The organism is Pedobacter sp. MC2016-05 (genome assembly GCF_026239735.1).
Classification (GTDB): domain Bacteria; phylum Bacteroidota; class Bacteroidia; order Sphingobacteriales; family Sphingobacteriaceae; genus Pedobacter.
On the sequence record NZ_JAPIVT010000001.1, the window covers coordinates 1 to 57,671 of the forward strand.

General features: G+C 38.2%; 52 protein-coding genes (1 of these 52 running past the window's edge). 36 read left to right on the top strand and 16 right to left on the bottom strand.

Annotated features, from left to right (window positions below):
• Positions 1 to 110 precede the first annotated feature (110 nt).
• The gene (locus OQZ33_RS00005) at positions 111 to 1,499 is read right to left on the bottom strand and encodes a Gfo/Idh/MocA family protein (protein ID WP_265796998.1); all 1,389 of its coding nucleotides are present in this window, start codon (positions 1,497 to 1,499) and stop codon (positions 111 to 113) included.
• 21 nt (positions 1,500 to 1,520) lie between these two features.
• Complete coding sequence (locus OQZ33_RS00010) at positions 1,521 to 2,339, bottom strand: endonuclease/exonuclease/phosphatase family protein (protein WP_265796999.1); 819 nt, start codon at positions 2,337 to 2,339, stop codon at positions 1,521 to 1,523.
• Between the two features lie 196 nt (positions 2,340 to 2,535).
• Between OQZ33_RS00010 and OQZ33_RS00015 the strand changes: the two genes are divergently transcribed.
• The 3 genes from OQZ33_RS00015 to OQZ33_RS00025 all read left to right on the top strand — a co-directional run bounded on the left by OQZ33_RS00015 (position 2,536) and on the right by OQZ33_RS00025 (position 4,706).
• Positions 2,536 to 2,970, top strand: coding sequence for an ester cyclase (locus tag OQZ33_RS00015; RefSeq protein ID WP_265797000.1), 435 nt, complete (start codon positions 2,536 to 2,538; stop codon positions 2,968 to 2,970).
• A 78-nt stretch (positions 2,971 to 3,048) separates the two neighbouring features.
• Positions 3,049 to 3,471 carry a VOC family protein gene (locus tag OQZ33_RS00020; RefSeq protein WP_265797001.1) on the top strand — a complete coding sequence of 141 codons (423 nt, stop codon included), beginning with the start codon at positions 3,049 to 3,051 and terminating at the stop codon, positions 3,469 to 3,471.
• 155 nt (positions 3,472 to 3,626) lie between these two features.
• The gene (locus tag OQZ33_RS00025; protein WP_265797002.1) at positions 3,627 to 4,706 is read left to right on the top strand and encodes an acyltransferase family protein; all 1,080 of its coding nucleotides are present in this window, start codon (positions 3,627 to 3,629) and stop codon (positions 4,704 to 4,706) included.
• Between the two features lie 173 nt (positions 4,707 to 4,879).
• Here the strand turns inward: OQZ33_RS00025 and OQZ33_RS00030 are convergent, their stop codons facing one another.
• Positions 4,880 to 6,184, bottom strand: coding sequence for an ATP-binding cassette domain-containing protein (locus OQZ33_RS00030; RefSeq protein ID WP_265797003.1), 1,305 nt, complete (start codon positions 6,182 to 6,184; stop codon positions 4,880 to 4,882).
• Between the two features lie 61 nt (positions 6,185 to 6,245).
• Positions 6,246 to 6,470: an ATP-binding cassette domain-containing protein gene (locus OQZ33_RS00035; protein ID WP_265797004.1), complete on the bottom strand. Its 225-nt coding sequence runs from the start codon at positions 6,468 to 6,470 to the stop codon at positions 6,246 to 6,248.
• 343 nt (positions 6,471 to 6,813) lie between these two features.
• On the opposite strand from OQZ33_RS00035, the gene OQZ33_RS00040 reads away from it, so the two are divergent.
• On the top strand, positions 6,814 to 8,097 hold the full coding sequence (locus OQZ33_RS00040; protein WP_265797005.1) for an ATP-binding protein: 1,284 nt from the start codon (positions 6,814 to 6,816) through the stop codon (positions 8,095 to 8,097).
• Positions 8,098 to 8,300: 203 nt separating this feature from the next.
• On the opposite strand, the gene OQZ33_RS00045 is transcribed toward OQZ33_RS00040, so the two are convergent.
• Entirely contained in the window at positions 8,301 to 9,194 is an 894-nt protein-coding gene (locus tag OQZ33_RS00045; protein WP_265797006.1) for a hypothetical protein, read from the bottom strand.
• A 368-nt stretch (positions 9,195 to 9,562) separates the two neighbouring features.
• Here OQZ33_RS00045 and OQZ33_RS00050 point away from each other — a divergent pair, with 368 nt between their 5' ends.
• From OQZ33_RS00050 to OQZ33_RS00095, 11 genes are all read left to right on the top strand, one after another.
• Positions 9,563 to 9,766, top strand: a complete 204-nt coding sequence (locus OQZ33_RS00050; RefSeq protein WP_265797007.1) for a hypothetical protein — start codon at positions 9,563 to 9,565, stop codon at positions 9,764 to 9,766.
• A 131-nt stretch (positions 9,767 to 9,897) separates the two neighbouring features.
• Positions 9,898 to 11,496 (top strand): ATP-binding protein, encoded by a 1,599-nt coding sequence (locus tag OQZ33_RS00055; protein ID WP_265797008.1) that lies wholly within the window; start codon positions 9,898 to 9,900, stop codon positions 11,494 to 11,496.
• 11 nt (positions 11,497 to 11,507) lie between these two features.
• On the top strand, positions 11,508 to 12,173 hold the full coding sequence (locus tag OQZ33_RS00060) for a response regulator (protein WP_265797009.1): 666 nt from the start codon (positions 11,508 to 11,510) through the stop codon (positions 12,171 to 12,173).
• A 240-nt stretch (positions 12,174 to 12,413) separates the two neighbouring features.
• Entirely contained in the window at positions 12,414 to 13,475 is a 1,062-nt protein-coding gene (locus tag OQZ33_RS00065) for a type I restriction endonuclease (RefSeq protein WP_265797010.1), read from the top strand.
• A 113-nt stretch (positions 13,476 to 13,588) separates the two neighbouring features.
• Positions 13,589 to 15,481 carry a phospholipase D-like domain-containing protein gene (locus OQZ33_RS00070; RefSeq protein ID WP_265797011.1) on the top strand — a complete coding sequence of 631 codons (1,893 nt, stop codon included), beginning with the start codon at positions 13,589 to 13,591 and terminating at the stop codon, positions 15,479 to 15,481.
• An 8-nt stretch (positions 15,482 to 15,489) separates the two neighbouring features.
• Positions 15,490 to 16,371: a hypothetical protein gene (locus tag OQZ33_RS00075; RefSeq protein WP_265797012.1), complete on the top strand. Its 882-nt coding sequence runs from the start codon at positions 15,490 to 15,492 to the stop codon at positions 16,369 to 16,371.
• A complete protein-coding gene (locus OQZ33_RS24405; protein ID WP_416338733.1) occupies positions 16,337 to 16,642 on the top strand; it encodes a DUF6804 family protein in 306 nt (101 codons plus the stop codon). Before OQZ33_RS00075 ends, OQZ33_RS24405 begins: the two co-directional genes overlap by 35 nt.
• Positions 16,643 to 16,686: 44 nt before the next feature.
• Positions 16,687 to 16,896 (top strand): hypothetical protein, encoded by a 210-nt coding sequence (locus OQZ33_RS00080; RefSeq protein WP_265797013.1) that lies wholly within the window; start codon positions 16,687 to 16,689, stop codon positions 16,894 to 16,896.
• Positions 16,884 to 17,402, top strand: a complete 519-nt coding sequence (locus OQZ33_RS00085) for a thermonuclease family protein (protein WP_265797014.1) — start codon at positions 16,884 to 16,886, stop codon at positions 17,400 to 17,402. Before OQZ33_RS00080 ends, OQZ33_RS00085 begins: the two co-directional genes overlap by 13 nt.
• Positions 17,403 to 17,468: 66 nt before the next feature.
• Complete coding sequence (locus OQZ33_RS00090; protein ID WP_265797015.1) at positions 17,469 to 17,909, top strand: pyridoxamine 5'-phosphate oxidase family protein; 441 nt, start codon at positions 17,469 to 17,471, stop codon at positions 17,907 to 17,909.
• Positions 17,910 to 17,972: 63 nt separating this feature from the next.
• The gene (locus OQZ33_RS00095) at positions 17,973 to 18,227 is read left to right on the top strand and encodes a hypothetical protein (RefSeq protein ID WP_265797016.1); all 255 of its coding nucleotides are present in this window, start codon (positions 17,973 to 17,975) and stop codon (positions 18,225 to 18,227) included.
• 78 nt (positions 18,228 to 18,305) lie between these two features.
• Here the strand turns inward: OQZ33_RS00095 and OQZ33_RS00100 are convergent, their stop codons facing one another.
• Genes OQZ33_RS00100 through OQZ33_RS00110 form a run of 3 tightly spaced genes read right to left on the bottom strand, consistent with a single transcriptional unit; the run spans position 18,306 to position 24,279 of the window.
• Positions 18,306 to 19,145: an endonuclease/exonuclease/phosphatase family protein gene (locus OQZ33_RS00100; RefSeq protein WP_265797017.1), complete on the bottom strand. Its 840-nt coding sequence runs from the start codon at positions 19,143 to 19,145 to the stop codon at positions 18,306 to 18,308.
• A gap of 21 nt (positions 19,146 to 19,166) precedes the next feature.
• On the bottom strand, positions 19,167 to 20,945 hold the full coding sequence (locus tag OQZ33_RS00105) for a RagB/SusD family nutrient uptake outer membrane protein (protein WP_265797018.1): 1,779 nt from the start codon (positions 20,943 to 20,945) through the stop codon (positions 19,167 to 19,169).
• Between the two features lie 25 nt (positions 20,946 to 20,970).
• A complete protein-coding gene (locus tag OQZ33_RS00110; RefSeq protein ID WP_265797019.1) occupies positions 20,971 to 24,279 on the bottom strand; it encodes a SusC/RagA family TonB-linked outer membrane protein in 3,309 nt (1,102 codons plus the stop codon).
• Between the two features lie 331 nt (positions 24,280 to 24,610).
• Between OQZ33_RS00110 and OQZ33_RS00115 the strand changes: the two genes are divergently transcribed.
• The 5 genes from OQZ33_RS00115 to OQZ33_RS00135 all read left to right on the top strand — a co-directional run bounded on the left by OQZ33_RS00115 (position 24,611) and on the right by OQZ33_RS00135 (position 30,259).
• A complete protein-coding gene (locus OQZ33_RS00115; protein ID WP_265797020.1) occupies positions 24,611 to 25,168 on the top strand; it encodes an RNA polymerase sigma factor in 558 nt (185 codons plus the stop codon).
• Complete coding sequence (locus OQZ33_RS00120) at positions 25,158 to 25,949, top strand: HEAT repeat domain-containing protein (protein ID WP_265797021.1); 792 nt, start codon at positions 25,158 to 25,160, stop codon at positions 25,947 to 25,949. The genes OQZ33_RS00115 and OQZ33_RS00120 overlap by 11 nt, the downstream gene beginning before the upstream one ends.
• 19 nt (positions 25,950 to 25,968) lie before the next feature.
• Positions 25,969 to 26,886: a DUF4097 family beta strand repeat-containing protein gene (locus OQZ33_RS00125; protein WP_265797022.1), complete on the top strand. Its 918-nt coding sequence runs from the start codon at positions 25,969 to 25,971 to the stop codon at positions 26,884 to 26,886.
• A gap of 55 nt (positions 26,887 to 26,941) precedes the next feature.
• On the top strand, positions 26,942 to 27,667 hold the full coding sequence (locus tag OQZ33_RS00130; RefSeq protein WP_265797023.1) for a hypothetical protein: 726 nt from the start codon (positions 26,942 to 26,944) through the stop codon (positions 27,665 to 27,667).
• 153 nt (positions 27,668 to 27,820) lie between these two features.
• Positions 27,821 to 30,259: an outer membrane beta-barrel protein gene (locus OQZ33_RS00135; RefSeq protein WP_265797024.1), complete on the top strand. Its 2,439-nt coding sequence runs from the start codon at positions 27,821 to 27,823 to the stop codon at positions 30,257 to 30,259.
• A gap of 49 nt (positions 30,260 to 30,308) precedes the next feature.
• Here the strand turns inward: OQZ33_RS00135 and OQZ33_RS00140 are convergent, their stop codons facing one another.
• Together OQZ33_RS00140 and OQZ33_RS00145 are read right to left on the bottom strand one after the other, a co-directional pair.
• Positions 30,309 to 31,643, bottom strand: coding sequence for a paraquat-inducible protein A (locus tag OQZ33_RS00140; RefSeq protein ID WP_265797025.1), 1,335 nt, complete (start codon positions 31,641 to 31,643; stop codon positions 30,309 to 30,311).
• A gap of 12 nt (positions 31,644 to 31,655) precedes the next feature.
• Positions 31,656 to 32,960: a paraquat-inducible protein A gene (locus tag OQZ33_RS00145; RefSeq protein ID WP_265797026.1), complete on the bottom strand. Its 1,305-nt coding sequence runs from the start codon at positions 32,958 to 32,960 to the stop codon at positions 31,656 to 31,658.
• Between the two features lie 257 nt (positions 32,961 to 33,217).
• On the opposite strand from OQZ33_RS00145, the gene OQZ33_RS00150 reads away from it, so the two are divergent.
• Positions 33,218 to 33,475: a hypothetical protein gene (locus OQZ33_RS00150; protein ID WP_265797027.1), complete on the top strand. Its 258-nt coding sequence runs from the start codon at positions 33,218 to 33,220 to the stop codon at positions 33,473 to 33,475.
• Between the two features lie 7 nt (positions 33,476 to 33,482).
• On the opposite strand, the gene OQZ33_RS00155 is transcribed toward OQZ33_RS00150, so the two are convergent.
• The 3 genes from OQZ33_RS00155 to OQZ33_RS00165 form a co-directional block, all read right to left on the bottom strand.
• The gene (locus OQZ33_RS00155; protein WP_265797028.1) at positions 33,483 to 34,373 is read right to left on the bottom strand and encodes a helix-turn-helix domain-containing protein; all 891 of its coding nucleotides are present in this window, start codon (positions 34,371 to 34,373) and stop codon (positions 33,483 to 33,485) included.
• A gap of 61 nt (positions 34,374 to 34,434) precedes the next feature.
• Positions 34,435 to 35,439, bottom strand: a complete 1,005-nt coding sequence (locus OQZ33_RS00160) for an aldo/keto reductase (RefSeq protein ID WP_265797029.1) — start codon at positions 35,437 to 35,439, stop codon at positions 34,435 to 34,437.
• Positions 35,440 to 35,713: 274 nt separating this feature from the next.
• Entirely contained in the window at positions 35,714 to 36,325 is a 612-nt protein-coding gene (locus tag OQZ33_RS00165; RefSeq protein ID WP_265797030.1) for a GIN domain-containing protein, read from the bottom strand.
• Positions 36,326 to 36,775: 450 nt separating this feature from the next.
• On the opposite strand from OQZ33_RS00165, the gene OQZ33_RS00170 reads away from it, so the two are divergent.
• Entirely contained in the window at positions 36,776 to 37,261 is a 486-nt protein-coding gene (locus tag OQZ33_RS00170; RefSeq protein WP_265797031.1) for a hypothetical protein, read from the top strand.
• 551 nt (positions 37,262 to 37,812) lie between these two features.
• On the opposite strand, the gene OQZ33_RS00175 is transcribed toward OQZ33_RS00170, so the two are convergent.
• Complete coding sequence (locus tag OQZ33_RS00175; protein ID WP_265797032.1) at positions 37,813 to 38,181, bottom strand: winged helix-turn-helix transcriptional regulator; 369 nt, start codon at positions 38,179 to 38,181, stop codon at positions 37,813 to 37,815.
• 94 nt (positions 38,182 to 38,275) lie between these two features.
• On the opposite strand from OQZ33_RS00175, the gene OQZ33_RS00180 reads away from it, so the two are divergent.
• The gene (locus OQZ33_RS00180; protein WP_265797033.1) at positions 38,276 to 38,806 is read left to right on the top strand and encodes an NAD(P)H-dependent oxidoreductase; all 531 of its coding nucleotides are present in this window, start codon (positions 38,276 to 38,278) and stop codon (positions 38,804 to 38,806) included.
• Positions 38,807 to 38,994: 188 nt separating this feature from the next.
• Here OQZ33_RS00180 and OQZ33_RS00185 read toward each other — a convergent pair whose 3' ends face one another.
• Positions 38,995 to 39,840 carry a PRC-barrel domain-containing protein gene (locus OQZ33_RS00185; RefSeq protein WP_265797034.1) on the bottom strand — a complete coding sequence of 282 codons (846 nt, stop codon included), beginning with the start codon at positions 39,838 to 39,840 and terminating at the stop codon, positions 38,995 to 38,997.
• A 589-nt stretch (positions 39,841 to 40,429) separates the two neighbouring features.
• Between OQZ33_RS00185 and OQZ33_RS00190 the strand changes: the two genes are divergently transcribed.
• The 13 genes from OQZ33_RS00190 to OQZ33_RS00250 all read left to right on the top strand — a co-directional run bounded on the left by OQZ33_RS00190 (position 40,430) and on the right by OQZ33_RS00250 (position 54,823).
• Positions 40,430 to 42,211 carry a hypothetical protein gene (locus tag OQZ33_RS00190; RefSeq protein ID WP_265797035.1) on the top strand — a complete coding sequence of 594 codons (1,782 nt, stop codon included), beginning with the start codon at positions 40,430 to 40,432 and terminating at the stop codon, positions 42,209 to 42,211.
• A gap of 56 nt (positions 42,212 to 42,267) precedes the next feature.
• Positions 42,268 to 43,458, top strand: coding sequence for a PAS domain-containing sensor histidine kinase (locus OQZ33_RS00195; RefSeq protein ID WP_265797036.1), 1,191 nt, complete (start codon positions 42,268 to 42,270; stop codon positions 43,456 to 43,458).
• Positions 43,459 to 43,475: 17 nt separating this feature from the next.
• Entirely contained in the window at positions 43,476 to 44,507 is a 1,032-nt protein-coding gene (locus OQZ33_RS00200) for a response regulator (RefSeq protein ID WP_265797037.1), read from the top strand.
• A 106-nt stretch (positions 44,508 to 44,613) separates the two neighbouring features.
• A complete protein-coding gene (locus OQZ33_RS00205) occupies positions 44,614 to 45,042 on the top strand; it encodes a lactate dehydrogenase (RefSeq protein ID WP_265797038.1) in 429 nt (142 codons plus the stop codon).
• Entirely contained in the window at positions 45,042 to 46,385 is a 1,344-nt protein-coding gene (gene hemN, locus OQZ33_RS00210) for an oxygen-independent coproporphyrinogen III oxidase (protein WP_265797039.1), read from the top strand. Before OQZ33_RS00205 ends, hemN begins: the two co-directional genes overlap by 1 nt.
• Positions 46,386 to 46,396: 11 nt before the next feature.
• Positions 46,397 to 48,781 carry a heavy metal translocating P-type ATPase gene (locus tag OQZ33_RS00215; protein WP_265797040.1) on the top strand — a complete coding sequence of 795 codons (2,385 nt, stop codon included), beginning with the start codon at positions 46,397 to 46,399 and terminating at the stop codon, positions 48,779 to 48,781.
• Positions 48,778 to 48,957, top strand: a complete 180-nt coding sequence (gene ccoS / locus OQZ33_RS00220) for a cbb3-type cytochrome oxidase assembly protein CcoS (RefSeq protein ID WP_265797041.1) — start codon at positions 48,778 to 48,780, stop codon at positions 48,955 to 48,957. The genes OQZ33_RS00215 and ccoS overlap by 4 nt, the downstream gene beginning before the upstream one ends.
• A 71-nt stretch (positions 48,958 to 49,028) precedes the next feature.
• Complete coding sequence (gene ccoN, locus OQZ33_RS00225) at positions 49,029 to 51,170, top strand: cytochrome-c oxidase, cbb3-type subunit I (protein WP_265797042.1); 2,142 nt, start codon at positions 49,029 to 49,031, stop codon at positions 51,168 to 51,170.
• Between the two features lie 4 nt (positions 51,171 to 51,174).
• Positions 51,175 to 51,357, top strand: coding sequence for a hypothetical protein (locus OQZ33_RS00230; RefSeq protein ID WP_265797043.1), 183 nt, complete (start codon positions 51,175 to 51,177; stop codon positions 51,355 to 51,357).
• Positions 51,344 to 52,309 (top strand): cbb3-type cytochrome c oxidase N-terminal domain-containing protein, encoded by a 966-nt coding sequence (locus tag OQZ33_RS00235; RefSeq protein WP_265797044.1) that lies wholly within the window; start codon positions 51,344 to 51,346, stop codon positions 52,307 to 52,309. The genes OQZ33_RS00230 and OQZ33_RS00235 overlap by 14 nt, the downstream gene beginning before the upstream one ends.
• The gene (gene ccoG / locus OQZ33_RS00240) at positions 52,293 to 53,651 is read left to right on the top strand and encodes a cytochrome c oxidase accessory protein CcoG (protein WP_265797045.1); all 1,359 of its coding nucleotides are present in this window, start codon (positions 52,293 to 52,295) and stop codon (positions 53,649 to 53,651) included. Before OQZ33_RS00235 ends, ccoG begins: the two co-directional genes overlap by 17 nt.
• Positions 53,652 to 53,696: 45 nt before the next feature.
• Complete coding sequence (locus tag OQZ33_RS00245) at positions 53,697 to 54,128, top strand: FixH family protein (RefSeq protein ID WP_265797046.1); 432 nt, start codon at positions 53,697 to 53,699, stop codon at positions 54,126 to 54,128.
• A complete protein-coding gene (locus OQZ33_RS00250; protein ID WP_265797047.1) occupies positions 54,125 to 54,823 on the top strand; it encodes a sulfite exporter TauE/SafE family protein in 699 nt (232 codons plus the stop codon). The genes OQZ33_RS00245 and OQZ33_RS00250 overlap by 4 nt, the downstream gene beginning before the upstream one ends.
• Positions 54,824 to 55,492: 669 nt before the next feature.
• Here the strand turns inward: OQZ33_RS00250 and OQZ33_RS00255 are convergent.
• Positions 55,493 to 57,671, bottom strand: partial view of a gliding motility-associated C-terminal domain-containing protein gene (locus OQZ33_RS00255; protein ID WP_265797048.1) — the 3' portion only. The gene runs 1,211 nt beyond the window's last position; the window shows 2,179 of its 3,390 coding nt (coding positions 1,212–3,390); its start codon lies beyond the right edge, outside the window — the gene reads right to left on this strand; the stop codon is at positions 55,493 to 55,495.

Consider the following 57,671-nt stretch of genomic DNA (forward strand, 5'->3'; position numbering starts at 1 on the left):
AACATATAAATAGCTTAAGTTAATAGCATTGGTGGAGACACCAACCAGTAGAAACCTCATAGAAAACATGATCATCCCTCATCTGCAAAGATGACGATCATGAAAATCCTTTAAATTTTTACATCCATCACCTTACCATTCTTTCTGCTGCTCTCTGCCATAAAACCCATAATATGGCTTTCTATAGATTCATCAATTGTAGAGGTTAATAATGCAGGGTTTTGCTGTGATACGGCTTGGCAAAAATCCTTAACCAAAAGCCAGTCGCCACCACCGTGCCCGCTATTTTTATAACCATCTACATCATCAGCTTTTGGAATAAATTTCGTTTCTTTTCTGGTCTTAAAATCATGTACCACCAGCTCTGTCATATCGCCAACCATATCGCCCATCGAACCCATAATCCGGGTTCTTCTATCATGGTATGAAGTAAAAGCTTCCATAGAAAAGTTTGCGGTTACGCTATCACTAAACTGAATACTGGTTACATAATGGTCTGGCTGGTCATTATCCATGCGATAAACACAACGACCATAATTTGTTGTTTTAAGTTTCTCCATTACCGCCGCTTTTCTGTCGCTTGTACCTTCAGGGATATCCAAAACCGATGTCCTCGAATTGCGATCTACATATTCTTTAATTGCCGAATACGGACATTCCCGCTCCACCGCACATCCATCAGTGCATCGGGCGGTACTTCCTTCAGGCGCATTTTCTTTTTTAAACCATTTTAAATCGCCCATGGCCACAATACGCTGGGCTTTCTTATTGATCACCCATTTCATAATATCTAAATCGTGACAAGATTTAGCTAAAATTATAGGCGTTGTGGCTTTGGAATTATGCCAGTTTCCACGCACATAAGAATGTGCCATATGGGTATGTTCGATAGGCTCAAAATGCTGAATACTGATTACCTCACCAATAGCACCTTTTGCAATCAGCTCTTTCATCTTTACAAAATATGGCGCATAGCGTAATACGTGGCAAACCGCAACAATTCTTCCCGTTTTCTTCGCCAAAGCCAAAATATCACGGCATTCTTTTTCGGTAGGCGCAATGGGTTTTTCCAGCAGGATATCGTATCCCATCTTTAGTGCTTGCATACAAGGTTCGTAATGCAAATTATCAGGCATGGAAATAATAACAGCATCAGCCATTTTAGGTTTTTTAAATACATCCTCCCAGGTATTGAACCGATTTTCATCAGCAATTTTGTGCTTTTTGGCGTATCGTTGGTTTCTGTAAGGAATCGGTTCGGCTACACCGATTATTTTTATCTGATCGGGAAAACTGGCCGCAAAATTACCGTAAACAGTGCCCCGGTTTCCCGCACCACAAGTAATTGCCGTAATGGGCTTTTCTAAGGGTTTATGAAAAGGATTATCAGCTATACGATAGCTGTAAGTATTATCCGCCAAGCGGGCAAGTACATCCGTGCTCACTACGGTTGCGCCTAAACTTATACTTAAAGTTTTGAGTAAATTTCTGCGGTTCATAGGTGTTTGGTTTAGGTCGATTTATTTATTCAGTTTCAGTATGGCTAAAACAGGCAAGTGATCAGAAGCATACGTTTCATTAATTACCTGATGAGAAATCACTTCGAAATTATTTCCTTTTTTAAAGGCGATGTGATCGATGGTATTTTTAGGATTGATTACAGGTATTGTAAAACCACAGTCGGTACAGATTCTAACAAATTGCTTGTCGAAAACTTTCACCACCTCCGAGCTTGTGTTCGAATTTAAGTCACCAGCAATAATCAGCGGAAGGGTTTCTGTTTCCGTTAACTTATTGATTTCGTTTACCTGCATCATTCTATTCTCTTCCGATTTCTGTGCATCGAGATGTGTTGACGCAAAACGGATTTTTCTTCCGTCGGGCAGTGTAGCCGTACCCATTCCCAATACCCGTGGTTCTGCTTTTGCTTCGCCGTTGTTAGGCAACTTATAGGTTTGCGGATCGCTCAACGGATATTTCGAAAGTATTGCTACCCCGTAATCTCCGCCATCATGGTCTATCGCTTTAAAAAAATAGAAGTTCATCTTCAGCCTGGTGGCTAAAAAAACCGCTTCATTTATGTTTCCCGAACGTTTCGTGTTTACATCAACTTCTTGCAAAGCAACTAAATCTGGTTTTTGCGCCTCAATCACTTTGGCTATGGCATCCAAATCAATCAAGCCTTCTTTTGCTTTGGATGGAGGGTTGGCGTGATGAATATTATACGTTAAAACGCGAATGGTGCTTTGATCGTTCCTCGTTATACTGGTTTTAGGAGAGCAAGAAAAAAGCAAAATGGTAAGAAGTAAAAAATAGGAAACGAAGTTGAATCTAGTCATTGTTTTGTTGGCTTAATGGCTTTTCGAATTTAAAAAATAAAACCAATCGAAAGAAATTGTAATACGATCGTTATAAAAAGAAACAAAACGCAATTTATCAAATGACTCTCATGAGTTTTACGATCTCAAAATTGCGGAAACAACATGTACTTTATCCTGTTTAATTATTAATTCTTCAACAAAAAATATAAAAATTATGGATAATCAAGTAGAGAAAAACAAAGCGATTTGCAAGGTATTTTTTGATGAGCTGCTCAACAATGCCAATTTGGATGCCATTACTAAGTTCGTGGATAGCGGGGTTAAAGTGCATAAAACATTTCCTTGGCAACGCGAAGGCGATAAAGCCTTTTATGATACCGTTGAGGTGTTTAAACTGGGTTTTCCTGATTTAAAAATAAAATTCGACGATATTTTAGGTGATGGCGACAAAGTGATGTGCAAATTCACTATAACGGGAACGCATAAAGAATCGTTTCTTAACATCCCAGCTACAGGGAAAAAGATCGAGTACGAGGAAGTAAATATTGTTCGTTTAAGAGATGAAAAAATTATTGAACATTGGGCAGTTGCCGACATTTATAGTTTAATGCAGAAGTTAACAGGGAGTGAAGTAAACAATCTAGTTTAATAAGCCCCAAATTTGTCTCAACTCCCCCCTTTGTAAAATTTAGGTACTGCTTAACTTAGCAGAAATAGTAAAAATTTTATGAGAACCATGCATCCTTATTTAAACTTCGACGGCCAGGCTGAAGAAGCTTTCAATTTTTACAAATCGGTATTGGGCGGCGAATTTATCTTTTTTAAAAAAATGAGTGATGCGCCTAACGCGGATGAATTACCCGAAAATGAGCGAAATCGGGTTATGCATGTTGCACTTCCCATTAATGAGCATACTATTTTGATGGCATCAGATTGTATGCCTTCAGCAGGACATGTTATTAGAGAAGGTAATAATATGTATGTTCATCTCGCTGCAGAAAGCAGAGCAGTTGCGGATCAACTTTTCAATGGTTTATCAGCAGGAGGAACTATCGAAATGCCCATGGAAGATATGTTTTGGGGAGATTATTTTGGAAGCTTCAAAGATAAATTTGGGATCCAATGGATGATTAATTTTGGGAGTTATTAGCTTAAAAAGCCAATAAAAGGACCTTCAAACAAACAGAAGGTCCTTTTATTGTTACACAAACCATCAAAATCCTACCGGCTTTAATTTGACATCATCTAGTCAAATACGTATTCTTGTTTCTTGCTTATTTTAATAATGTGAGCAAAGGGCATACCATGAACAATGTAACTCCAGGTTTATTAAAAACCAAACAACATTTTATTATTCTTGATGGATTACGCGGCGTGGCTGCTTTTGCTATTGTTGCTTTCCATTTTTTGGAAGTAGTTTTTGAGTTTAGCAAAAATTTTCTCGGTCATGGGTTTTTAGCTGTCGATTTTTTCTTTTGCCTTTCTGGTTTCGTAATTGCCTATGCTTATGATGATCGCCTTGAAAAAATGGGCATTATGGAGTTTTTTAAATCCCGGATCATCAGGTTACATCCTCTGGTTATTTTTGGTTCTGTATTGGGACTGCTAACTTTTATTTTCGATCCCTTTAGCGGTACCGCTGCCCAATATAGCATAGGCAAAATCACTTTATTGTTTTTTACTTCTGCCTTATTAATTCCTTTTCCAACAATGGAAGAGCGCTATTTTAACAACTTCGGTTTAAATGCGCCAGCCTGGTCTTTATTTTGGGAATATGTGGCGAACATTGTTTATGCATTTGTACTTTACAAATTGGCCAGAAAGTATTTAATCGCACTCGCTGGCGTTGCCGCTATTATTCTGGTAGTAGTTGCTTATCGTACGGGTTCATTATTGGGCGGTTGGGCCGGAGAAAATTTTTGGGAAGGTGGGGCAAGGATATTATACTCTTTTACTGCTGGCTTATTAATTTATCGCTCCAAATGGATCATTAAAAACAAGCTCGGTTTTGTTGGCTTATCCATCTTGCTGTTATTCGCATTTTTTATGCCGTATTCAAACTATAACTGGCTAACTGAATCACTAGTGGTCTTATTTTATTTCCCCTTTTTGGTTGCCTTAGGTGCCGGAACCGCTGCCACCCAGGGGTTAACCAAATTATGCACCTTTTTTGGCAAGATATCTTATCCTTTGTACATGACACATTACATGGCTATTTGGGTATTTGCCAATTATTACAATGCGTACAAACCAAAAGGAACAGAAGTGGCTTTAGTGATTACAGGTGGGGTACTCGCCTTAGTTTCCTTAGCCTATTTAACCATGATTATATTTGATATTCCTGTTAGAAAATATCTTTCCAAAAAGCGAATAAAGGCGCTATAAATCCAACCTAAGAAAATTTACAAAATTTTTTAAAAATTTTAAAACAAACCAATTACACTTGTGTTTATAATATAGTTTGTTTGGTTTAGTTTTATCGGTGGATACTTATAAGACATTCAATATAGCCTCATAGAGATATGAGGCTTTCTCATTTCCAGACTTTTTAAACAAAGCTATTTATCTAATACTATTTCCCTTTCAATATTAATCTGCTCCAAAAAATAAGTATCGTGAGATACGATTAAAAGTGTTCCCTTAAATTCGTCAATAGCTCCCGTTAATATTTCAACATTTTGAATATCGAGGTTATTGGTGGGCTCGTCAAAAATCATTATATCTGGTGCCTTATTTTTGATTGTTAGTAAGCAAAGCATCAACCTCATTTTTTCGCCCCCACTTAATGCACTGCAAGGCTTATCCCAGTCTCCTTTATCAAACAAAAACCGATTTAACCTAATTTTGATTTCATGTTCTTGTAACTCGCCCGTATTATATTGTTGTGCCTGCTGATAAACTATGAGTTGATTATTGATTAAAGAATAATCCTGATCGATGTAAATTGCATCGTAGGTGGCGTTTTTAACTGTTCCTGTTTGAGGGAGCAACTCTCCTAAAATAATCTTGATCAAAGTAGATTTGCCAGATCCATTTATTCCTTTTAATGCGATTCTTTCACCACTTTTTATTTCAAAATTAAGTGCCGAAAGCCAGAGCTTGTTATCACCATAGGCAAAGTTAATTTCTCTTGCCTCAACAAGTATTTTGCCATAATGAAGCTGGGATTGATCAAAGCCAATTTTCATCTGTCCAGCTAAAGGAATAGTACTTCTTAACTCTGTTAATTCTTTACTTATGCTGCTGATTTTTTCGCCATGCATTTGCTTAACACGAGCTGTACTGCCCTCGGCCTTGTTTTTCAAGGTGTTCATTGATATGGTAGGTAAACCCGCTTTTTCTTGTTTCCTTTTTCCCCGGGCATCTAATTTATGCTCCCTTTCAATAGTTTCACGGGCAACCACTTTCGCTTTCCAAAGCGTTTTTTCTTTGGCCCTAAGGGCATTAGATAAGGCTTCTTCTTCGATCTGTTTTTGTGCCAAATAGAAATCGTAGTTTCCTCCGTAGGTATTGATTTCGCCTTGGTTCAATTCGTATGTGAGGTTAAGAAGATTGAGCAAAATACGGTCGTGACTTACAATAAGCAACGTTTTATTAGTTTCCCGTATAAACTTGTATAATAAGTGCCTGCTTTCCACATCAAGGTGATTACTCGGCTCATCCATCAAAATAATTTCTGGTTGATGAATGAAGATTCCAGCAAGGAAAACCTTGGCCTTTTGCCCACCACTTTGTAAATCCAGCTTTTGATTCAGGCCCGCTATTTCAAGTCCCCAATAGGCAAAAGCTTCATGGCAACGCTCTTCAATAGTCCAATCATCCTGTAAAATTGCGAAGTTTTCTTCAGTTGCCTTTCCATCCAAAATTTCATGTAAAGCCGAAATTCGGTCGTTAATTTTTAGGGCCTCTGCAATGCTTAAATGATTAAACTGACCAAAAATTTGGAACTAGATAGGGTTGATCATCCGCCTGTAGCAAACCTTTAGTAACTTGTAACGTTCCAGCCAAAAGATTGAGCAAAGTAGATTTACCCGAACCATTTTGACCCACTAAGGCTACTTTGTTATGGGCTTGAAGGGTAAAATTTAAATTAGAAAATAATATATCCAGATTGGGATGTTGGTAGGCAAGGCCTTGTAAAGTAAGCATGATATCTTTGTTAAAACGTAAATAATTTCTGATCCAATGCAATTGGATACCGTTTGTTTTATCGAAAGAATTTGCTCTTACATTTTATACTGCGATGATTTACCGCAAATTTAGTGATTTATCCAAAGTAACCAAATTCAAAATATTTGCCTTATTAAAATTTTCCCTGTATACGGTTTACCGACCAGCTGTGTTAAGCAACAAAATGCTGCCGATAATTGGAGTTTAGAGTATCCTTTTTTACCCAATGGGATTTCAGTGAGCCAGTTTAAATCCAATTTATTTTTACTTTTATTTACTAATTAATTTAGTATTTTGCGGTTCGTAAAATCAAGATTGCATTATGGAAAATAAGGTTAGCATCAATAATAACAGTGTCGAGTTTTCGGGCATTACCAGAGATTACATGGAGGCCATTTCAGAGCTGATATGGAATGGTTTTGACGCCGGAGCTACCAAAATTGATCTCGTTTTTGATACCAATGAAATTGATTTCATTCCATCGATAGAAATTATTGATAACGGAAGCGGCATTAACCTCAATAACCTTAACCAAACCTTTGGGGCATTTCTCGATTCGTTAAAACGCAGTACCGATCATCGTTCATCTTACGTTCGTGGCAAAAAAGGCAAGGGGCGTTTCTCCTTTATTGCTTTTGCGCAAACCGCCATTTGGAATACTACATTTTTTGATGAAAATACACAGGCATTTACCACTTACGATATCACCATTAATGCAAGCAACAAAGATTTTTATGCCGATGAACACCAACAAAAGGGGGTAAAGAATGCATCGGGCACACGATTAAAACTGGTAAATCTTTTCGGTGTAACTGCCTATAATTTCACCAACGATGCCTTTATCAACCACCTGAAATCAGAATTTGGCTGGTTTTTATTGTTAAATAGCAAACACGATTTTCAGTTGTGCATTAATGGTGAAAGAATTATATATGAAGACCTCCTGGCCGACCACGAAATTTTTGAAAGGAAAATTGTAGATGCTTCCACATCGAGATTTATGTTTACCATTACCTTTGTTCGCTGGAACGAAAAAATAGGCGATAAATTTTATTACTACTTTTTAAACAGCGATAAAAAAGAGGTTTTTAAGCAGCTCACATCCTTTAACAATAACGCCATTAATTTTTATCACAGCGTTTATATCGAATCAGATTATTTCAATCTTTTTAATTTCAATGATACAGAAGAAACGGGAAATCTATTTGGTTCCAATCCACAGAGTCCTATTTTTAAACAGTTAATTAAGGCGCTGCAAAAAATTGTCGTCAACAAGCAAAAGGAATTTGTAAAGAATAATGCTGCTGATGAATTAATTCAAAAGTTATTATTATCGGGTTCGATGCCCAAATTTGGAAGTAATGATAACGATTTAAATCAAAAGGAGCTTTTCATCGAATTGGTAAAAGCGATTTACTGCATTCAGCCACGCATGTTTAAAGGCCTAAATGATGCACAAGAAAAGTTGACCTTGAATCTTATCTTTTCCCAAATGAGGGATGCAGATTCGCTGTTGGACCTGTTGGAAAATGTACTAAAACCCAATGAAGAAGAAAGTCAACAGCTTCATCGACTGATGTATGCAACACATTTGATTTCTGATTGAAATTTTTAAGTAGATCAGTGTAGATTACTAATCAATCGAAATTTAAGAGAAAGAAAATTAGAAATGAATTGGCCGTTAGGCGGTGTTCCGCATGAAAGACACCGTCATCGAATTAGATCATCAGCCAATCTTATAATCATCACTATTTCGATCGTCCGAAATTTTATAAATGAGGTAGGGATAAAAATATTAATTTATACCTCTTATTTTTTGTTGGCAACATATTTAGTTAGAATATACTGTGTTAATGGCAAAAGGCGTTTTGTGCTATTGGTTGGATGATCGCCTCCTGAAGTATAAAAGTCTACACTATCAACCTTAACTTTTGCATAATGAACTTTACCGATAGATGCAGCTGTCAAAGTATCCCGTTTGTCTATCTTTTTTAAATTCGAAATCTTAAAAGTATCCAAAGCAATTACTGGTGATGACGCTTTTTGATCGCATGCTATTCCTACATAATGATCGCCTGTCCAATACATACATTGATAGTTTTTAGGATAGAAAATAAATGCGCCCATTGCAACAGCGGCCGCAGTTCCAAAAGCGAATATAGATTTATAATATTTTTTTGGAATACCTTTCTGAACCTCTCTCACTTCCAGAGCAGCTTCTTTAGCCGGCTCTTTTTGCCAATTATCCTCCCCTTCTTTGATATCTATTCTTTCAACTTCTGGAAATTGTTTTTGCTCTACAACTATGTCTTTACTAGTTGCATCGGTAGTACCATCCGAAGAAATATCATATCCCCCCAATGCTTGATAGGGTCTGGGTTTATAATCAATTAACCAAGCCAAAAGTTCAATATTTTTCCTGTCTGGCTTAACGGGAATTCCTCTGAAAAAATTACTCAGCGATCTGAATCTACCTGTTGGGTACTCATCGATTATTTTTAGATAACCTTTGTTGTTTGTATCCGGCCCGAAAAACACTCGCAAAGAAGGGATACCTTTTTCATCACCCTTTCGCTCTCTGTAAATATTTACACATTCATTTCTGAGTAGTGCTGGACTTATTCCTACCAACTGAAGCATTTGTTTGCTTTCAATTTTAGTTTTATAAGCTTCTAAAACTTTGTCTTGGTATTTTTGAAACATAGGGAGAGCATTAACGCCTACAAATTTATCGGAATTTTCGACATCGTCAAAGGTATTGTAAGAATTCGATCGGTAAGATCGGTATTATCGGAATCGCCTGCTAACAAAGCCATTATACCGACTCATATTTGTATCAGCAAACAGCACAAGTGCAATCTAATTAACTGCACTTCATAAACAAGTTTTGCTAACAGAGTAAACATCGCGGTTGCCTATAACTGACTTGGGAAGCAGTTAAAAAGCAGCCGCGGCAGGAACTCAAACACTTCCCAAAAATTTTCAGAAGGCCTTCTGATTTGCATCGTAGCAAACCCCTCGAATGGTTCGAGGGGAACTGCAAGTATTTCATTTTCTAAAATTTTTGAATCATGTTTTTACCCTTATTTTTAGCAATTTTATTAGGATTAGTTAATCCATCAGCATCACAAACATCATCTTGTAGCAGCAACAATACAACTGTAAGCATTAGTGAAACCAACCCAAATGGTGGTAATGAAGACCCTGGCGATGGCAGCGATGATGATGACGATGATACAGGTGGTGACAAAGGCCACGTACCACCAACACCATAAAATTCAAATAAAAGGGCGATTGATATAATCGCTCTTTTATTATATTTGAGAAAAAATCTCCCTTGAAAAACCCTCTATCTCTCTTTTTACTCTCCATCATCCTATTTGCCTGCAATAAAAAACATAATAAGATGGCTGTTCCGCTTGATGCTGATTTCAAGCATGCAAAATCTTTATATGAAAAGAACAATGACTCTGCCTTTTATTATTTTAATAGAGTAACCACAACTAATAAGGATAGTTTAACAGTTGCAAAAGCGTATAATTATATGGCTGTTATACAATCAGACGCAGGAGATTATTATGGCTCCCAAGAGAGTATAATGCGATCGATGTCATTTTTAAAAGAAAACAAATCAGGGCACCTAAGCTGTATTTCGTCCAATTATAATGAGCTCGGTTATACTAGTGATAACCTCAAAAATTACCGTTCAGCTGTTGATTACTATGATAAGGCGATCCATTTTTCTACCAATCCAGCATACATTAGCACGATGCAAAACAACAAAGCTTTGGCCTACCAAAAGCTTGGCCGATTCGCAGAATCCCTAAAAATATTCAATCTAATCAGATCAAAGGAAACTAAGGATTACGGTGATTATTCCCGCCTAATCTCAAATATCGCTAAAACAAAATGGCTCCAGAATCCTGATTATGTTGCTGCTCCAGAATTACTTAAAGCACTTCGAATCGGGAAACAAGCCCAAGATGATTGGTGTCAAAATTTAAGCTATTCATATTTAACAGATTACTATACTAATAAGATGCCCGATTCAGCATTATATTATGCATTGAGCATGTATCAGATTGCACAAAAACTAAATAGTCCCGATGATCAATTAGAAGCTTTAAATAAGTTAATTAAACTTAGTCCAACTGTGGAAATAAAGAAATATTTCGATGTTTATCAGCACCTAAACGATAGTTTGCAAACCGCTAGGAACGCTGCAAAAAACCAGTTTGCGGTTGTCAGATATGAATCAGAAAAAAGCAAGGCCGATAATTTAATCTTACAGAAAGACAATACCGAAAAACGTTATCAAATTATCAAGCGAGAATTATTGCTGGCTTCCGGTTTCGTAGTTTTTATTGCAGTATCTATTAGTGCTTTCTTTTGGCATAAAAAAAGACAACAAAAAATGGAACTCGAAAAGGAAAGTGCCATTCGAGAAAATAGATTAAAAACCTCGAAAAAAGTTCATGATGTTGTAGCAAACGGATTGTATCGGGTAATGAGTGAGATGGAAAATCAACCTGAAATTGATCGTGAAGCAATCATCGATAAAATCGAGGTGCTTTACGAAAAATCAAGGGATATCTCTTACGATAAACCCGATCACGATTTGAAATCTTTTGAGGTTAAAATATCAAAAATATTAACTTCATTCGCCACGCCACAAACCAAAGTATTTATTGCCGGAAACTCAGTCAAGTTGTGGGAAAAAGTGCAGCCCATTGTGCGGTACGAAATCGAACAGGTTTTACAGGAGCTGATGGTTAATATGAAAAAGCATAGTAAAGCCACGACAGTTGTATTAAAATTTGAACAAGAAGAAAATCAAGTAAATATTTGGTATACCGACAACGGCATAGGCATGCCTGAAGACAAAATTTTTAATAATGGATGGAAAAATACGGTTTCCCGTATAGATGGGATTGGAGGGAAACTTACCTTTGAAACCAAAGCGGAGAAAGGACTGAAGGTTCGCATTTCTTTTCCTGTTTCTTAACTCAAAATTAAATGTTCAAAAGAGTATTAATCGCAGAAGACCACGAAAGCACGAGTATTTCAGTTAGAAAAACATTGGAAGATTTAGGCATTCCCAAAACTGAATATACCTACTATTGTGATGATGCATTTATGCATATTCAAAAAAGCTTAGGCGATGATCAGCCCTTTGATCTGCTCATTACCGACCTTTCTTTTGAAGAAGATCATCGTAAACAAAAACTTTCTGGTGGCTTAGCATTAATTGAAGCCATAAAACAAATTCAACCCCTTGTTAAGATATTGGTGTTTTCTGCGGAAACCAATCCGGCAATAATTGATAATCTTTTTAAAAATTTGTGCATTAACGGTTACGTACGTAAAGCCCGCCACGATGCCAAAGATTTGAAAAAGGCACTTGAAAATATTGCTCAATACAAAACCTATCTATCCGAAGATTTACGTCATTCGCTGAAGCAAAAAAATACTTTCGAGTTTACAGAATATGATGTAACTATTATTTCTTTGCTTTCGCAAGGCACTCCACAAAAAGATATTCCAACCTATTTGTTACACCATAAAATAAAACCAGCTAGTTTAAGTAGTCTCGAAAAGCGATTGGGTACTATTAAAGATTCACTTGAATTTTCGAAAAATGAGCAGTTGGTAGCCTACTGTAAAGATTTGGGGATTATTTGATTCGAAAATCTTCTGTATTGAAATATGCGCTTTCACCCCGAACGGCATCCTGCATGTTTATGAGGTTTATTCCTATAATAACCGCTAAAAAAATTCTTCTCAACCAATGAAAAATTAGGTTGGTTCGAGAGGAATGAAAGCTATAAACAATTTTTTCTCTTTACGGTTTCCCGTAATAATTGATCCTTTCATGTAGTTAATTTTGATCAAAACAAGCAAACTCAAAATAAACTTCAGGAAATGGATCTTAAACTAAAGCTAGAGCAACTTCACCAAAGGGTAGTTGGACTCAAAGATCAAATTAATACAGAAGAGGCTACAAAAAATGCATTTGTAATGCCCTTCATACAAATTTTGGGCTACGATATTTTTAATCCGACTGAAGTTATTCCAGAGCATATTTGTGATATTGGCACCAAGAAAGGCGAAAAGGTTGATTATGTAATTCGAAAAAATAATGAGCCTATTCTCATATTTGAATGCAAACACTGGAAAGAAAATGCCGATGCGCACAACTCACAATTACACCGTTATTATCATGTTTCCAAAGCCAGATTTGGCGTATTAACCAATGGTACCGTTTACAATTTTTATGCTGATTTAGAAAAACCAAATATCATGGATGAGAAACCTTTCTTAACCATCGACATTGAAGACCTGAAGGATAATGCCATAAAAATTTTAGAAAGCTTTACCAAAAATGAATACAATTTAGAAACAATTTTAGATTCGGCTGAAGGCTTTAAATACATTAAAGCGATTAGAAAGGAGTTTGAAAAAGAAATTGAAAACCCATCAGATGAACTCATCAAACTTCTAGTTAGTCGCTTTTTTGATAAACCATTAATTGCCAGCCGTATGATAGCTTTTAAAGAATATGCTAAAAAAGCGCTTACCCTCTCTATAAATGAATCTATTAGCGATAGATTAAAATCTGCATTAAACATTAATGAAAAACCAGACATACAGGTAGATCAAAAAGTTAGTCTAATCGATGATGGTAGTGACTCTAAAATTATAACTACCGAAGAAGAGCTGGAAGCGTTCCAAATTGTGAAAGCCATCTTAAGAGAAAAAATCGCATCTACGCGTATCGCTCCAAGAGATACACAATCGTACTTCGGAGTTTTACTTGATGACAATAACAGAAAACCGATTTGCCGCTTTCATTTCAATACAGCCAATAAATACCTGGGGACTTTTGCAAATGGCAAAGACGCTGGCGATAAAAAGCAAATATTCAATCTGGATGAGATTTACAATTACCGCAGCCATCTACACCAAACCATAGATAATTATTAGTTAACGTTCAATTCTCTCACGGAAATGTAGGGGTTGCTTCCAATTGCTCAGGAGAGCGAGAGGAAGTGATCTTGCATTTTAAGAAATAAGATAAACAGGGAAATCAGTAACATATGAATGACATCTTAACAAACGGTTCGGAAATTAAGCAACGAATAATTTCGGAAATCCTCAATGCAAGTCAGTGCATTTATCTTGCAATGGCATGGTTTACTGACAGAGATATTGCAACTGCGATAATTGATGCAAAAAATAGAAATGTAACTATCGATATCATTCTATCTTCAAATGCATCAAATGAAACAGTTAAAGTAATGTTAAGAGGTTCGAATATTAGCGTACATGCATTTGACACAGGCGATGTCAGAGGAATGATGCACCATAAATTTTGCTTAATAGATAATAGAATTTCGATAAACGGATCCTACAACTATTCTTATAATGCCAGCAATAACAATGTCGAAAACATTCAAGTTTCAGACGAACCAGCTACATACAAGCAGTTTTTTACTGAATTCGAAAGGATAAAGTATAATATAGATCATAATATAGATGTAAATACAAATTCGAAAGCACCTAATAATGACCATCTAAATCCGCAACCCTTGAATTTGATTGATAATTTCTCTAAGCAGTTACACGACCTCGTCTATTCTGCAGCACAAATTAATACATTAGAATATAGAAATAAAGGATACGAAACTTCTAGAGATAGTCAGGGAAGTCTTGAAATTTTTAAAGCAGAATACAATAATATCAAAGAGGAAATCAGAGCTTTTGCTACGGATGACAGTTTAAGCAGTAAAAAAAATATTCTAACTGATAACATTTTAAATGCCTTCACCAGTACTAAAGCTAGTTTACATCTGGAAAAACAAGATAAAATACTCCTATCAAAGAAGGACAACGAATTAGAAAATAGGCATATAACAGATAAGGTATCTGAACTAAAACAAAAAAAATCTTTATTAGAATCAGGAAATCAACATACAGGTGAAAAAGGATTATTGCAAATCAATAAAGAAATTGAAAAAAACAAATTGGAAAGAAGTACAATTGAACAATCTTTTGTCATAAAAAAGTTTTGGTCTGTGGGCACTTTTTTAATAGCCTTTTTGTTATTAATCTTTGCTTGCTATTTATCATTTTTTTTCGCTTCTGCATTATACAAAATGTTATTTGAAAGTGATGTCTATACCACTGCACTAGAAGCAGGAATTAACCCCGGAATACCAAAGCTAGTTGATGCTGATGCAATTATTAAAATATTCAAGCATCAAGGAATACTATTCGGATTTATTGCCTCAATTTTCTTTCTTTTCCCAATTCTTTTATCAAATATAAAGTTGCTTGGTAGCAAAAATAAATTTGTAAATGGTTTGTTGTTTTGGGTTGGATTAGCAATTTTTGATATACTAGTTGCAGGAATGATTGCTATTAATACAGATAAAATAAATTCTTTACTAATAGGCAACGAGTCTAAAATGCAAATCTGGGAGGTTGTTAAACATGGTGAGTTTTGGATGATATTCATGTTTGGGATGGTTCCGCTAATTATAACGCATTACTTAATTGAAAACATTACTAATGCATATAAACTTTCAGAAAGAGAATTAGTGGATGCAGAAAAAACTAAGAAAATACAACTATTGGACGAAGGAATAATAGATCTTAATTCAGAAAAAGAATCAATCAACCATAGAATAAAAGAGATCGAAGGTGCAATTAACAATCAAAAAAATAGCATTCTCAATCTTGAAACTCACACCAATAATTTACTTAATCAGATAGATAGCAACTATGAAGAGCTATCAAGACAACTTAAGACCCTGTTTGATGATTTTAACAATAAAATAATAAGTGGTAAAATTTTTACAGATGTAATTTTAGAAAGCGTAATCACAGCATACAATTCAGGATTTATTGAACATCTACCTAAATTTTATGCTACAGGAGAGGTAGCTCGCAGGGTTAAAGAGATTGAGCAAATTGTCACTAATAATTAAGGAAAGAAATGAAAAATATTTTAATAAGTATTTTCGTAATGCTATTGCTTTCCTCTTGTAGTAGTTGTGTCGACACCAAATCACAAAACAGGTATTTAACCTATCAAAATATAGTGATTTTATCAGATATGTCAAGTAGACTTGACAATAAACCATCAAAAGATATTTCAGAAATACATAAAATAGTCCAATTTTTCAAAAATGAATGTGTTAAACCAGGTGAAAAAATTGGTGATAAATCTTCAATTTCTTTTTCTCAATTCTCTGAGCCGGCTGCGATCTCGATAGATCTTGATAAAATCAAAACTATCGGAAAAAAGCAACAGTTTATAAATTCTACAGGTAAATACAAAAACAATGGACTGGTGAAGCAAATAGAGCTTTTTGAAAATAAAACAAGAGAAATTTATCTTAATAAAAGAAATAAAGGACTGGACTTGATCAGTCTCTTAAGTGAGAAGATTGATAACGAATCAATTGTTAAAGAAAACAAGCAACTTATGAATGGAATAGATACAACGTTCGTAAACTATGAAAATCACATTTTCATCTTCACAGACGGCTATTTAGAGTATTTAAACAAAGATGCTAATAGCCAGTTTTATTTCGGCAATCATGAAATAGATAAAGTTAGAAAATCTTGTGTTGCTAATAGGACGATAGCAAACGTCCTTGAGAGCTATAATGCTTTATGTCTACCGATCAATAAAAGCCCGAAAAACCAATTTATTAATCTTCATATTTTAGAAACACACGAACGCGATAAAAATGATAAATTAAATACTTATAAGCATCCAAAGGGGCAAAGAGATAATGAGATTCTTGAAGCGGTATGGAGAAAATGGGCATTAGAAAGTGGTTTCAAAAGCTTTGAATGGAAAAAGTATTAGCAATGACAAACTCATCCTCGCTCTTCTCCTCCTTTGCCTAGCTAACATGCCTTACAGCTACTTTCAGCTTGTTCGATTTTTTTCTTTAATTGGGCTTTGGCTTTTTAGCATATCTATCATGAGAAAAAGAAGATCAGAGAGGTTTTATTATTTACGTCCTTTTAGCGTTGTTATTTCAGCCATTCTTAAAATAGAGTTAGGTAGATTGATGTGGAATATTGTAGATGTATTTTTGTCCATTGCATTAAACTATCAGCTTTATCAAGCCTAAACAGCAATATAAAAACCTGAAATAAAAAAATAATCATCCCCCCAATGAAATCCCTATCTCTCATCCTTTTCCTTCTTACCAACATTGCTTGCAGTGAAACCAAATCGGTGTACCTTTGCGATAGCGAAGGTGGTAAAAAATACCACTTCAAAAAAACGTGCCGTGGTTTAAGCAATTGCCAGCATAAAATCATAGAAACTACTTTAGACAAAGCAAAAATCCAGGGCAAAACATTGTGTGGATGGGAAAAATAACTTTACTGATTTTATTGCTTTGGGTTCGGCCGTTTGTTCCCGCTGAAGAAATAGATCTTGATCTCAAAAAAACCACTTTCAGTGCCAAAGTCATCAGGATTATGGATGGCGACACCATGGAAGTTTTATATCAGAACACACCCATAAAAATTCGTCTGGCTCATATCGATTGTCCTGAGAAACTCGGCTCGCAGCCTTTTGGAAATAACGCCAAAACAGCCTTATCAAATTTATGCTTCGGACAGCAGGTTAAGATATATGGCGAAAAATACGACCGCTATAAGAGATTAATCGCTGTGGTTGCGAATCAAAATAAACAGATTGTCAATCAGGAAATGATTAAACAGGGCATGGCCTGGCATTTTAAAAAGTACTCATCAGATCCGCTCTATGCTCAACTGGAACTGACAGCAAGAAATAATAAAGTTGGACTATGGCACGATGCGCATCCGATAGCTCCATGGGACTGGAGGAAACCTAAAAAGAGATTATTTCAGCGAAAATAATGATCGTTATCATTTCTTTTAGAGCACACGCTAGGTATATTTATGATTTAAATCAACAAAGTTTATATGTTAGGAGAATTAAACAACAGACAGCTTATCGACCTTCTTGAGCGGCAGGCATTTGGCAGATTAGGTTGCCATTTAAATGGCGAAACTTATATTGTTCCAATTAATTACGTGTACAAAGACAACGCCATCTATGCACATTCTGGTATCGGTAAGAAAATAGAAATGATGCGTGCTAACCCACAGGTTTGTTTTCAGGTAGATGAAATCATCAATACCTTTCGCTGGGAAAGCGCCATTCTAACAGGAAACTATACGGAGTTAAGTGGCGAACTAAGACAACAAGCTATGCAAGGAATTATTCACCGCATTATGCCACTTACTAACCGGCCTGGAGAAGAACCCTCACATGGTATTTCTTCCGAATTGCACCAAAACATTATCGTCTTCAAAATAGAATTAACCGAAGCAAACGGGAGGTATGAGCATCACGATAGTTAATTTATCCATCCTTTAAAAAACTTTCACACCTGTTCATTGTTCCTTTATCAAACAAATAAAATAATGATGATTACACCAAAACCACTGCTCTCAGAAAATGTAAAGGATTTTATGGATTACGCTCTTGAGGTAATAAAATCGATGGATGGTGCACCCGAACATACCGCAGCAGATCGGCTTGTCGTAAATGAAAATATTGCAAAGTTGAAAGAATACTTGGAGTCCGTTTCTATATCCTACAATGAAACGATACCGAGCGATCTTCAACCCTCAACTGGTGACGCACGGGAGAACTTTAGCGGCACAGGACATAGCTAAACGCTACTTTGCTATTATACAAAAAAAAGCATCTCCCATTCAGAGGAGATGCCCTTTCAAAAATAGCTGTTTTTTAACTTAAGGTTTCAATTCAACTTCTGCTAAAACAGGAAAGTGATCAGAGGGAAACTTGCCAAAATAGGTATCAGTTAAAATTCCCCATCTGCTGGCGTTAAATTGTTTGCTCATAAAAATATGGTCGATAACACCATTACCCCGAGGCGTTCTAAACCCGTTAGCTGAAGCATTATTTGCGTAAGGATATTTTACTGCACCGTAAACATCGCTAATGGCACCCGATTTTGCCAAAGTTTGATACCACTCACTGTCTCTGCCGCCATTGAAATCGCCAGTTAGCAAAACCGGCGAGTTACCTGCAATTTCCTTAATTTTTTGGAGCATTAATTTGCTGCTTTCTTTGCGGGCAACCATAGCCTGATGGTCGTAATGCACATTAAAAGCATAAAACTGTTGTTTGTTTTTAACGTCCTCCAAAAGCACCCAGGAGCAGATTCTGTTGCAACAAGTTGCATCCCAGCCTTTACCTGGTTTATCGGGCGTTTCTGATAACCAAAAATCGCCGCTCTTCACCTTTTTGAATCTGTCTTTTTTGAAATAGATGGCTGAATGTTCACCACCATCTTTTCCATCATCGCGACCCTTACCGTAACGATCGTATTCTGGCAAGGCCGAAGAAATATCTGCCAACTGATTTTTGAGTGCCTCTTGCACACCGAGTATATCAAATTGATGAAAACGAATGAGATTTGCCACCACTGGTGCCCTGTCTTTCCACAAATTTCCACTATCTGCCGGATTATCATACCTAATGTTGAATGTTCCAACTGTTATTTTTTGCGCCTGAACAGCAATTGATGTTAATAACATCAGTGCCGTTAATATATTTTTTATTTTCATCTGTATCTAAATTGATTTATTTTATTGCCATCCAGGATTTTGCTTCAAATTCGGGTTACGCTGAAGATCGTTTAAAGGAATTGGATAATAATAGTTCCGCTCATTCCATTTTCTTGGAATTTCATTCATCCAGGTCAATTCACCCGAAGTACCATTTTTTAACTTTTGCGAGTTTGTAGCATTACCAATGGTATTCGAAACATCTACATAAGTTACACCAGCTGCGCCAGGGTTTGGCCTAGTACCTTGATAAAATGCAACATCCAAAATACCATCTTCATTCAAATCCATCGGTGTATTTAACGAAGGAACATAAAATCCGTTCCATTCTTGTTCCATTAGCGAACCGCGTTTCCATCTCAAAATATCAGGAAAACGCAAACCTTCTAAACTGAGTTCGATACCACGCTCTCTTCTCACTTCCAGGATTGTCGCATCGGTAATGCCCGGAAAATAATTCGTTATTAAATAAGGATCGGCTATTGTTGGTTTGGTAGACAATCCCGCAGTTATTCCTGCTCTGGCACGAAGCGCACCTACAGTTAAAGCCCAGTCTGCATCAGTTAAAGCACCTAATTCAGCTTTTGCTTCAGCATAATTTAACAAAACTTCAGCATAACGAAATAAAGCAATGGCGTTTGTATTGAGTGCCCCTGCATCAAAATAGGTATCGTCTAAAGTCCATTTAATAGGTTGATAACCTGTAAAGGTGTAAGAGAAAACTGCTGGAGCAGGCACTTGCTGACCGCTGGTAATCCTTTTATAATCGCCTAACCTAATGGTTTGTTTTAATCTTAAATCGCGGTTTTTTACTTCATCTTTAAAAACCATGGTACGGTAAGCCGGATCATTGGTAAATGATGTACCATCTAATTTAAGGTAAGTGTTAATGAACGTACGGGTGAAACTTGCTTTTGCGCCATAGGTACCACTCGTCCACCACCAATTAGCCTCATTTAATACACCCAAATTAATATCAGCAACTGAGGCCTGTAACACTTCATTCGTTACCGGGGTGTTGCTAGTAAATACCTGGCGATAAGATACTCCCGGCCCACCGTTATTGTTAATAGAATACCCACCGTTTTTGATTACTTCATTTGCTGCTGAAGCCGCTTCTTCTAACCATTTATTTGCCGTTGAAACCAGATTTAGTTCTGTGTGGTACTTTCTAAAAGTTCCTTCAAATAAACACAATCTCGACTTATAAGCATGAGCTACCCATTTGGTAACGGTCGTACGACTTGGATCATTAGTGGCCTGGATGTTTGCGCAGGCAAAATTAATATCGGCCAGCACCGAATCCATCACCAGTTCCCTTTTATCTCGGCCAGCATTTAATGCCGGATCATCAATGTTTAAGGGCTTGCCTATCCACGGCACATCGCCGAAACGTTTCACTTTTTCCATATAAAAGTAAGCCCTGAAATAACGGGCAATACCTAAATAATTGTTACGCACCGCTGCCGGTACCGCCGGATTATTACAATTGGCAATAAAATAGTTGATGTTTCTTAAATCACCCCAGCTCCATCCAGAACTGTTATTTGCTCCAAAACCACCTTCTCTAATAAAATCCTGTACCGATCTTACTGCTAAATAATCAGACATTGCATCCTGACTGGTAGAGTTTTTCGGTAAAAAATCCATGTTATAAAATGAATTTGTATATAATTTCAGTCCGTTTTCAGTACCAAAAACGGCATCTTTTGTGGCTGTTGATTCAGGTTTCTGATCTAACTTTTTACAAGCTGCCAAACCCAGGCAAGCCAGTAAAGCCCATATATATTGTTTTTTCATCGTTGATTTTTCTATTTTATTGATTCTAAAATCCAATGTTTAAACCGAATGAAATACTTTTCATCAGTGGATAATTGTAACCATCGCCATTGGTGGGATTATTGTTGATATCCTGATCTGCTGGTACAGCATTTTCTACATCAATTGTGTTTTTTACAACTTTGTACATCGGCGAATAGGTAAATAAGTTCTCACCAGAGAAAAATACCTTTGCGGTACGGGCGCCAATACGGTTAACCCATTTGGTTGGCAAGTTATAACCTACCTGAATATTTTTCATTCTTAAATAAGCAACATTTTGCAGGTAACGCGTTTGAGCCACACCTAAGGTACGGTTGGTGTTGCTTGATGCCGCTCTAGACATTGTTCTTGGAAAATAGGCGTTTGTGTTTTCCGGGGTCCACATATTGCCTAAATGAAACGTTGGAATATTATTGTATGGCCTGTTGTATTGCCCCCAGAACATTTCTGTTTCCGTACTAGGGTACCATTGTTGTTTACCAATTCCCTGAAAGAAAACAGAGAAAAAGATATTGTTCCAATCTGCACCCAAATTAATTCCATACATATACCTTGGAGCAGAATTACCAATGATTCTTCTATCCCCGGATTTGCCTACTTTATTCTCGCCAACATTAATTAACCCGTCGCCGTTTAAATCTCTCAATTTAATATCTCCTGGAAACCATCGCCCTGTTGGAGAGGCACGCATCTGCGGATCTTGCTTGGCATGCGAAGCGATATCTGCCTCATCAATGAAGAACCCTTCGGTTTCATATCCCCAAATTTCTCCTAAAGTTTGCCCTTCATAATAATCATTCAACAGTTTATCTGGATTGTTATACTTGTCAATTTTGGTTTTATTATCCGCCAGGGTAAGCCTAACATTATATTTGAAAGGTTTATTTTCATTGCCAAACCTGTCATTCCAGCTTACTGATACTTCCCAGCCACGTGTAGTTAAGTTAGCATAGTTTCCTTTAGGCACATCGGCACCAAAAACAGCTGGCGGAGTAAGGCCTGTGGTGAACATGTCGGTTGTTTTACGGATGTAAGCATCTCCATTAAAAGTTAAACGGCCCGAAAGCATGGTTAAATCTAAACCGAAGTTGCTGGTTGTCGAGGTTTCCCAGGTTAAACCTTCAGGTAAAACAGCTGGATTACGGGTAGTTTGTGGTCTCGAGCCATTCAAAATCTGGCCGGATTGTGAAATGTTAAACTGCTCCTGAAAAGCATACGATGCAATGTTACCGTTACCTAAAGATCCGTAAGAAGCTCTTAATTTCAAATCAGAGATGAATTTATCCGAAACTTTCCAAAATGGCTCTTTGTTGATTCTCCAACCCGCAGAGACGGAAGGGAAAAATCCGTAGCGTTGATCTGCAGGAAACTTTGATGAACCATCATAGCGGGCATTTACTTCCACTAAATAACGATCTTTGAAGGAGTAGTTTAGCCTGGAGAAACCACCTAAAATAGCCCATTGCTCGTAACCACCACCCGTGGAAATAGATTGACCTAAAGCCAAGTTAAGATCAGTAGCATCTTCGAAAATAATTCCGTTACGTTGAACAGCAACCCTGTTATAGGTAGATTGTTCGTAGTTGTAACCTGCCATGGCTTTCAGGTAGTGGTCGCTGCCGAAACGATTCTCGTACTCTGCATAAATGTTTGTGGCCAGATAGTTGGTTTCACGCAAATCGAACAACAGATCGTTGGTAGTGGTCCCTACAAATGAAGTAACGCCACGAGTGCTGCTGTACGGCACCTGAACCCTTCTTTGTTCTTTGTCGTTATTTGTATTTCTAAAGGTAAAATCGGCGTTAACCCTAAATTTATTATCAAAGAAATTACTTCTTAAACCGGTTATATTTCTGAAAACCTCACGCTTGGTATCAATTCCGTTTTTACCGTAGAAAAAATCACCTACAGTATAAGCAGAAGCGAAGGTTAAAGTTCCATCCGGGTTGAACAGGGGCATGGTTGGCTTGCCTTCATCAGCAATGTTTCTCCAAATACCACCACCTTCACCCACGTTGAGGGGGTTATGGTAATTCATGATGGAGTAATCGGCATTGTTTTCGATGCTTAACCAGGGAAAAACCTGCACAGATCCTCTGGCACGGATGTTTTTCATATCATAATCATCGCTGTTGTAGCGGAACAGACCATCCTGGCTTAAGAAACGACCAGACACTAGAAACGAAGCTTTATCGCTACCGCCACTCACGGAAAGATTATTTTCGAAAGAAGCCGTATTTTTCTTGTAAAGTTCAGCGTAGTAATCCGTGCTACCGTAATAAGTATATTCGCCCGTAGTAGGGTTTACTTCAACCTGATTATAAGGCTGTCCGGATTCTACTCTTCTTTTAAACTCATCTAGATAAGCTTGTGAAAATTTCTGTGTTTTATTGGCATTTTGCGGGAAAGCACCATCCCCGTTCACAAATGCTTCTGCAAACATCTTTGCCCAGGTGTATCCATCGGTTACAAAATCGGGTACCTGCAGCGGACTTTTAATAGCATAATTGGTCGAGTAACTTACATTTATACGCCCTTTTTCGGCTTTCTTTGTGGTGATAAGTACTACCCCAAAAACTCCTCTGGCGCCATAAATGGCTGCCGATGCCGCGTCTTTGAGTATTGATACACTTTCAATATCGTTGGGGTTTAACAAACTCGGATCCCCCTCGAAACCGTCAATAAGGATTAATGCGCTACCCCCCTGGCCGATTGAAGTTGTACCCCGGATATTATAACTAGGAGACTGCGTAGGCTTACCATCCATCATCTTTAAATTAAGATTGGGCAGTAAACCCTGAAGTCCTTGCGTAAGATTGGAGATGGGTCTGTTTTCTAAACTTTTCGAAGTAATCTGATCAACAGCACCAGTAGCATTTTCTCTTTTCTGCGTTCCATAACCCACTACAAGAACCTCGTTTAAAGATCCTGTTTCGCCTTTAAGCGTCACATTTAGTGGCGTTGTTTCACCAGCTTTTACGGCGATTTTAGTTAAGGTTGCAGTAGTATAAGAAATAAAGCTTACCGCAACACTGTAGTTTCCTGCCGGAACACTAACGCTATAACTTCCGTCGTTATTGGCTTGAACTACCTTGTTCAATTCTTTAATTACGATACTGGCACCAGGAAGCGGCTCGCCTTTTTCATCAACAATTTTCCCGCTGATGGTACCTGGATTTTGTTTCGTATTGGATAAGGAAACACCGGATATTTTTTCAATGGCCCGGGATGGCGCTGTAATGGCACTCGTTAGCAGACATGCCAATGTAGCATATACCGCAATCTTCTGCGTCAACAGTAAAGGTTTTCTCATTGTTTGGTTTTTTGACAATAAATGAATTCGTTAGCCACAAGGGGCTTTTATTATGCCGCAAAACTACCTGCCCGATATGAAGGCTATGTTAAATTACTTTAACCTCTTTAATTTTGCTAAATTGAAGAATGCATGTACTAAAAAAGTCCATTGCTGATAAACAAGAGCCAAATTTTAGTTTTTGGTCTCTATACAAATCCCGATCTTTGGGATCATCAATAGCTTGTTGGAAATATTATTTTCGAAAAATATTAAAAAAGTGCAACACTTTTAAATAAGTTGCGACTACCCTATAGAACATACCTAATTAACACATTAAAAAGCTCCAAACTTGCCATCTGCAGATCACATAACGGATAAAGAATTGATTGGCCTTTGCCTTAACGGGCATGAGGGCGGCTACACGGGGTTATATAACCGTTATGCCCGAAAGGTTTATAATTCGATTAGTAGAATTGTGAGTCACACAGGTGAAGCTGAAGATATTTTACAAGATACGTTTTGTGCGGTGTTTAGTGAGGTGGCAAAGTTAGATGGTGTATTGAACATTGAGGCCTGGGTGAGAAGAGCAGCAATAAACCGCTCCATTTCACACATCAGAAAAAGGAAAATTTTGTTTTCTGATATGGAAGAAATGGATTTAGAAAATGTAGCTGATGTAGAAGAAGATTTTGAGGTGTTGGATTGTAAGGTAGAGGATTTGAAGAAGAGTATTGAATCGCTTCCTGCTGGTTACAAAACCATCGTCAACCTGCATGTTTTCGAAAAGCTGAACCATGAGGAAATTGCCGTGATGTTAGATTTAACAGCAACGAATGTAAGAACGCAATACCACAGGGCAAAGAAGAAGATTTTACTATCATTAAAAGATAAAGTTTATGATGAATGATCAATTGAAAGATTTTGTGGAGCGGAACAGGGAGGAATTCGATCATCTCGAAGCACCTGTTTTTGATATGCAACGCTTTAAACAGGAAGTTGCACCACAGGCAGCACCGAAAGCCAAAACGGTATCACTTTATCATAACAAAAAGTGGTGGCTTGCAGCATCCGTATTAATTGCCATTGCAGCAACCTGGTTTATTTTTGATCAGCAGCAGGCAAAAAATCCCGTTTATACGACGGTGCAACCAAAAGTGATTCAGCCTCAACCAACAACCAGAAAGGCAGAATCAATACCTGCACCAACCGAAACGGCACCAGTGGAAGTGCAAAAAACAGTGGCCTATCAGCCTCATACAAAACATTTAAAAAAGAAAACAACCACGGTGCAGACCACAAACAGCGATTATCAGGCATTAACAGATAGCAGCTCGGCAAGTGTAAGGCTGCTCGCCATTTTGGAGATAGAAAAATCAGAAAACATCAACAACCACGTGTTGAAGATGCTTTCTAAAACGCTTAATCACGATGGGAATACCAATGTTCGCCTGGCAGCCTTGAGTGTGCTTCAAAAGTACAGTGCCGACCGCTATACCGCCTCGCTATTGGTTAACGCTTTAAATAACCAAGACGATCCGATTGTTCAGCTAGGGCTAATTAGCTTTTTAGGCAAAATGAAAGGACTCAAAATCGATAATCAACTTAAATCCATTGCGAATAATCCGGAAACTTTTGCTGCGGTAAGAGATGAAGCTTACAACGTATTACTAAACCAAGACAAATTATAACATTTAAAAAAATAAAATCATGAAAAAACAATTTATCGTTCTTTTTTCTCTGCTTACGCTGGCAATAACCGCTTCTGCACAGAAAGAATACAAAATAAGCAAAACAAGTGGTCAGCTAAATTTACATGTTGCCGGTGCAATAGTGGAAGGGTATAGCGGAAACGAAATCATCTTTTCTTTACCAGCGGGCGAAACGGAGAAAGTAGATGAACGGGCAAAAGGACTTCGTGTAATCAGTGGCTCTGGTTTTGTAGATAACAGCGGTTTAGGTCTCGATATTTCGGAGAAGGGAACTGAAGTGAATGTGAATGTTGTGAACAAGAAAATTGATGGCGTTTTAACGATTAAAGTACCACAAAACATCAAGGTAACTTTTGCCAATCAGAGCAGCATTTACCAGGAAGATATTATTCTGAAAAACTTAAAGAATGAACTCGAAATATCAACGAGTTATAATAAAATTAAGCTGGAAAATAATACTGGCCCGATGAATATTAAATCATTGTACGGAAGCATTGATGCCAGCTTTGTTGAGCCCATTGAAGGTCCGGTTTCTATTGTTTCTGTTTATGGCCATGTAGATGTATCGCTCCCTGTAAGTGTAAAGGCAAACGTAGATTTATCTACCAGCTATGGAAAATTATATGCTGCCGACGGGCTTAAAATTGCCCTGGAGAAAAATGTTGCAGAAGAAAAGCCAAAAGATGAGGATTTAATTACCACCATTAAATCGGCAACGAATGAAGCCCTTCTTATTTCTGGCCTAAAAAGCGGTAGCGGAACCATTATTTCAAACAATAAAAACATTAGGGTTGCAAACGGAATAGCCGTTTATGGCGGAAGAAGTTCTGAAGATATCAAAGGAAAAATCAACGGTGGTGGTGCCAATTTTATCCTTAAATCCAACTACGATAACGTGTATCTCCGCGTAAAATAATTCAATCTCAAATTTCCAATGGGCTTAATGCCTGTTGGAACCTAAACCTTAACTTATGAAAACATTTTTTTGCTGGCTTTTAATGGCCACGGTATCTTGTATTGCTTTTGCTCAGGAAACAATCAGTAAATCTTACCCAATAACAGCAGGACAGACGGTTAATTTTGACTTCGACTTTCCAAAAACCATTAGAGTAAGTAACTGGGATAAAAAGGAAATTGCTGTTGTAGCTATGGTTAAAGTTGATGGTGTTGCCGCAGCTGATGTTTTTAGTCTGATCGAGAGTGAATCAAAAGATCAGATCTCGATTAAAAATAAACTCGAAATGGCCAAAATCCCACAACGCTTTTATGCTTTTGAAAGTGGAGTGAAAAACACTTTTAATACTAAAGAAGAAATGAATGCCTTTATGAAGGAAAAAGGTAAAACTATCACTTCAAATTACCAGAGTCAAAATATCGAGATCAGCATTGAGATTAGACTTCCTGCAAATACCAAAACCAATTTAAGCTCCACTTATGGCATTGTAGAACTGGTTGATTTTGAAGGCCCGATAAAAATTGATGCAACTTATGGGGGTATCGACGCTAAGCTTCAGGAGAAAGCTATAGGCTCATTAAAAATGACCAATCGTTTTGGCAAAATTTATACTGACTTTAATTTCAAGCCGGAAGAAATTAAAGAGCAGCGTTTTTTTACTTCCATTAATGCGAATCTAGGCAAAGGTGCGAGCTACGATTTCAGCTCTTCTTATGGCCATATCTATTTAAGGAAGCCTTAATATTTGTTTCCAAAAACAACCGATTTGCATCAGAAAGAAAAATAATTTTTTTTTGATGCAACCTTTCTTAACATCCAACGTCTTCTATCTAATTAACACTTAAAATCTAAATCATTTTCGATTCCCTTTTTAATTTACGAATCCTCATCCTTCATGCATTACTTTAAACGCTTTCACCTCTTATTTACCATTTTACTGACCACAATTGCACTTCACACCTCCGCTCAGGAAAAGGGTGGTATTGTACAAGGAAAAGTGATCGATTCTCTTTCAAAAAAAGCACTCGAATTTATTACACTGGCCATCAAAAAAGATGGCCAAGCTATTAAAACAGCTGTTACAGCAGAAAACGGCACATTTAAATTTGATAAAATAGTTGCCGGCAAATACAGTTTAGCAGCCATTGCTGTTGGCTACAATGCAAAAATTCTATCATTCGAAATTAGTGCCGACAAACCAGACTTTAACGCCGGGCAGATCACTTTGGCCTCGCAGGTAAATAATTTGAATGAGGTTTCGGTAAGTGTAACCCGCCCGGTAATTAAGCAGGAAATCGATAGAATCAGTTATGATATTCAGGCCGACCCCGAAAGCAAAGTTTTGACTGCCCTGGATATGATGCGCAAGGTGCCATTGCTTTCTTTGGATGCTGATGATAACATCAAACTGAAAGGAAGTGGAAATTATAAAATTCTGATCAACGGAAAACCATCGAGTATGGTCGCGAGAAGTCCTAAAGACGTTTTGCGAGCCATGCCTGCCTCATCCATTCAGAAAATTGAAGTCATCACCACGCCTCCGGCAAAGTACGACAGCGAGGGTTTATCCGGCATCATCAACATCATCACCAATAAAAAGATTGATAACGGCTATAACGGCAGTTTAAACTTAAGGCATCAGTTTCCGGCTGGCGGCCCAGGCATTGGCGGATTTTTTACCGTAAAACAAGGAAAATTTGGCGTAACCGCCTACGGCGGAACTGGATTTTACAGTACCCCAACCACTCAAAATATCAATTCACGAACGACTTCAGGTGCTAACCCCTCTGAACTGTTAAACATCGGAAACCGAAAATTCAACAATAATTACCGCTACGGCGGGGCAGAGTTGAGCTTTGAAATAGATACCTTAAACCTAATTACTGCCGAAATCAATCCTTATGGCGGTTATAACAAGTCGGCAAATAATCAATCTTTTAGTCTAACCGCTCCAGCGCAGGTTACCGCCTATGATTTAATTAGCAATAACCGTTTTGATTGGGGCGGCATGGATTTAAGTTTAAATTACCAACTCGGTTTTAAAAGTAACAAAGAGCGTCTGCTTACCTTTTCTTATAAATACAGTAACGGAACTAATCCGCAAAGAAACGAGCTGAATTTCATCAACCGTCAGAATTTTAACGATCCCAATTATATTCAGGAAAATGAAAGCCGCTCGAAGGAACAGACCATACAGCTCGATTATGTTCACCCGGTAAAAAAACTGACTATTGAAGCTGGTTTGAAAGGAATTCTCAGGGATAATAACAGTAATTTCGAATTCAAAAGTCAGGTTAGTAGTGGCGATTATCAGATTGATCCGGCCCGGACAAACATTTTTAACAATAACCAGGATGTCATCGGCGCCTATAACTCTTACGCTTATAACTTAACCAACTGGGGATTCAAAGCTGGTGTAAGGATAGAAGAAACATTTGTGAAGGCCGATTTCATCAGCAATGCCTCAAATGTAAAGACCGATTATTTCAACATCATCCCTTCGTTTTCAGTTAACCGCAAGTTTAAAAATCAAAGCAGTTTAAACTTTGGTTTCACGCAAAGAATTGAACGCCCGGGAATAGATAATTTGAATCCATTCGTCGATCGTTCGGTACCAAACTTCGAATACAGCGGAAACCCGGATCTGGAAGCCGTTTTGAGCAATAATTTTGATCTTACCTACAGCCGCTTCAAAAAAGGTTCTATCAACGCCGGTGTGGGCTATAATTTTGCCAACAATACCATTCAGAACATTTCAATTTACAATGATGCAGATAAAATTACCCGCAGCACCTTTGCGAACGTAGGGCGGAATAAAAACCTGACGGCCAATATCAACATCAATTATCCGCTTACCAAAAAGTGGAATCTTACGGTAAGTGGTAACGCTGGTTACGCCTGGCTGGAAGGAACAATTAATGGCTTAGCGACCAAAAATGAAGGTTTATCTGGCAGTATCTACCTTAATACAGGCTACAAATTTGAAAAAGAATGGCGGGCAAATGCAAGTTTTAATTACAGCTCTGCCGATGTTTTATTGCAGGGCAGATCTGGGCAATATTATTACGTGTCCTTCAGCGGAAGCAAGGAACTGGTGAAGGATAAGCTGACCATTTCGGCGGGTGTTAACAATCCGTTTATGAAATATCGCTACTATGAAACCTTAACAGAAGGGCCAAATTTTTCGCAGCGATACCGCGGACAAAATTATAACCGCTCTTTCAATGTAAGTTTAAACTGGAAGTTTGGTAAACTCAAAGACGCTATTAAAAAGAATCAGCGGAGCATCAGTAACGATGATGTGAAATCAGGGGGAAGCAAATCAGGGAGCTAGTATTCAATACCAAAGCCTGTTGCCATATCAAACAGGCTTTGGCTAAGCATTAACATTCGCCATTGCGTTCATCCATCTTTTTAAGGATGTAAGACAAAATCTTGGCAAAAACAACATAGGCAACGAAAACGAAGAAGCCCAGTTGTAAGGCCGAATTATTGGAAGTAACTGTTTTCAAGGTTTCATTCTCTATATTCAAACCAGAAAGCTGGCTTTTCAAAATGCCATTCAGGCCAATATAAGTCATCGCAATACCAACCACCATTACATCAGCCATATCCCATTTCCCCAAATCGAAGGCTAAAAACCGCAAAGCCTTTTTACTCCCGAAGAGGTGGGCACAGGCTACATGTAAACCTCTGGCTATAATCCTTAATAAAGGCAAAATCACTACAAAAAGCAATAACAGTATGCCCACCAATACCGAATCCAGTTTAGGCTGCTCGATCAAAGTACCTATAATGCCAAGAATACTTTTGCTCTGGAAAAATAACACCTGATTGGTGAAGGCAATCTTATCACCCAGCAAAGCAAATTCGAGAGTTTTGATTCGGGCATCCACTTCAATAATTGGCGAGATAATCCCTACGGTAAGCAATACCAGGGCAAACAATAACGACATGACGAATAATGGGGCATGCAACTGAACCTGTTTGCGTAAAAATAACCACATTAAAAATGCAATGGAAATGCAGCCCAGCATAATCGAGCCAAAGGTCATGGTCATTTTTTTGATGTAAGCCAATTTGGTCTCAATAATTTTATCAAATGCAGTAGCATTCGCGGCATGGTATTTCTTGTAGATGTTACGTTCTACAGTAGTAATGGTGGTATCGCTATGGTCGTAGGTTTGCGCCTCCAACTCATCTACCTTACTGGTTGCAATGCCTTTAATTTTCTTTAAACTCCCCGGACTTGTAATTTTCACTACAATGGTTTTGGCAAAAGAAGGTACCTGGGCATGCAGTTCATCCTGATCAACAAATGTGTTAAAAGCCAGCTTTTTAAGCTTGCCGCCAAGTCCTTTCTGTGGTTTGGTAATCTCGGCAACAGCTTGGTTAATGAGCCCATGAAGTTCTTTTTCTACCTGTTTCCGCATTTCCAATTTTTGCTCACCGGTGAGTTTGAAACCCTTCACCCTACGGTCGGCAACGGCAGAAATTTTATCGCCCCAGCGGTCTACAGAAAAAATACCAAAGGTGATGTTGTTAGATAAACTGTAATCTTCTTTAATGCTTTTTTGCTCAACAACAAGCTGATAAAAACGAAAACCTGCATAAGCTGCGCCAAGGAACAGGATACTTAATACGGCTATGAGCACAAAGGGAGCTACCTTGCTCTTTTTGCGTGGAGTATCGGGAGTGGAAGAATTTGTCGCCGTCATAATTAAAACCGGTTAATGCGCATCGTGTGGAGTAATAAATTTAAGTATGGTGGATAAAATCAATCCATAAAGCACAAAACTGATGAATATGATATAACCCGGTTGCAAGGCCGTGTTGTTGGTAGTGAGGATGGTGAGCGAATCATTTTTAATATTCAGTGCCTGGAGCTGCCCTTCTAATAATCCGTTCAAACCGATGTAAGCCATCAAAATCGCAATGACAATAACATCAGCCATACTCCATTTGCCCGATTGGAAAGCGAAATATTTCACGATTCCATTCTCCGCCAGTTTTTTATTGCCCAGCAAATGAATGCCGGTTGAAGTAAGTTTAACGACCGGAAATAAAATACTAAAAGCGAGAATCAGCACCCCTACCAGGATAGAATCAATCCCTTCCTGACCAAGCAAAACCTTCACCACATCCATAATACTCTTACTTTGGAAAAACAGTACCTGATCTTCAAATACAATATGTTCGCCAAGCAAAACAAAATCTATAGAGCGAATACGGGCATCCACTTCAATCATAGAGGCGGTTAGGCCAACGGCAAGCAACATAAACGCAAAAAGGAGCGACATTACAAAAAGGGTAACGTGTAAATCGCGGCGCTTCCTTAAACCCCACCAAAAAGCCAAAACCACGGCTACACAAGCCAGCATTCCATAAGAATATTGATAGGTTTGCGTCCGGATTTTAGATAGCGAAGCCCTTAGTTTGCTGTTGAGCTCATCGGTGTTGTTTACTTTGTAACCTGCAAACAACTTTTTTAGTTCGGCTTGTTTGGCTACAAAAACACTGTCTTTCATTTCTTCGGTGGCCAGCTCATTAAATTCGCCAATGGCCATTTTACTCAACTCTTTTTTATTTTTAGGATCATCAACCTCGGCAATGATTTTTCTGGCGAAAGTAGGTACCTGTGCCCTTATGCTATCAGAATTGACAAAGTTCTTGATGGCAAATTTTTGAATTTTACCGCTGATGGTTTTTTTAGGTTTATTAACCAGCGCCTCCGCCTTATCTATCAAAGCAAGTATTACCTTTTCCACTTCCTGTTGCAAAACCCGTTTCTGCTTTTTGGTCATTTTCAGGTTTCGTACCTGATGATGCACAATTCTGGATACATTATCTTTCCATTTTTGAACAGAAAATAATCCGTAGGTGATGTTGTTGATATTGGAATATTCTTCCTTTATACGCTCCTGCTGATCAGAAAGCTGATGTAACCTAAAACCGAAGTAGCCCTCTACTCCAAGCAATACTGCCAGAGAAAGGATAAGCATCAGTTTAGGAAAGAAAGACTTTTTCTTCTCCATAGGGTTATGTTGTGTTTGCAAGATGATTGGTTTTGTATTGCCCCTACTCAAATTAACGTAATCGTTTTTAATTGAATGATCAGCTAAACTGGTTTACGATTTGGTTAGGTATCGGCAAATAAAACAGCGGTGTGATCAAAAGGTTTTGATCCTGAAAAATAATGAATGCGGGCACTCCAAAGCCTGGCGCAATTTTTTTGCACCTAAATTTCTAATCAATATCTTTGCCGCCACATTAAAATAGGATACGTTAAGGAATGAATACCGAAAAAGAAGATATGGTATCTAACTGGATACAGGAAAACGGAAACCCGGCGATTGAAAGATTAACCAGCATCAACCAGAACACGGCCAGAAAGGTAAGCGAGGTCTTAATAGAGAAAGGAATAGATGCAGAAACTTTTGCCCAACTGGTAGATACGCAGGTGGCAGAAGTAAGCAAATGGCTAGCTGGCCATCATAATTTCAGCGAAAAAATGCTTAGTGAAATTACCGCAAAGATCGAAGTCAACTAAATTTCGGCTAGTTAAATTCTTGCCTAAAAGCAAGTGGAGAAAGATTGGTTTTCTTTTTGAATAAGGTGCTAAACGATTGCGCATGCTCAAAACCTAAATCGTAAGCAATTTCACTCACCGATAAATTTGTGGTAGAAAGTTTCTCTTTGGCTTTCTCAATTAACTTTTCATGGATATGCTGTTGTGTATTTTGCCCGGTATGCACCCGCAACAAATCGCTTAAATAATTGGGCGAAAGGTTCATTTGTCCCGCCACATATTGTACCGTTAATAAACCATTGTTCTGGTTTTTCACAAAATAATCTTCCAGTAACCTTTCGAATTTGGATAGCAATTCATGGCTGTTATTTTTCCTGGTAATAAACTGCCGCTCGTAAAAGCGGTTTGAATAATTAAGAAGCAGCTCTATTTGTGAGAGAATAATTTCTTGAGTATGCTTATCAATATGCACACATTCTTTATTTATTTTGTTTAAAATCGCGATTAGGTTATCCTCTTCTTCTGCTGATAAATGAAGCGCCTCATTTACCGCGTAGGAAAAAAAGCCATATTGGTGAATAGTGTTTGCCAGGCTATGGCGAAGTAAAAAATCGGGATGGAAGATGAGCAAATAACCCGAACCGCATTCCATTTGATTCAAATCGAGATACTGAACCTGGTTTGGAGCAGTAAAACTGAGCACGCCTTTATCGTAATCATAATGCTGTTGCCCATACCTTATTTTACCGGTAGCACCTCTTTTCAAAGCCAAGCAATAAAAACGATTGATAAAACCTTTCCAGATTTCATCCTCCAAAAAAATCGCCTGATCCAGATTAATGACGCTAACTAAAGGGTGTAATGGTTCCGGAAGCGATAATAACCGGTGAAATTGTGAAATCGAATTTATGGCATTCATGGATGTAATTTACAAATAAAAGGATAAAGAATTACGGCTGCATCACGATGCAGCCGTGAAATTAATCGAGCAAGCCCATACTAAATTCGTCGTAAGCTTTGCCGGTATCCGTACCAAGAGGCACTATACTTTCTAATGTAGCTACATCGGCAGGTGTTAATTCTATACTCGCCGCAGCCATATTTTGTTCCAAATACTTTCTTCTTTTAGTACCGGGAATAGGAACAATTCCTTTATTAATAATCCAGGCAATGGCTAATTGAGAAGCACTTACATTTTTGTCTTTAGCTAAGGCTTCAATGGCTTCTACCAATTCGATATTTTTATGGAAGTGAGCTTCCTGAAAGCGTGGAATTGCCCTTCTGAAATCGTTTTCCGGTAAATCGCTCATTTTTTTAATATCGCCCGATAAAAAGCCACGACCAAGTGGTGAATATGCCACGAAGCCTATTCCTAGTTCTTTTAATGTTTGAAGGATGCCCCGCTCTTCCACTGTTCGCTCAAATAAAGAATATTCACTTTGAACGGCAGTAACTGGATGCACAGCATGTGCTCTTTTTACCGTTTCGGAAGATACCTCTGACAAACCGATATAACCTATCTTGCCTTCTTTAACCAGTTCACTCATGGCACCAACAGTTTCTTCAATTGGCGTGTTTTTATCTAACCGATGCATATAATATAGATCGATATAATCAGTTTTTAGGTTTTTAAGAGATCGTTCTACCGCCATCTTCACATATTCCTTCTTGCCGTTAATAGCCCACGTTACTTTATTCTCTTCATTAATTTCCCAGCCAAATTTAGTGGCTATAATGTACTTATCCCGATTTGCTCCCATTGATTTTGCAATAAGCTGTTCGTTCTTTAAGGGACCGTACAAATCTGCAGTATCTAGAAAATTGCCACCCATTTCAAGCGACTTGTGAATGGTAGCAATCGCTTCCGTTTCATCTGCCGCTCCATACATATTGGCATCTTCAAAACCCGTCATCCCCATACAGCCCAAACCAATTTGAGGTACAACAAATCCTTGATTGCCTAATTTAATCTTTTTAATTTCCATTTTTTGATGTTTTTGAATAACCAAAATTAGGCTTACGTTCTGGTATCAATGTTTGCAAAACCCCGAAAAACGTATGCAAAACAAAGGAGATTTTCGATTCATCACCGACAACAAAACCAGAAAAAAAATAATATTATCAAAATCTATTTAAAACCATAAAAGTATAGTTTTTTTATCTATTAAATATTTACCACAATTCTAAACCAAAAAATAAGGGCAAAAAAAAAACAGCTACCCATTTCCAGACAGCTGCTTACCTATAAATAATTAGCGCTTATTTTGCTAAAACCATTGCATTTTGTGCCGCGTTCATAATCGCTTCCGAAGCGTAAGAAGCAGATTGTTTGCTGGCAAATTTATCAATGTTAACGTTTTTGTTATTACTGGCAACCATTGTGCTTTGATCTGCTGTACCATTTAATTTTAGTACTGCGTCTTCTTTAACAACTGTGTATAAACTGCCGGCAGTTGCTTTGATTTTTACCGTGGCGCTTTGATTTAAAAATAACTGGAGGTTTTTAACGTCAAGGTTATTGGTGCTTAGCACTACCGATTGTCCGTAGGCTTCGATTCTTTCCAAATCTTTAACGGTAATGTTTAACGTAACCTGACTGTTTTCTAAAGAGTTGATGAAAAGTGTTCTGCCATCACTCGTTACCGACGTTTTAGTTGCATCGTAACCATCGCCGCCTAAAATGCTTGTGGCGCTTCCCTGTGTTAAGTTAATTTTCACATTTCCACTTACCCAAATTCTTTTGAATGTAGGAACTGCGTTTACTTTTGTTTCTTTTTTGATAGGCGCTATAGCGAAGCTGCTCATTGCTGATGAAGTGAATACTACTGCTGTTAATGCTACTGCGAATAATGTTTTTGTTAAATTTTTCATGACTTTATATTTTAAGTTTCTTAATGTTTTCTGATAATAAGACGCCATCACCCCGAAAACGTTGCAGGGAAAAGTGGTGTATTATACCAGCTTAAGTAACTATCAGACCAACACCTGTAATTTGTCGACGAAAAAGTGTTCGTATATCAATAAAACTTCCAATGAGTGAGATCATCCCTAGCAACTCGTCATCTCTACCGCAGCGAGACCTCTCAAAACCAAATCGCCTCTCCACCAAATCCGTCATCACCTCCAATCAATCACCCCTTCCAACCCTTCCATCCTTCTCGCGTAGGCGGGGGATGTTAAAGCAAATGAAATTTCCAATTCCTACTTGCAAACCCCTCTTCACAGTAATAAACGCAACAACTTCCTTCAAAAAAATAAGAATCATATATTTTTCACTATTTTCGATTGTTTACCCAACCAAAAACTACGATTCTCCCATACATGACGAAGTATTTCACTTTCAGCTTATCTATTGCCTTTATCTCCTGGATTGTTGGCATGATCATTACCGCACTGCTTTCCAAAACGAATTTTTATCAGCAACGACTCTCCGGCCTCAACTTCCTTAGCAACGAGAAGCTCAATACGGTACTTGGAATCCAACCTTTTAAATGGATTATCATTCATAGCTTTTTTAAATATTTTAATCCAAAGCTATCCTTTGCTAAAAAAATAAAGGTGAGCGAACTAGGGGCGTACAGGGCGGAGATGATGAAAGCAGAACTTAATCACCTATTTGCTTTCTTATTTATGGTGCCTTTCATCTTATTCAGAATGTATCAGGGGCTATATTGGTTCGCAGTGGTGATGCTGCTCGTCAACCTGATCATGAACCTATACCCAACATTATTACAACAACAAAACAAAAGGCGAATCGACCGTTATCTCCAGGTATTGAAACATCGATCTGCTTTACCTGTTTCTTAAAAGTCTGTACCTAAAACAAAACTCAGCTTCAGGTTGGAACACTAATGATACGACTGTGAGTATGCTCACTTCTCACTCACAATAAAGTTAACGTCATTTATATTGATTTTTATGAAAGAAATTGACCCTCCGCTCGACTGGGGATGTTAAAGTGTCAAATAATGTATTAAAACCTTGAATTTCTCTTTCCCCTCATCGGCGGCGGTCTCCTTCTTTGTTCTTTATAACAAAGAAGCAAACAATCAAGGCTTGCACCTGATGTCAGCTATACTGGTTGAAATTTTATTGGGGCAAGGCAAATATTCCGAAGTAGGTTCGGAACAGAACGCGTTGCCATGTGCTTGGTAATTTAACGCAAGAGCACAAGTTTCAACGGTCTATCCTTCCATCATCTGCTATGCCGGAGAACAAGTTGGCTATAGCGATAAGCAGACATCAGACATACCAATCCGTCATCGCGACCGTAGTGGAGAAATCTCGAAAACAAATCCTTCCTCCAAGAAATTCGTCCTCTCACCATTGATGTTTTGAATTTTCCGTAATCGGTGAACTTACAATTGGTTGTTTAATAAATCCCTATGTTCCTCGCCCCAACTTTCCAGGGCTTTGATCACCGGTTTTAGCGCATAACCTATTGGAGTGAGTTCATACTCTACACGGGGCGGAACCTCGGCATAAATTGTTCTGCTGATGATCTTATGCTCCTCCAGCTTTCGAAGTTGTAAGGTTAACATCCGTTCTGTAATGTTAGGTAATTTTTTCCGGAGTTCGCCGAACCTCATTTTTCCACTCAATAACCAGGAGCAAATCACTAAAGTCCACTGGCCGCCGATTATATTCGAGGCGTAGGCTTCGGGACATTCGTCCGCCAGGGCAGTTTTATTGGCAAAGTTAGTTGATGTTTCTTTGATCTCACTCATTACTTACATTTTATATAGTACCTAACAATTGGCAGGCAATATACAAAACACTTGGTTAGGCAATAACTTTGTAGCATCATAAAAAATAAAATAAATGAAAACATTAATCATCGTCACTCATCCCAATATCGCAGAATCCGTCATCAACAAAAGATGGATTGAGGAACTGTCTAAATTCCCTGAACGTTATACCATCCATCAGTTGCATCAGGCTTATCCAGATGGAAAATTAGATGTTTTAGCAGAGCAGCGCCTGATTGAACAGTATGATCAGATTGTATTTCAGTTCCCCTATTATTGGTTTAATAGCCCTGCATTGTTAAAGAAATGGCTCGATGAGGTGCTTACGCATGGCTGGGCCTACGGCAGCAAAAGTGGATACCGAATGAAAGGAAAAAAGATAGCATTGGCGATATCATTAGGCGTGGAAGAAAGTGAGTTAAGTTCTTCTGGCATCTATAAATATCCACTAAGCGAACTGATCAGGCCCTTTGAACTCAGTTTTGAATATGTAAAAGCTAACTATCAGCCAGCTTTTGCTTTTTATGGAATGGAACATCAGGTTGATGAAAGCCATATCGCTAAAGGCGTAGCGTTGTACCTGGAATACCTAAAGTATTTATAACTTATAAATTGATTGAACCCGCTAATTGCGCAGATCGACATATATAAAGGTAAATCGAGGATCACAAGCGAATATAACGGCTGAGGAGTTAGACCCACTTAAACGCAAAGAACTCACCAATAATGATTGATGAGTTCTTTTAATTAGCAGATCCCCAAGGCGGATCTCTTTGCTACCCGCAAATATTTTTACTGATCAGCATTTGAACCGTGGTGCGCTGCAATGGATTGGCCTAAACTGCTTACCAGGTTTTCATCCAGGTGGTCCATCGTACGCCATTTTGTACCTTCGTGACCTGGCTCTGCATAGATTACGCCGATTTTGTTTTCGCCTTGAAAAATGCGGTAGGTACCGTTCTCCTGTGGCGAGATGGTATAAATTCCTTGTCCAGCAGTGACCGTGAAATCTGCATGTTCTGCTGCTCCGCCCGGTTTGATATCCTCGTGCACAGCTTTATTTTCCTCCGCATGTTCGATCAACTGATGAATGGTGTGTCGTTCTTCTTTACGGTTTTCAATAGCCGTATCAGAAATCACACCAGATGGTGAAGTTTCCTGCCTTCTTGAAATCACGTTTCCACGATCGAAATGATGGTGAGCATAAAAATCTGAATGGTCAATCTCGTGAATTTCTTCTTCTATGCGTAACGCCGCCGGACTTCCAATTGCTGATCTGATTTGCATTTCCGTATCTCTGGTCACCTCACCTATAATGTAGCGTGGCATTGCATTGTACTGATCTTCATGCAAAACCGGGATCACTACCTCCTTTTTATCTTCCCCTAGGTTTGCGAAACCAATAGGTATCAGAATGGCTTTATCTTCCGTTGCAGTGTGTTTATCATTGAGATCAACAATGATATAACGAACCGCATTTTGATCTGGATCAAAAAGCAAGTCCCGCACTTTTCCAACAGATGTTTGGCTTTCATCAACCACAGGCCAACCCGTAATATCTGCCTGTCCCTCGGTAATTACGTAATCCTCGTGGGATAATTCTCTAAGGTTTAAATAAGTTATATTTCCTGAATTCATGTCTAATAGTTAAAGGGATAAACAGTCATATCCATCTTTTAAACATCACCTCAGGTAAATGGTTTTGTTTATTCAACCGATTTATCACCCCAGGGCAAGCGAGGGTATGCATCATTTCGCCAATCTTCTCAGCGACTCCCTCTACAAATCCGAAATTGCCAGCTTGCCTGGGGATCTTAAAGCAAGTGAGGCCAACATGAATTTTAATTAATTTTATAGGAGCTATATAGAACATTTAAGGTTTTTGGTTTGACCAATCCCGTAGTCTAAACACATTCATTATTGATAGTTACCGAAGCAGTTATGATATTCATCATTACATTAATCTTCTCAGCAATCCACTCAATAGAGGTGTCATCCTTCCATTGGCGTTTTTAAGTTCCCTTCTTTGCTTCAATCGATGAAAAATCGATTGAAACAATTTATTGAATAGATGCACCTGAGTCGAGGGAATATGATGCGTAACTGGTGAGGATAAAGTTTAACCTGTTCAGGATAGTTAAAATGACTTTTATCATTTTTTAAAGTAAGCCAGGTCTGAACAGGTATAGTGCTACTTTAATAGGTTTGTGGGATCAATAAACAACTTATGTCACACACCTTTCACATCCCTGTTTTAGGCTTAGGCTATTCTATAGACACCCCTTTAAAAGTAGCCCGCTATGGGATTTCGTCCACATTATCAATCGTTGATGATGAATTAATTGAACGGATGAGGGCATACCACCTGAGCGAAAATGGACAGCATTATTCCCCTATACCTAAAACAGAAGCTGATTATCGATCAAAACGGATTACTGCATATCTGAATTTTATAGATCAAAATATCAATAGTCAATTTGAGCAGTTAAAACAGTCCAGGTTTATTCCTGGAAGTGAAATTTGTAAATACTTCGAGCTTCTTCCGGAATCATCTCCGTTAAAACATGGCTATGAATTAATGATGGAGTATCCTGAAGGAGAAAGCAAACGTATTTTTCAGGATGTGTTGAGGAAAGCGATGAAAATAGGTGCTGCTGATGTTAATATTATGGCAAAGGTGGATAAAATGAATTTTGTTAATGCCACTTATACCGGTGATGAAAATACCGATGCGCTGGCTGCCTTTAGAGGTTTTGCAAACAGCACTTTAAATGCGGCCGTTATTCTCTCGGCAGGAATGAACCCCAGGTTATATAGCTATATTGAACATTTTTCTGATTTCTTGCCAGATGACGATGCACACTTTAAAAAGAAGATTATTTTGAAGGTAAGCGATTTTAGATCTGCAGCTATACAAGCCAAATTTCTGGCAAAAAAAGGCGTTTGGGTTTCTGAATTTAGAATAGAATCTGGATTGAATTGTGGTGGCCATGCTTTTGCTACGGAAGGATATTTGTTAGGTCCGATTTTAGAGGAGTTTAAAACTAAAAGGACACAGTTGGTAGATGAATTATTTACCGCTTATCAAAGCGTGTTATCGCTGAAGGGAATCAACCTTCATCAAAAACCCGATCAAAGCGTTAGCGTTCAAGGTGGAATTGGTACAGCAGAAGAGCAAAATTTTCTTTTAAACCATTATCAGTTAAGCACAACCGGCTGGGGAAGTCCTTTTCTGCTTGTGCCGGAAGTTACCAATGTAGATCAACGGACTTTAGATTATTTAGCAGCAGCCAAGGAAGAAGATTTTTACCTTAGTAATTCTTCGCCACTTGGGGTACGGTTTAACAATTTCAAAAATTCAACTTCCGATGTGCAAAGAAGGGAGCGGATAGACAAAGGTAGGCCTGGGAGCGCTTGTACTAAAAAATACCTGTGCAATAATACCGAATTTACCATAGAACCGATTTGTACAGCTTCCAGGGAATATCAGCACTTAAAAATTAAACAGCTCCAATCTGCTGAATTATCACTAGCGGAATATGAGTCAGAATTAAATAAGGTAACAGAAAAAGTTTGTCTCTGTGAAGGTTTGTGCGCTTCAGCGTACCTTAAATGTGACATTATTAAACCTAAAGAAAGTAAGGCAGTTTCCATCTGCCCGGGCCCGAATTTGGCTTATTTTAACAATTCTTATACCCTCGGTGACATGGTAGGCCACATTTATGGAAAAACAAACCTGCTGGCCAATACCAATCGGCCACATGTTTTTATTAATGAGTTGAATTTGTACATCGATTACTTGCAGGCAGAAATAAAAGACCAGCTTTTACACTTTAACGATAAAAAAAGAAAGCAACTCGCCAATTTTAAAAAACAGTTAAATGAAGGCATTACCTATTATAAAAATCTTTTTGCTCAGGCACCTGATTTAAAATTACCCAACCTTTCAGCATGTTTTAACTTATTGGAAATATCCCAACTCAAACTTAATCAACTGAGCATAATCTAATACATGCGCTGCTAAATTTTTATATTTACCTCCAATATACAGGCAGACTCAACTCCATGGACAGATCAAAATTTTTAGATGCAATAATTGAAAACGCCATCGATGGAATCATCACGATAGATGATCGCGGAATCATTGAACACCTTAATCCGGCGGCACTAGCACTTTTTGGTTTTTCGAGAGCAGAATTGGTGGGTAAAAATGTTTCAGTTTTAATGCCTCAGCCAGATAAAGCCAGGCATGATGGATATATTCAAAATTATCATGATACAGGTAAAAAACATATTATCGGTATTGGCAGAGAAGTACATGGCCAGCGTAAAGATGGTTCGGTTTTTCCATTTCGTTTAGGTGTTAGTGAGGTGAAATTTAGCGACAGGAAAATTTACACAGGCTTTATTCATGATTTAAGTAAGGAAAAAGCCAATGAAGAACAGATTAAAACGTACACTGAAAAGTTAGAAGTTAAGATTAAAGAACGTACACAAGACCTGGTTAAACTGGTATCAGAACTGGAGATGGCCAAAGAAAACATGAGGGCTTTATTTCAAAAAGAAAAAGAACTCAATCAGCTGAAAACCAGATTTGTTTCAATGGCTTCGCATGAATTCAGAACGCCATTAAGTGCCATTCAGCTGTCAGCTTCGCTCATTGATAAGTATACTGAAAAACAAGATACCGCAAATGTTGAAAAGCATACCTCGAAAATTAAAAATTCCATTAATAACTTAACCACCATCTTAAATGACTTTCTATCGCTCGAAAGATTAGAGGCAGGTAAGGTTGAAGCGAATCCCAACTGGTTTAATATCATCAGCTTTGCTGAAGAAATTACGGAAGAAATGCAAATGATGACCAAGCAAAACCAGCACATTATTTATGAGCATACGGGAATCACGGCCAGTGTTTTTCTTGATCCTAATTTGCTGAGGAATTGTGTCATTAACTTAATTTCTAACGCCGTAAAATACTCTGGTGCAGATACATTAATTCAATTTAATACCCGTTTAGTGGATGGCAAATTAATACTCGAAGTTAAAGATAACGGAATTGGTATTCCAGAGACCGATCAAAAGAGTTTGTTTGAACCTTTTTTTAGAGCACACAATACCGGCGATATCCCAGGTACAGGCCTGGGCCTTAATATTGTTAATCGTTACGTTGGTTTAATGGGCGGCACCGTGAATTGCATTAGCGAGCAAAACATTGGCACTACCTTTACTTTAAGCTTTAACCAAACTGTTTAAAATATTTTATTAGCAAAATGAATAAAAAAGTACTGATCATAGAAGATAACGACGATATCCGCGAAGGAACAGCAGAAGTATTGGGGTTAGCAGGTTATCAGCCAATTACGGCAAAACATGGAAAAGTGGGTGTAGAAATGGCTTTACAGCATCATCCTGATATTATTTTATGTGATATTATGATGCCGGAACTAGATGGTTACGGGGTACTTTATCTTTTAAGCAAAAATCTAAAAACAGCTAATATTCCTTTCATCTTTATCACTGCGAAATCTGAAAGGGCAGATATGAGAAAGGGTATGGAAATGGGCGCAGATGATTATTTAACTAAACCGTTTGATGATGTTGAACTGTTTAAAGCGATTGAAAGTCGATTTAAAAAGAAGCAACAATCGGGTACTTTTACTGGCGAGGCCGGAGATAATCAAGCCATTTTGGAGGAACTAATAAAAAAGGGGAAATCAAAATTAGTGGCCAATAAACAAGTGATTTATGTAGAGGATGATGAACCCAGCCACCTATATTACGTTGTAAAAGGACAGATCAAAACTTATAAAAGGTTTAAAGATGGAAGAGAACTATCTTCAGCACTTTATAACGATGGCGATTTCTTTGGCTATGAAGCCCTTTGCAATGGCGAATTTTACGCCGATAATGCCGCAACATTAATTGATTCTGAAATCGTTCAAATCCCGAAGTTAGATTTTATGGAATATTTACTCCATCATCAGGCGGTATCGAAAATATTTATCGCTTTGTTATCTGGAAGTGTGCAGGATAAAGGCAAACAGATGCTTCAACTGGCTTATTCATCAGTTAGAAAACGAGTTGCTGATGCGCTGCTCCAGGTGGCGGATAAGTTTGCACAACCCATCAATGACGGTTGTACCATCAAAATATCAAGAGATGACTTAGCTGCTTTAGTGGGCACCGCCAGTGAAACGGTGAGCAGAATGCTGGCTGATTTTAAAGATGAAAAATTGATTGATAAAACTGGTAATGCCATCAATATTTTATCAATGGAAAAACTTCGAAATATCAAACACTAATATTTCCTGCTGAAGGAGAAATATAATCAAAATCATTTTTTATCCTAAGCATCCTCACGCCCGGTTAACACGCTCCGCTATAGTTTTGTACACATAAAAATGAGGTATGAAAGCTATAGCATATAATATAAAACCCGACGAAAAAGAATGGTTGGTACTCGCCAACTACAAAAAGCACGATATCACGATTATTGCCAACAGCTTAACGGCAGACACACTTGCTTTTGCCAATGGAAAGGAAGCGTTACTGGTATTTAACAATGATGCCTTAACTTCAGAAATGATAGCTGAGCTAAAATCGCTTGGGTTAAAATACATTGCCACTTCTTCTTTTGAAACTGATCATGTGGATTTACAGGCTGCGGGTATTGCCGGAATGAAAATAGCGAACGTTCCATGGAGTGAAAAAGCTCAAACACCTCGTATGAGGATGGAGCAGGTAATTAAAAACCTCGATCAATGGGCCGCCGGTAAATGCGTAGGTAAGGCTTGTTGTTGTCAAAATAATTGTGGTGTAGCTAAAGCATTAAAATAATGGAAGCTGCACTCATTCAAAAGTACAACGTTGCCGCTCCGCGGTATACCAGTTATCCAACTGTACCTTATTGGGATCACGAAAGCTTTTCAGCAGCAAAATGGGTTGAGGTAATCCCAACAACTTACAACGCCTTTGCAGATGAAGGCATAAGCCTTTATATTCATTTGCCCTATTGTGAGAGTTTATGCACTTACTGTGGCTGCAATACCAGAATTACCAAAAATCATGGGGTTGAACAACCATATATAACGGCCTTACTCAAAGAGTGGGCAATGTATTGCGATATTTTGGGTTCAAGACCTAAAATTAAAGAACTCCACTTAGGCGGCGGTACACCCACTTTTTTCGGTGCTGAAAATCTTGGATCGCTAATTTCACACATTTTGGAAAATGCAGATTTAGCCCCACATGCTCAGCTTTCCTTCGAGGCACATCCGGCAAATACAACTAGGGAACATTTAACCATACTCTATGCGTTAGGTTTTAGAAGATTAAGTTTGGGTATCCAGGATTTTGATCCGAAAGTGCAGTTCCTGATTAATCGTTTTCAAACGCCAGAGCAGGTAGAAAAAGTAACAAATGAAGCTCGGCTTATCGGTTACAACTCCATCAATTTCGATCTGATTTATGGTTTGCCAGCTCAAAATTTGCAGGGCTTGACGGATACCATTAACGATGTTATTCGCCTTCATCCAGATCGCATTGCCTTTTATAGTTATGCCCACGTGCCTTGGTTAAAGCCCGGTCAACGCCATTTTACCGAAAAAGATTTGCCTATTGGCGATGAAAAATTTGCATTGTATGAAAAAGGCAGGGAAATGCTTATAGATGCCGGGTATCAGGATGTTGGAATGGATCATTTTGCTTTAAAAAGTGATTCCCTGTACCAGGCAGGTCAGGCAAAATTGCTTCACAGAAATTTTATGGGCTATACCGATCAGCATACCCATTTGCTGATCGGCCTGGGCGTGTCATCTATTAGCGATGGCTGGACCGGCTTTGCTCAAAATCCTAAAACGGTGGAGGCTTACCTGAAGAAAATTGGAGCAGGCATGCTTCCTGTTGAAAAAGGCCATATCCTTACTAACGAAGATTTAGAAAACAGACAGCATATTTTGGATATGATGTGCCGGGAAACAACGGTTTTCGAAAATGGAATACCTGCACCTGTAAAAGAGAGGTTGTTGCCATTGCTAAAAGACGGACTGGTTTTTTTTGATGATACAACCATCGCCTTAACGCTCCTGGGAAAATCATATATCAGAAATGTTTGCATGGCTTTCGATGAAAGGTTATGGGCAAAACAAGCTGAAAAGCACCTTTTTAGTTCATCGATTTAATAAGAGCCAGAATGGAAGATGAAAAGAACATTACAATAGAAACCTTGTGTTATCACTGTGGAGAAGATCTGCCAAAGCTTAATCATACTTTTGACAATAAGAAATTTTGTTGCAGTGGTTGTCTCGGGGTGTATAAGATTTTGTCAGCAAATAATCTTTGTAACTACTATCACTACAACAATAGCCCTGGGCAGCAATTTAAGGGCGAAAGCCATCTTGACTATCTCGATGAACCCAATATTATCACCCAACTTTTAGATTATAAACATCAAAGCTCCAGTATTATCACATTTTACATACCTGCCATTCACTGTAGTTCCTGCATTTGGCTATTGGAACATCTTTACAAGATCAATCCAGCAGTTTTCAGTTCGAGAATCGATTTTTTGAAAAAACAGGTTACCATCAGCTATAATCACGAGGAAATTTCTTTAAGGCAACTGGTAGAAATGTTAAATCAAATTGGCTACGAACCACTAATCAGCTTACAGGATGTAGTGAAAGCACACAGCAGTTCGGTGGATAAGACATTAGTTTTGAAGATTGCAACCGCTGGATTTCTAATGGGCAACGTCATGCTCTTCAGCTTCCCGGAGTATTTCGGACTTTCAGGTTTAGAAAAAAAGTTTCAATACTTATTCGGCTGGCTCAATCTTGCGTTTTCTATTCCTGCTGCTTTTTTTTGCGGCCGGGATTACTTCGTTTCCGCCATAACCAGTTTAAAACATAAACATGTTAACCTCGATACGCCCTTAGCTTTAATTATAGCGGTATTGTTTTTTCGAACTGCATTTGAAATCGTATTAAATACTGGCCCGGGCTTCGCAGATACGTTAACAGGCTTGGTGTTTTTACTTTTGATGGGTAAGTGGTTGAAACAACGCACTTATCATCATATTTCGTTCGATCGTGATTACCGTTCTTACTTTCCGATTGCGGTTACTACACTGGAAAATGGAAAGGAGAAACCTGTGTCTATTAATGAGATTCAACTTGGTGATCGTTTATGGATCAGAAATGGAGAACTCGTTCCAGCTGATGCCATTTTAATGAAAGGCGATGCCTGGATGGACATGAGTTTTGTAACTGGTGAATCAGAACCTGTACATAAAGTTTTAGGGGAGATTATTTATGCAGGTGGTCGCCAAACCACTGAAGCCATTGAACTGGAAGTAATTAAACCAGTATCACAGAGTTATCTGACAGGTTTATGGAATAACGAAAACTATAAAAATGCAGTTGAAAAGGAAACTTTTAATGATAGTGTCGCGAAGTTTTTCAGCTTAGGTGTTTTTATCATTGCTTTTGCCGCAACAGGGTATTGGCTTTTTCAGGATGAAAGCAGCAAAGCCTGGTCGGCATTTACGGCGGTAATTATCGTAGCTTGTCCTTGTGTTTTAGCGCTGAGTACTCCATTTACCTTATCAGCTATTTTATCCGTTTTTGATAAAAAAGGCTTTTATGTCAAAAACACAGATGCGGTGGAAGAATTGGCAAAATGTGATACCATTGTTTTTGATAAAACCGGAACGTTAACGAGCACAGAAAATGCTGCCATTTCTTTTGGCGGACATCTCGAGAATGATGAAAAAGTACTCGTCGCTTCGCTGTTAAGAAACTCCAGCCACCCTTTAAGCCGGCAAATTCTTAAAACATTGGATGTAGATCATTTTCATCCCCTTAAAGATTACCGTGAAGTATTGGGTAAAGGTTTAGCTGCGAAAATTGACCGACGCAGTATTTATGCAGGGCACCTATCTATGTTGCCCATTACTGTCGAAAATATTAGCAAATCTGGCGTACACATTTTAATCGACCATGTTTATAAAGGACATTTTGATGTGGAACAGCAATGGCGGCCAGGGTTGAAACAGTTGATGTTGGACTTATCAAAATATCAAATCCACCTTTTATCTGGTGATACTGATAAAGATTTATGGAGGTTAAAAACCATTTTCTCAACAGCAACAAAAATGAAGTTCCGCCAAAGCCCCCACGAGAAGCTGAACAACATTTTAGCATTGCAGCAAAGCGGAAAAAAAGTAATGATGCTTGGTGATGGATTAAATGACGCCGGAGGATTGAAACAGAGCAATTTTGGTATCGCAATAACCGATAACATCAACAACTTCACACCGGGCTGCGATGCAATTTTAAAGGGAAGTTCGATTAACTACCTTCCTCATTTTGCACAACTTAGTAAAGATGGACTGAAAATCATAAAAGCAAGCTTCGCAATTGCTACAGCATACAACTGCGTGGGTATTTTCTATGCTGTTCAAGGCACACTTTATCCATTAGTGGCTGCAGTTTTAATGCCCATCAGCACGGTCACAATTATTTGCTTCACCACTTTCGCAACGCGGATTTATGCTCGTAAAAATAAACTGATATGAACATTCTATACTTTTTGGTAGGCTCCAGTGTTTTAATGGCCCTGATCTTTCTTGGTGCTTTTTTCTGGGCTTACAAAACAGGGCAGAATGATGATGTGCATACGCCCGGAATCCGAATCCTTTTTGATGATGAACCTGAAAATCAAAAAAGTGAAGAAGATCACTTTTTGAGCTAAGCACTATCATCATTCTACATTAGCATGCGAGATACCTTTGGTGTATTAAACAAACAAAACTCTTCCTTTTTATGCAGTTAGAAAAATTTACTTACGATAATAAGATTGTCAGAAACTTTGGAATCGCCACCCTGGTTTGGGGGATCGTTGGGATGACCGTTGGTTTACTGGTGGCCATGCAGCTATTTAAACCTGCCATGAACATGGGCAATCAGTATACCACGTTCGGGAGAATCAGGCCATTACACACCAATGCGGTTATTTTTGCTTTTGTGGGTAATGCGATTTTTATGGGTGTTTATTACTCACTACAACGCTTGTTAAAAGCAAGAATGTTTAGCGATGTATTGAGTAAAATTCATTTCTGGGGCTGGCAATTAATTATTGTGGCAGCAGCTATTACCTTACCACTTGGCTTTACCACCTCACACGAATATGCGGAGCTAGAGTGGCCGATTGATATTGCCATTACCGTAATCTGGGTAGTATTTGGGATCAACATGTTTGGGACCATCATTAAAAGACGAGAAAGACATTTATATGTGGCCATTTGGTTTTACATCGCTACGTTCGTAACCATTGCCGTGCTACATTTAGTAAACTCTTTCGAATTGCCCATCTCATTTCTAAAAAGTTATTATGTGTATGCTGGCGTACAAGATGCACTTGTGCAGTGGTGGTACGGACATAATGCGGTGGCATTTTTCTTAACCACGCCTTATCTGGGAATGATGTATTATTATTTGCCGAAAATGGCCAATAGGCCAGTATACTCTTATAAATTAAGTATTCTTCACTTTTGGTCACTCATTTTCATTTATATCTGGGCTGGCCCGCACCATTTGCTTTATACTTCTTTACCAGGATGGGCGCAATCATTAGGTGTAGCCTTTTCTATTATGCTGATTGCACCAAGTTGGGGAGGCATGATTAATGGCTTACTGACACTTCGCGGTGCCTGGGATAAAGTACGTGAAGATGTAACACTTAAATTTATGGTGGTTGCGCTGACGGCTTACGGTATGGCAACCTTCGAAGGACCATTATTGTCATTAAAGCAAATTAATGGCATTGCACATTTTACCGACTGGATTGTTGCTCACGTACACGTAGGGGCATTGGGTTGGAATGGTTTCTTAACCTTCGGCGTTTTGTACTGGCTGATTCCCCGAATTTATATGACGGAATTATATTCTAAAAAACTTGCCGGCTTCCACTTTTGGATCGGCACATTAGGCATTCTTTTCTATGCCATTCCAATGTACTGGGCAGGTTTCACCCAAGGATTAATGTGGAAGGAATTCACGCCTGAAGGTTTATTGAAATATCCAAATTTTCTTGCTACTACCTTGCAAATTATTCCAATGCATGTGTTAAGGTCAGTTGGCGGAGCTTTTTACTTGATTGGTGTAATCGCCATGACATACAATTTAGCAAAAACGATGCTTGCTGGTAAGTTAGTGGCTAACGAAGCAGCCGAAGCTATGCCTTTGCCGAAAGAAATTGTTGATCATTCTGCTGCTGATAAGGGCTGGCATAGGGTATTGGAGCGTAAACCGATGAAGTTTATGGTTTTTTCTCTCCTTATCATTTTAATTGGTGGAATGGTAGAGATGATGCCAACTTTTACCATAAAATCGAACGTTCCAACCATTGCCAGTGTGAAACCATATTCTGCTTTGGAATTACAAGGAAGAGATTTATACATCAGAGAAGGCTGCGTGAACTGCCATACGCAAACAGTTCGCCCATTTCGTTCAGAAACCGAACGTTATGGCGAATATAGTAAAGCGGGAGAGTATGTTTACGACCATCCATTTTTATGGGGAAGTAAACGCACCGGACCAGATTTGCATCGGCTGGGCGGTAAATATTCTCATGCCTGGCATTACAATCACTTAGTTGATCCGACTTCCATGTCGCCAGGAAGCATTATGCCCCCCTACCCTTGGTTAACTGAGCAACGGCTTGATGTTTCTACAACACCTGCTAAAATAAGGGCAATGCAAACTTTAGGCGTTCCCTATCCCGATGGTTATGATCAAAGGGCAAATGATGATTTGAAAATTCAGGCTGAAAAAATTGCTACGGATTTGAAACAGAATAACATCAAAGTAAATAGTGATAAAGAAATTGTAGCCATTATTGCTTATCTGCAGCGCCTGGGTACTGATATCAAGGCAAATAAAGAAGTAATCCCATCTAATCAATAATACTATGTTTAATCAAATTAAAAACTTAGATGGGGGAGAAATTTACCTCATCAGCTCCTTGCTCATGTTTATGGTATTCTTTTTAATTGTAGGCATTTACCTCATTAAATTAAATAAAAAGCATATCGAGATCATGAGTGAAATGCCTTTTCAAGATAATCAACCAAAAGAATATGAAGAAGATTAATCTCGCTATAATATTTTCAGCTTTATCGTTAAGCGTTTTTGCAGCTGAGGAAAAAGCAGTTACTGTAATGCCATCAAGCCCTGGCTTAGGATTGAGTCAAACCAGTTTGTTAATTATCATGTTGCTGATCTTTGCATTCATACTGCTTTTTGTATCGATTACTTTGTTAAATGCTTTCAAGGTGATGTATCGGGAGCAGTTGAATCCAACCCCTTATTCACCGCCAGTGGAATCGCCCATTCTGGATTACGATTCGTGGTTGAAGCAAAAGAAAAATAAACCATCGGTTTGGGAAAAACTTTTGAGTTTAAAACCTATTGACCAAGAAAAAGACCTGGAAATAGATCATGCTTATGATGGGATCAAGGAGCTTAATAATCCTGTTCCAGCCTGGTTTAACGTTTTGTTTTTTGGCACCATGATTTTTGCCATTTGCTATCTGTTCTATTATCATATTGGTGGTTACGGCGATTTACAAGACCAGGAATATGCAAATGAAATGGTAAAAGCACAGGAAGAAAAAGCCGCTTTTTTAGAAAAATCATCAAATACAATAGATGAAAACTCGGTAAAATTCGATAACACTCAAACCGTCCTAGAAGAGGGAAAAGGCATTTTCAATACGAATTGCGTGGTCTGCCATGGAGATAAAGCACAGGGAGTTATCGGGCCAAACTTAACGGATGAATTTTGGCTTCATGGCGGGGGAATTAACAACATTTTTAAAACGATAAAATATGGTGTTCCAGATAAAGGAATGATTAGCTGGGAAAAAACACTTAGTCCGAAGCAGATCAGTGCTGTTTCCAATTATATTATGTCTTTAAAAGATACCAGGCCTGCAGGAGCGAAGGCCCCGCAAGGTGATAAATACGAGGAAAAAAATCCTCGGGATAACTCAATGAAAAGTGTTGGGGATAGTTTGAGCGTTACAGATGCAACGAAAAAGTAAAGCAAAAGACAGGGATGCGCTTTACCCTAAAAAACCATCGGGTAAATTATACACCCGCCGGATATGGGTAAGCTACGCTTTATTGCTGTTATTGTTTGCTTGTCCGTTTGTGAAGTTAAATGGAGAGCAGTTGGTATTACTCAATTTTTTAGAACGAAAATTTGTATTCTTTGGATTGTTATTTACTCCTCAGGATTTCTATCTGTTTGCATTGGCAATGCTCATCTTCGCCATCTTTATTGTTTGTTTTACAGTGGTTTTGGGCAGACTATGGTGCGGTTGGGCCTGCCCTCAAACTATTTTTATGGAGATGGTTTTCCGAAGGATAGAATACTGGATTGAAGGAGATGCAAATAAACAAAAGAAGTTAAATGCTCAGAATTGGAACGGAGAAAAGTTTTTCAAAAAGGGCCTTAAACACATTATTTTTTTACTGATTTCATTTTGCATTGCCAACACCTTTTTAGCTTATATCATCAGTTCTGATTTGTTATTTACAATAATTACCGAACCCATCAAACAACATCTTTCAGGATTTATTTCTATTTGCTTATTTACCATAATATTCTACCTGGTTTTTGCTTACGTAAGAGAAGTCGTTTGTACCGTGATATGTCCCTATGGTAGATTGCAAGGCGTTTTACTTGATAATCAAAGTTTGGTTGTGGCTTATGATTTTTCAAGAGGAGAACCCAGAGGCCGTTTGCAAAAAGACAGTTTTATCACTAATAAAGGCGATTGTGTTGATTGTAGCCTATGTGTTCAGGTTTGCCCAACAGGTATTGACATTAGAAAAGGTACGCAAGCCGAATGTATTAACTGTACTGCCTGTATTGATGCTTGCGATGAAGTGATGATTAAAATTGGTAGGCCACAGCGGTTAATAGGATTTTATAATCAAGAATTTGTGCAAGATCGTAAGCCTTATAAAATCGGATTGAAATCTTATGGCTATGCAGCGGTTCTATTTCTGGTGATGATTGTTTTTTCATCGCTCATTTATAAAAGAGAAGACGTACAAACAACAGTTTTAAGAGCAAGTGGAACGCTATTCCAAGTGAGAAAAAATAAGGAAACCAGCAATCTTTACAATGCCGAAATGATCAATAAAACAAATAGAGAAATGAAATTTCTGTTTAGATCGAAAGATCGTGACGATAAAATTGAGTTTATCCAGGCTGCCGAAGTTTTACCAAAAGAAGGGAGTGCACAGGTGACTTTCTTTTTGATCAGAAAAAATGAAACGATCAAAGAATATAAAACTGATGCTGTCTTTGAGGTTTGGGTAGATGGGAAAGTAATTAGTGAAGCCAGTACCAGTTTTTTTGCACAACCAGAATAGTAAAATTTCTGAGGGTGTGGTGTTTTATGATTAAATAAATGAGATATGAATTGGGGAGCAAAAATAGTTGTGGGCATGGTTACCTTCATGCTTTTCATCATTGTTATGGTTTGTTATATGTTTTACGTTCATGGTAGAGATGCATTAATTGAAGACGATTATTACGAACAGGGGATCAATTATGATGATGAATTTAATGCGACGAAGCAAATGTTAAATGCCGACGCTGAACCTGAAATAAATATTTCAGCTCAGCAAATCATCATTAAATTGAAGGATTCTGCCAGTTATAATCTAAATTTAAAAAGGGCATCAAATATTACTGATGATAAAACAAGAAATGGTTTCACGGTTGGCAGTTCAAATCTAATTCTTATTCAGCGGAATGATCTTCCAAAAGGTTTGTGGTTTTTAAAACTTCAATGGAAAGTAAAAGGAAAAGAATTCATGTTCAAGAAAAATATCACGCTACAATGAATCTTCTCCCCCTTGCTTTTTTAATGGGCCTTTTTGGGAGCCTGCATTGTGCGGTAATGTGCGGGCCGATTATGCTTGGTATGCCGTTTCAAAAAAGGAGTTTTCTGGAATCATCATTACAACTTTTACTTTATCAATTTGGCCGTATTTTAATTTACACCTTTTTAGGCCTGGCCGTGGGTGCAATAGGCAGTAGTATAAAGATTTTTAGTAACCAGAAAGTACTTAGTTTAACCATTGGAATTATACTGATAGTATTCACTGCACTGCGTCTGAGCAGGTTTACACAATTTCGATTTTCGAAAATCCAGAATAAGTTGCTAAACCCGATCAGTAGGCTGATGTCTGAGGTTTTTAACCTTAGGCTTTGGGGCTTATTTGCTGGCATGTTAAACGGGCTGATCCCCTGTGGAATGGTTTATTTAGCATTAGCAACAGCATTAAATACAGGTAATGTAACTTCCGGAGGAACATTTATGTTCCTCTTTGGTTTAGGAACAACACCGCTGATGATGATGATTTCCATGAGCAGAATTTACCTTAAAAAATACATCCGCTTCAATTCTCAACAATTAATTCCATGGTTTATGTTGGCTATCGGTGTTTTATTTATTCTCCGCTCCGCTGATCTTGGCATCCCATTTATTTCCCCTAAAATCACAGGATCTTTTGGACATGCAGCTTCATGCAAATAGCTTAATCGGAGTAAGAATTCCCAGCTTCCTGATGTATTTACCTGAAGGGCTAGCGGAAATAAACTTATGCAGTTCTTTTCGATCTGCAAGAGCAAATAACGCACTTAGAAATTAAAGGATAACTCTTTCATATTTCAGAAGAAACTCAATCACTCAATACCGTATCGCCCAAGGAGCATAGTTTGGCCTAAACTGCAAATCTCTGGCACCATCAGTTCCATATTATATTGATTTGAATAGAGATAAATGAGGCTATATTACTCGTATCCTGCAATGTACAAATGCTCGGAATATAATTTGAAAACTCATAATGATGCAAAGGTATGCCTTGCAAGGCGTAGGCAGATACTTTTGTCAATGGTCAGGGATCGACGATTTCTCTAAGTAAAACACAAGAAAAATCATCTAAATAAAACCAGCTACAAAATATCAAGAAATTAATAAATGATTTTCGCGAACATTTCAGTATCAACGCCATATACAATTACCCTAATTCTATTACAATTATTCATTATATTTACCCTAATTCTGTGACGAAACATTCATTAATTAACCCTAATTTTATAACAACAAGTTTGATAGGATAATATTTACAGAGTTAGAAAAATGGCTTAACAATATTAAGATTTTATGTAATCATTTTATAGTAGATAGCCATAAAAACAGGGCTTACCTCATCAACATCAAACTACCAGAAATACTTTTACACTTTGTCGCCAGATGAATAGTATAGTAATATACACCCACAGGAAGGATTTTACCATTACTTCGCCCGTCAAATGGGATTCCATAACCACTGCTATTAAATACCACATTGCCTAAACGGTTAAAAACCTTTATTAAGACTTGAGGATATTGTTCAATATTCTTAATTATCCAGGTATCATTCGCCCCATCACCATTTGGTGAAAATGATGAAGGAACATCTACCGCTTTCTCGGCAAAAGTAACCGGCACTGCAGTACGTTTGCTTTCACAATTTCCATTGGCCAAACTCAGGAAATACGATTTAGATTTTACCATTTCCAATGTAAATAAACCCGTATTGTTTTCTATTAATGCCTGTCGGCTGGTTTCAAATTGATATAGTTTATAGGTACCTGCAACAGGATTTAACACCCTTATAGTTCCCTCACCTTCGCCACATAGCTTAACATCAGCTACTGCGGGCGCTTCAATCTCCTCTCCAATGTTGTCTATTACAAATTCTTTTTCTACAAAATTACAGCTACTACCGCTGTTATCAGTTACCTTGAGTTTATACAATCCGTATGGTACATTTACTAATATCGGCTGCCTGCCCACAACCTCTTCCTGGTTGTTCAACCACTCGTACTGATAAGGCGCAACCCCGCCCTTAATCATCACATTACTAATTGCTCCAAGGCCCATTGCACAATGGTCGGCCTTGTTATTTACCTCAGCTAAATCCATCACCAAGGGTTCAATACGCAAAACTGTGTAGTCTTTAAAGTGTTGTTCACATTCTTTTTCGTCCGTTAAAAACAAACTGTATTTACCGGTTTTCAATCCAGTTATCGTATTCGTACGGCCAATAGTAGCGCCGGTTGCATCCGTCCAACGCAGTTTTGTTCCTGCATCAATACCCGAAGTTTGAACCGTGATCATACCCGAATCTTCACCACATGCGGCATCGGAAATCTTGTAAATCAGTTCTGGAAAAACCTTTGCACTTTGCCTGATGATGTTATACTCCAGCGTTTTGATACAGTAAGTATTTGCAATTGTTAATTTATACTTACCTGGCGCAAGGTTTACAACATCTATTTGATGGCCAAAATCTAATCCAGCATCATTTGTCCACTTGTAGGTTAACCGATCAGAAGAACTAATCTTCAGGTTTTTTATCCAGCCATCATTGGTTGTACATCCTGCATTTCTTAAATCGTATGCCGAATCATCAACCGTTATTCCATTTTTTTCCTCGATGATAAAGGAATAAAAAAGTGATCCGCAAGTACCCTGATCTTTAACTTCGACGGTATATTTACCAGCTGGTACTCCGCGTAAATTTGCTTCGGTACCCACGATATCCTGCTTTTCATTTCGCCATATAAAAGTTATGGCTTCTTTTCCTGAAGCAATCAAACCCGTTATGCTGCCATTTTTGCGATCACAATCTGCATGTTCAATCAGCATTTTTGTAAGGTCTGCAACCGGAGCACCTTCCGCAGGAATATTAAAAGGGCCAAAAACAACTGTACAGTTGTCGGTGCTAACCACTTTGAGTCTGTAATTACCCCCTTTAACATTTTGTAAAGTAAGCGCAGTTCCCTTAACCTCATCTGCATCATTTAACCAGCTAACAGACTTCGTTTTTGCGGCCTCCAAATTCGATAAAAATACATTGCTAATTCCACCATTCTCCATACTGCAGGTAGCAGGCTGTGTTTTCATCAAAGCGGTATACAATTGGGGCGTAATATCTTTTAGCTCCCAAGTAAAAGTTTGTGTTTTACAGGCCGTACCCAAAAATGCAGTAAAAGAATAAGTTCCAGGCGGTAGGTCTTTTAAATCGGCATTGGTGCCGATTAATTTTTTTTCTGCGTTTCGCCATTCAATGGCTGTAGCACCCTGCACCACAATTCCGGTAATTGAACCATTTGCCTGCCCGCAAGTAGGCTGTTTAATAATGTAATTACCCATTTGTAAACCCATCCCTAAAAACTCCGAGGTACGATTATTTAAAGTAGCCGATGCCGTAAAGCCGACATTGGCCGGAATGGTCATCTTCCAGTTTCCTTGCCCATCAGCAAAACTACTTCCTAAATATTTCTTTGCATCACACTGGTAACATTCTCCATCCGAAAACACTTCAATTTCTGCA

What these genes read in the sequence shown, in the direction of transcription:
- OQZ33_RS00005 (WP_265796998.1), bottom strand. Translation starts at nt 1,499, where the DNA reads ATGAACCGCAGAAATTTACTCAAAACTTTAAGTATAAGTTTAGGCGCA.
- OQZ33_RS00010 (WP_265796999.1), bottom strand. Translation starts at nt 2,339, where the DNA reads ATGACTAGATTCAACTTCGTTTCCTATTTTTTACTTCTTACCATTTTG.
- OQZ33_RS00015 (WP_265797000.1), top strand. Translation starts at nt 2,536, where the DNA reads ATGGATAATCAAGTAGAGAAAAACAAAGCGATTTGCAAGGTATTTTTT.
- OQZ33_RS00020 (WP_265797001.1), top strand. Translation starts at nt 3,049, where the DNA reads ATGAGAACCATGCATCCTTATTTAAACTTCGACGGCCAGGCTGAAGAA.
- OQZ33_RS00025 (WP_265797002.1), top strand. Translation starts at nt 3,627, where the DNA reads ATGAACAATGTAACTCCAGGTTTATTAAAAACCAAACAACATTTTATT.
- OQZ33_RS00035 (WP_265797004.1), bottom strand. Translation starts at nt 6,470, where the DNA reads ATGCTTACTTTACAAGGCCTTGCCTACCAACATCCCAATCTGGATATA.
- OQZ33_RS00040 (WP_265797005.1), top strand. Translation starts at nt 6,814, where the DNA reads ATGGAAAATAAGGTTAGCATCAATAATAACAGTGTCGAGTTTTCGGGC.
- OQZ33_RS00045 (WP_265797006.1), bottom strand. Translation starts at nt 9,194, where the DNA reads ATGTTTCAAAAATACCAAGACAAAGTTTTAGAAGCTTATAAAACTAAA.
- OQZ33_RS00050 (WP_265797007.1), top strand. Translation starts at nt 9,563, where the DNA reads ATGTTTTTACCCTTATTTTTAGCAATTTTATTAGGATTAGTTAATCCA.
- OQZ33_RS00055 (WP_265797008.1), top strand. Translation starts at nt 9,898, where the DNA reads ATGGCTGTTCCGCTTGATGCTGATTTCAAGCATGCAAAATCTTTATAT.
- OQZ33_RS00060 (WP_265797009.1), top strand. Translation starts at nt 11,508, where the DNA reads ATGTTCAAAAGAGTATTAATCGCAGAAGACCACGAAAGCACGAGTATT.
- OQZ33_RS00065 (WP_265797010.1), top strand. Translation starts at nt 12,414, where the DNA reads ATGGATCTTAAACTAAAGCTAGAGCAACTTCACCAAAGGGTAGTTGGA.
- OQZ33_RS00070 (WP_265797011.1), top strand. Translation starts at nt 13,589, where the DNA reads ATGAATGACATCTTAACAAACGGTTCGGAAATTAAGCAACGAATAATT.
- OQZ33_RS00075 (WP_265797012.1), top strand. Translation starts at nt 15,490, where the DNA reads ATGAAAAATATTTTAATAAGTATTTTCGTAATGCTATTGCTTTCCTCT.
- OQZ33_RS00080 (WP_265797013.1), top strand. Translation starts at nt 16,687, where the DNA reads ATGAAATCCCTATCTCTCATCCTTTTCCTTCTTACCAACATTGCTTGC.
- OQZ33_RS00085 (WP_265797014.1), top strand. Translation starts at nt 16,884, where the DNA reads ATGGGAAAAATAACTTTACTGATTTTATTGCTTTGGGTTCGGCCGTTT.
- OQZ33_RS00090 (WP_265797015.1), top strand. Translation starts at nt 17,469, where the DNA reads ATGTTAGGAGAATTAAACAACAGACAGCTTATCGACCTTCTTGAGCGG.
- OQZ33_RS00095 (WP_265797016.1), top strand. Translation starts at nt 17,973, where the DNA reads ATGATGATTACACCAAAACCACTGCTCTCAGAAAATGTAAAGGATTTT.
- OQZ33_RS00100 (WP_265797017.1), bottom strand. Translation starts at nt 19,145, where the DNA reads ATGAAAATAAAAAATATATTAACGGCACTGATGTTATTAACATCAATT.
- OQZ33_RS00105 (WP_265797018.1), bottom strand. Translation starts at nt 20,945, where the DNA reads ATGAAAAAACAATATATATGGGCTTTACTGGCTTGCCTGGGTTTGGCA.
- OQZ33_RS00110 (WP_265797019.1), bottom strand. Translation starts at nt 24,279, where the DNA reads ATGAGAAAACCTTTACTGTTGACGCAGAAGATTGCGGTATATGCTACA.
- OQZ33_RS00120 (WP_265797021.1), top strand. Translation starts at nt 25,158, where the DNA reads ATGATGAATGATCAATTGAAAGATTTTGTGGAGCGGAACAGGGAGGAA.
- OQZ33_RS00125 (WP_265797022.1), top strand. Translation starts at nt 25,969, where the DNA reads ATGAAAAAACAATTTATCGTTCTTTTTTCTCTGCTTACGCTGGCAATA.
- OQZ33_RS00130 (WP_265797023.1), top strand. Translation starts at nt 26,942, where the DNA reads ATGAAAACATTTTTTTGCTGGCTTTTAATGGCCACGGTATCTTGTATT.
- OQZ33_RS00135 (WP_265797024.1), top strand. Translation starts at nt 27,821, where the DNA reads ATGCATTACTTTAAACGCTTTCACCTCTTATTTACCATTTTACTGACC.
- OQZ33_RS00140 (WP_265797025.1), bottom strand. Translation starts at nt 31,643, where the DNA reads ATGACGGCGACAAATTCTTCCACTCCCGATACTCCACGCAAAAAGAGC.
- OQZ33_RS00145 (WP_265797026.1), bottom strand. Translation starts at nt 32,960, where the DNA reads ATGGAGAAGAAAAAGTCTTTCTTTCCTAAACTGATGCTTATCCTTTCT.
- OQZ33_RS00150 (WP_265797027.1), top strand. Translation starts at nt 33,218, where the DNA reads ATGAATACCGAAAAAGAAGATATGGTATCTAACTGGATACAGGAAAAC.
- OQZ33_RS00155 (WP_265797028.1), bottom strand. Translation starts at nt 34,373, where the DNA reads ATGAATGCCATAAATTCGATTTCACAATTTCACCGGTTATTATCGCTT.
- OQZ33_RS00160 (WP_265797029.1), bottom strand. Translation starts at nt 35,439, where the DNA reads ATGGAAATTAAAAAGATTAAATTAGGCAATCAAGGATTTGTTGTACCT.
- OQZ33_RS00165 (WP_265797030.1), bottom strand. Translation starts at nt 36,325, where the DNA reads ATGAAAAATTTAACAAAAACATTATTCGCAGTAGCATTAACAGCAGTA.
- OQZ33_RS00170 (WP_265797031.1), top strand. Translation starts at nt 36,776, where the DNA reads ATGACGAAGTATTTCACTTTCAGCTTATCTATTGCCTTTATCTCCTGG.
- OQZ33_RS00175 (WP_265797032.1), bottom strand. Translation starts at nt 38,181, where the DNA reads ATGAGTGAGATCAAAGAAACATCAACTAACTTTGCCAATAAAACTGCC.
- OQZ33_RS00180 (WP_265797033.1), top strand. Translation starts at nt 38,276, where the DNA reads ATGAAAACATTAATCATCGTCACTCATCCCAATATCGCAGAATCCGTC.
- OQZ33_RS00185 (WP_265797034.1), bottom strand. Translation starts at nt 39,840, where the DNA reads ATGAATTCAGGAAATATAACTTATTTAAACCTTAGAGAATTATCCCAC.
- OQZ33_RS00190 (WP_265797035.1), top strand. Translation starts at nt 40,430, where the DNA reads ATGTCACACACCTTTCACATCCCTGTTTTAGGCTTAGGCTATTCTATA.
- OQZ33_RS00195 (WP_265797036.1), top strand. Translation starts at nt 42,268, where the DNA reads ATGGACAGATCAAAATTTTTAGATGCAATAATTGAAAACGCCATCGAT.
- OQZ33_RS00200 (WP_265797037.1), top strand. Translation starts at nt 43,476, where the DNA reads ATGAATAAAAAAGTACTGATCATAGAAGATAACGACGATATCCGCGAA.
- OQZ33_RS00205 (WP_265797038.1), top strand. Translation starts at nt 44,614, where the DNA reads ATGAAAGCTATAGCATATAATATAAAACCCGACGAAAAAGAATGGTTG.
- hemN (WP_265797039.1), top strand. Translation starts at nt 45,042, where the DNA reads ATGGAAGCTGCACTCATTCAAAAGTACAACGTTGCCGCTCCGCGGTAT.
- OQZ33_RS00215 (WP_265797040.1), top strand. Translation starts at nt 46,397, where the DNA reads ATGGAAGATGAAAAGAACATTACAATAGAAACCTTGTGTTATCACTGT.
- ccoS (WP_265797041.1), top strand. Translation starts at nt 48,778, where the DNA reads ATGAACATTCTATACTTTTTGGTAGGCTCCAGTGTTTTAATGGCCCTG.
- ccoN (WP_265797042.1), top strand. Translation starts at nt 49,029, where the DNA reads ATGCAGTTAGAAAAATTTACTTACGATAATAAGATTGTCAGAAACTTT.
- OQZ33_RS00230 (WP_265797043.1), top strand. Translation starts at nt 51,175, where the DNA reads ATGTTTAATCAAATTAAAAACTTAGATGGGGGAGAAATTTACCTCATC.
- OQZ33_RS00235 (WP_265797044.1), top strand. Translation starts at nt 51,344, where the DNA reads ATGAAGAAGATTAATCTCGCTATAATATTTTCAGCTTTATCGTTAAGC.
- ccoG (WP_265797045.1), top strand. Translation starts at nt 52,293, where the DNA reads ATGCAACGAAAAAGTAAAGCAAAAGACAGGGATGCGCTTTACCCTAAA.
- OQZ33_RS00245 (WP_265797046.1), top strand. Translation starts at nt 53,697, where the DNA reads ATGAATTGGGGAGCAAAAATAGTTGTGGGCATGGTTACCTTCATGCTT.
- OQZ33_RS00250 (WP_265797047.1), top strand. Translation starts at nt 54,125, where the DNA reads ATGAATCTTCTCCCCCTTGCTTTTTTAATGGGCCTTTTTGGGAGCCTG.